At 69.4% G+C, this 57,671-nt stretch carries 47 protein-coding genes and 1 pseudogene (2 of these 48 only partly in view); 15 read left to right on the top strand and 33 right to left on the bottom strand.

All coding sequences use genetic code 11. The features are described from left to right. Positions 1–1,151, top strand: the 3' portion of a protein-coding gene (locus SSMG_RS06065) for a Tex family protein (RefSeq protein WP_199785816.1). Its footprint begins 1,258 nt before the window's first position; only the last 1,151 of its 2,409 coding nucleotides appear in the window; its start codon lies off the left edge, out of view; it ends in the stop codon at positions 1,149–1,151. Between the two features lie 252 nt (positions 1,152–1,403). Here the strand turns inward: SSMG_RS06065 and SSMG_RS06060 are convergent. From SSMG_RS06060 to SSMG_RS06050, 4 genes and pseudogenes are all read right to left on the bottom strand, one after another. Next, positions 1,404–1,592: pseudogene (locus tag SSMG_RS06060) on the bottom strand (acyl-CoA dehydrogenase); the annotation flags it as partial. A 253-nt stretch (positions 1,593–1,845) separates the two neighbouring features. After that, positions 1,846–2,373 carry a hypothetical protein gene (locus SSMG_RS45250; protein WP_158687995.1) on the bottom strand — a complete coding sequence of 176 codons (528 nt, stop codon included), beginning with the start codon at positions 2,371–2,373 and terminating at the stop codon, positions 1,846–1,848. Positions 2,374–2,771: 398 nt separating this feature from the next. Next, a complete protein-coding gene (locus SSMG_RS06055; RefSeq protein ID WP_009073803.1) occupies positions 2,772–4,499 on the bottom strand; it encodes an acyl-CoA dehydrogenase in 1,728 nt (575 codons plus the stop codon). A 12-nt stretch (positions 4,500–4,511) separates the two neighbouring features. Further along, entirely contained in the window at positions 4,512–5,840 is a 1,329-nt protein-coding gene (locus SSMG_RS06050) for a serine hydrolase (RefSeq protein WP_037716692.1), read from the bottom strand. A 277-nt stretch (positions 5,841–6,117) separates the two neighbouring features. Between SSMG_RS06050 and SSMG_RS06045 the strand changes: the two genes are divergently transcribed. Together SSMG_RS06045 and SSMG_RS06040 are read left to right on the top strand one after the other, a co-directional pair. After that, the gene (locus tag SSMG_RS06045) at positions 6,118–7,653 is read left to right on the top strand and encodes a DEAD/DEAH box helicase (protein WP_009073799.1); all 1,536 of its coding nucleotides are present in this window, start codon (positions 6,118–6,120) and stop codon (positions 7,651–7,653) included. Positions 7,654–7,759: 106 nt separating this feature from the next. Then, complete coding sequence (locus tag SSMG_RS06040; RefSeq protein ID WP_009073797.1) at positions 7,760–7,975, top strand: cold-shock protein; 216 nt, start codon at positions 7,760–7,762, stop codon at positions 7,973–7,975. Position 7,976: 1 nt separating this feature from the next. Here the strand turns inward: SSMG_RS06040 and SSMG_RS06035 are convergent, their stop codons facing one another. The 7 genes from SSMG_RS06035 to SSMG_RS06005 all read right to left on the bottom strand — a co-directional run bounded on the left by SSMG_RS06035 (position 7,977) and on the right by SSMG_RS06005 (position 14,970). Then, on the bottom strand, positions 7,977–8,966 hold the full coding sequence (locus tag SSMG_RS06035; RefSeq protein ID WP_009073795.1) for a YdcF family protein: 990 nt from the start codon (positions 8,964–8,966) through the stop codon (positions 7,977–7,979). A 47-nt stretch (positions 8,967–9,013) separates the two neighbouring features. After that, on the bottom strand, positions 9,014–9,898 hold the full coding sequence (locus tag SSMG_RS06030) for an ABC transporter permease (protein WP_009073793.1): 885 nt from the start codon (positions 9,896–9,898) through the stop codon (positions 9,014–9,016). Next, complete coding sequence (locus tag SSMG_RS06025; RefSeq protein ID WP_009073791.1) at positions 9,885–10,661, bottom strand: ABC transporter ATP-binding protein; 777 nt, start codon at positions 10,659–10,661, stop codon at positions 9,885–9,887. The genes SSMG_RS06030 and SSMG_RS06025 overlap by 14 nt, the downstream gene beginning before the upstream one ends. A 25-nt stretch (positions 10,662–10,686) precedes the next feature. Further along, a complete protein-coding gene (locus SSMG_RS06020) occupies positions 10,687–11,742 on the bottom strand; it encodes an ABC transporter substrate-binding protein (RefSeq protein WP_009073789.1) in 1,056 nt (351 codons plus the stop codon). Between the two features lie 114 nt (positions 11,743–11,856). After that, the gene (locus SSMG_RS06015; RefSeq protein WP_009073787.1) at positions 11,857–12,882 is read right to left on the bottom strand and encodes an S-adenosylmethionine:tRNA ribosyltransferase-isomerase; all 1,026 of its coding nucleotides are present in this window, start codon (positions 12,880–12,882) and stop codon (positions 11,857–11,859) included. Next, entirely contained in the window at positions 12,879–13,553 is a 675-nt protein-coding gene (locus SSMG_RS06010; protein WP_037712712.1) for an SDR family oxidoreductase, read from the bottom strand. Before SSMG_RS06010 ends, SSMG_RS06015 begins: the two co-directional genes overlap by 4 nt. Positions 13,554–13,596: 43 nt before the next feature. After that, entirely contained in the window at positions 13,597–14,970 is a 1,374-nt protein-coding gene (locus SSMG_RS06005) for a cytosine permease (RefSeq protein ID WP_009073783.1), read from the bottom strand. A 102-nt stretch (positions 14,971–15,072) separates the two neighbouring features. Between SSMG_RS06005 and SSMG_RS06000 the strand changes: the two genes are divergently transcribed. Continuing rightward, on the top strand, positions 15,073–16,284 hold the full coding sequence (locus SSMG_RS06000) for an MFS transporter (protein WP_037712709.1): 1,212 nt from the start codon (positions 15,073–15,075) through the stop codon (positions 16,282–16,284). 105 nt (positions 16,285–16,389) lie between these two features. On the opposite strand, the gene SSMG_RS05995 is transcribed toward SSMG_RS06000, so the two are convergent. After that, on the bottom strand, positions 16,390–18,351 hold the full coding sequence (locus tag SSMG_RS05995) for a protease pro-enzyme activation domain-containing protein (RefSeq protein WP_009073779.1): 1,962 nt from the start codon (positions 18,349–18,351) through the stop codon (positions 16,390–16,392). Between the two features lie 720 nt (positions 18,352–19,071). On the opposite strand from SSMG_RS05995, the gene SSMG_RS05990 reads away from it, so the two are divergent. Beyond that, positions 19,072–21,948, top strand: a complete 2,877-nt coding sequence (locus tag SSMG_RS05990) for a BTAD domain-containing putative transcriptional regulator (RefSeq protein WP_009073777.1) — start codon at positions 19,072–19,074, stop codon at positions 21,946–21,948. A 52-nt stretch (positions 21,949–22,000) separates the two neighbouring features. Continuing rightward, entirely contained in the window at positions 22,001–22,789 is a 789-nt protein-coding gene (locus SSMG_RS05985; protein WP_199785815.1) for a hypothetical protein, read from the top strand. 3 nt (positions 22,790–22,792) lie between these two features. Here the strand turns inward: SSMG_RS05985 and SSMG_RS05980 are convergent, their stop codons facing one another. Beyond that, complete coding sequence (locus SSMG_RS05980; protein ID WP_009073768.1) at positions 22,793–23,251, bottom strand: DUF4396 domain-containing protein; 459 nt, start codon at positions 23,249–23,251, stop codon at positions 22,793–22,795. Positions 23,252–23,513: 262 nt separating this feature from the next. Here SSMG_RS05980 and SSMG_RS05975 point away from each other — a divergent pair, with 262 nt between their 5' ends. Further along, positions 23,514–24,527, top strand: a complete 1,014-nt coding sequence (locus SSMG_RS05975; protein WP_009073766.1) for an autoinducer 2 ABC transporter substrate-binding protein — start codon at positions 23,514–23,516, stop codon at positions 24,525–24,527. Positions 24,528–24,533: 6 nt separating this feature from the next. Here SSMG_RS05975 and SSMG_RS05970 read toward each other — a convergent pair whose 3' ends face one another. The 3 genes from SSMG_RS05970 to SSMG_RS05960 all read right to left on the bottom strand — a co-directional run bounded on the left by SSMG_RS05970 (position 24,534) and on the right by SSMG_RS05960 (position 28,190). Beyond that, on the bottom strand, positions 24,534–26,099 hold the full coding sequence (locus tag SSMG_RS05970) for an esterase-like activity of phytase family protein (protein WP_037712703.1): 1,566 nt from the start codon (positions 26,097–26,099) through the stop codon (positions 24,534–24,536). Positions 26,100–26,189: 90 nt separating this feature from the next. Continuing rightward, positions 26,190–27,425, bottom strand: coding sequence for a hypothetical protein (locus SSMG_RS45245; RefSeq protein WP_009073762.1), 1,236 nt, complete (start codon positions 27,423–27,425; stop codon positions 26,190–26,192). A 3-nt stretch (positions 27,426–27,428) separates the two neighbouring features. After that, positions 27,429–28,190 carry a DUF4239 domain-containing protein gene (locus SSMG_RS05960; protein WP_009073760.1) on the bottom strand — a complete coding sequence of 254 codons (762 nt, stop codon included), beginning with the start codon at positions 28,188–28,190 and terminating at the stop codon, positions 27,429–27,431. A gap of 358 nt (positions 28,191–28,548) precedes the next feature. Here SSMG_RS05960 and SSMG_RS05955 point away from each other — a divergent pair, with 358 nt between their 5' ends. Further along, positions 28,549–29,781: an IS110 family transposase gene (locus SSMG_RS05955; protein WP_009072274.1), complete on the top strand. Its 1,233-nt coding sequence runs from the start codon at positions 28,549–28,551 to the stop codon at positions 29,779–29,781. Between the two features lie 528 nt (positions 29,782–30,309). Beyond that, a complete protein-coding gene (locus SSMG_RS05950) occupies positions 30,310–31,332 on the top strand; it encodes a family 2 encapsulin nanocompartment cargo protein polyprenyl transferase (RefSeq protein WP_009073756.1) in 1,023 nt (340 codons plus the stop codon). A gap of 3 nt (positions 31,333–31,335) precedes the next feature. On the opposite strand, the gene SSMG_RS05945 is transcribed toward SSMG_RS05950, so the two are convergent. From SSMG_RS05945 to SSMG_RS05920, 6 genes are all read right to left on the bottom strand, one after another. Next, on the bottom strand, positions 31,336–32,457 hold the full coding sequence (locus SSMG_RS05945) for a CapA family protein (protein WP_037716688.1): 1,122 nt from the start codon (positions 32,455–32,457) through the stop codon (positions 31,336–31,338). 85 nt (positions 32,458–32,542) lie between these two features. Then, the gene (locus SSMG_RS05940) at positions 32,543–33,862 is read right to left on the bottom strand and encodes a DNA polymerase IV (RefSeq protein ID WP_009073751.1); all 1,320 of its coding nucleotides are present in this window, start codon (positions 33,860–33,862) and stop codon (positions 32,543–32,545) included. A 1-nt stretch (position 33,863) separates the two neighbouring features. Continuing rightward, positions 33,864–34,169, bottom strand: a complete 306-nt coding sequence (locus tag SSMG_RS05935; protein ID WP_009073749.1) for a transcriptional regulator — start codon at positions 34,167–34,169, stop codon at positions 33,864–33,866. Then, complete coding sequence (locus tag SSMG_RS05930) at positions 34,162–34,809, bottom strand: hypothetical protein (RefSeq protein ID WP_009073747.1); 648 nt, start codon at positions 34,807–34,809, stop codon at positions 34,162–34,164. The genes SSMG_RS05935 and SSMG_RS05930 overlap by 8 nt, the downstream gene beginning before the upstream one ends. Before the next feature lie 54 nt (positions 34,810–34,863). Further along, on the bottom strand, positions 34,864–35,598 hold the full coding sequence (locus tag SSMG_RS05925) for an ABC transporter permease (RefSeq protein ID WP_009073745.1): 735 nt from the start codon (positions 35,596–35,598) through the stop codon (positions 34,864–34,866). Next, a complete protein-coding gene (locus SSMG_RS05920; RefSeq protein WP_037712700.1) occupies positions 35,595–36,497 on the bottom strand; it encodes an ABC transporter ATP-binding protein in 903 nt (300 codons plus the stop codon). Before SSMG_RS05920 ends, SSMG_RS05925 begins: the two co-directional genes overlap by 4 nt. Positions 36,498–36,769: 272 nt before the next feature. Here SSMG_RS05920 and SSMG_RS05915 point away from each other — a divergent pair, with 272 nt between their 5' ends. Next, positions 36,770–37,936 (top strand): macrolide family glycosyltransferase, encoded by a 1,167-nt coding sequence (locus tag SSMG_RS05915; protein WP_009073741.1) that lies wholly within the window; start codon positions 36,770–36,772, stop codon positions 37,934–37,936. Between the two features lie 38 nt (positions 37,937–37,974). Here the strand turns inward: SSMG_RS05915 and SSMG_RS05910 are convergent, their stop codons facing one another. The 4 genes from SSMG_RS05910 to SSMG_RS05895 are packed head-to-tail and all read right to left on the bottom strand — an operon-like array spanning position 37,975 to position 42,286. Continuing rightward, positions 37,975–39,702, bottom strand: coding sequence for an aminotransferase class V-fold PLP-dependent enzyme (locus SSMG_RS05910; RefSeq protein WP_009073739.1), 1,728 nt, complete (start codon positions 39,700–39,702; stop codon positions 37,975–37,977). Next, entirely contained in the window at positions 39,699–40,454 is a 756-nt protein-coding gene (locus tag SSMG_RS05905; RefSeq protein WP_199786163.1) for an amino acid ABC transporter ATP-binding protein, read from the bottom strand. Before SSMG_RS05905 ends, SSMG_RS05910 begins: the two co-directional genes overlap by 4 nt. Before the next feature lie 4 nt (positions 40,455–40,458). After that, on the bottom strand, positions 40,459–41,352 hold the full coding sequence (locus SSMG_RS05900) for an amino acid ABC transporter permease (protein ID WP_009073736.1): 894 nt from the start codon (positions 41,350–41,352) through the stop codon (positions 40,459–40,461). Continuing rightward, entirely contained in the window at positions 41,339–42,286 is a 948-nt protein-coding gene (locus SSMG_RS05895; RefSeq protein ID WP_009073734.1) for an ABC transporter substrate-binding protein, read from the bottom strand. Before SSMG_RS05895 ends, SSMG_RS05900 begins: the two co-directional genes overlap by 14 nt. A 99-nt stretch (positions 42,287–42,385) precedes the next feature. Between SSMG_RS05895 and SSMG_RS05890 the strand changes: the two genes are divergently transcribed. Beyond that, positions 42,386–42,772 carry a pyridoxamine 5'-phosphate oxidase family protein gene (locus tag SSMG_RS05890; protein ID WP_009073732.1) on the top strand — a complete coding sequence of 129 codons (387 nt, stop codon included), beginning with the start codon at positions 42,386–42,388 and terminating at the stop codon, positions 42,770–42,772. A gap of 28 nt (positions 42,773–42,800) precedes the next feature. On the opposite strand, the gene SSMG_RS05885 is transcribed toward SSMG_RS05890, so the two are convergent. The 3 genes from SSMG_RS05885 to SSMG_RS05875 all read right to left on the bottom strand — a co-directional run bounded on the left by SSMG_RS05885 (position 42,801) and on the right by SSMG_RS05875 (position 47,659). Beyond that, positions 42,801–44,000, bottom strand: coding sequence for a GTPase (locus SSMG_RS05885; RefSeq protein ID WP_037712698.1), 1,200 nt, complete (start codon positions 43,998–44,000; stop codon positions 42,801–42,803). A 319-nt stretch (positions 44,001–44,319) separates the two neighbouring features. Then, positions 44,320–46,092: a dynamin family protein gene (locus SSMG_RS05880; protein WP_037712696.1), complete on the bottom strand. Its 1,773-nt coding sequence runs from the start codon at positions 46,090–46,092 to the stop codon at positions 44,320–44,322. Between the two features lie 97 nt (positions 46,093–46,189). Further along, the gene (locus SSMG_RS05875; protein ID WP_037712694.1) at positions 46,190–47,659 is read right to left on the bottom strand and encodes an IniB N-terminal domain-containing protein; all 1,470 of its coding nucleotides are present in this window, start codon (positions 47,657–47,659) and stop codon (positions 46,190–46,192) included. A gap of 304 nt (positions 47,660–47,963) precedes the next feature. On the opposite strand from SSMG_RS05875, the gene SSMG_RS05870 reads away from it, so the two are divergent. Both SSMG_RS05870 and SSMG_RS05865 read left to right on the top strand, forming a co-directional pair. Continuing rightward, positions 47,964–49,106 carry a molecular chaperone DnaK gene (locus tag SSMG_RS05870; RefSeq protein WP_037712692.1) on the top strand — a complete coding sequence of 381 codons (1,143 nt, stop codon included), beginning with the start codon at positions 47,964–47,966 and terminating at the stop codon, positions 49,104–49,106. Next, positions 49,103–51,727, top strand: a complete 2,625-nt coding sequence (locus SSMG_RS05865; protein WP_037712690.1) for a helix-turn-helix transcriptional regulator — start codon at positions 49,103–49,105, stop codon at positions 51,725–51,727. Before SSMG_RS05870 ends, SSMG_RS05865 begins: the two co-directional genes overlap by 4 nt. Positions 51,728–51,740: 13 nt before the next feature. Here the strand turns inward: SSMG_RS05865 and SSMG_RS05860 are convergent, their stop codons facing one another. Genes SSMG_RS05860 through SSMG_RS05850 form a run of 3 tightly spaced genes read right to left on the bottom strand, consistent with a single transcriptional unit; the run spans position 51,741 to position 53,725 of the window. Then, positions 51,741–52,484, bottom strand: coding sequence for a ferredoxin reductase (locus SSMG_RS05860; RefSeq protein ID WP_037712688.1), 744 nt, complete (start codon positions 52,482–52,484; stop codon positions 51,741–51,743). Continuing rightward, positions 52,454–53,053: a sulfite oxidase-like oxidoreductase gene (locus SSMG_RS05855; RefSeq protein WP_009073719.1), complete on the bottom strand. Its 600-nt coding sequence runs from the start codon at positions 53,051–53,053 to the stop codon at positions 52,454–52,456. The genes SSMG_RS05860 and SSMG_RS05855 overlap by 31 nt, the downstream gene beginning before the upstream one ends. A gap of 48 nt (positions 53,054–53,101) precedes the next feature. Beyond that, a complete protein-coding gene (locus tag SSMG_RS05850) occupies positions 53,102–53,725 on the bottom strand; it encodes a pentapeptide repeat-containing protein (protein ID WP_009073717.1) in 624 nt (207 codons plus the stop codon). Between the two features lie 472 nt (positions 53,726–54,197). Here SSMG_RS05850 and SSMG_RS05845 point away from each other — a divergent pair, with 472 nt between their 5' ends. Both SSMG_RS05845 and SSMG_RS45990 read left to right on the top strand, forming a co-directional pair. After that, positions 54,198–55,403: an IS110 family transposase gene (locus tag SSMG_RS05845; RefSeq protein ID WP_234392802.1), complete on the top strand. Its 1,206-nt coding sequence runs from the start codon at positions 54,198–54,200 to the stop codon at positions 55,401–55,403. A gap of 61 nt (positions 55,404–55,464) precedes the next feature. Beyond that, positions 55,465–56,784 (top strand): hypothetical protein, encoded by a 1,320-nt coding sequence (locus SSMG_RS45990; protein WP_199785813.1) that lies wholly within the window; start codon positions 55,465–55,467, stop codon positions 56,782–56,784. Positions 56,785–57,076: 292 nt separating this feature from the next. Here the strand turns inward: SSMG_RS45990 and SSMG_RS05830 are convergent, their stop codons facing one another. Beyond that, positions 57,077–57,671, bottom strand: partial view of an ATP-binding protein gene (locus SSMG_RS05830; RefSeq protein WP_009073709.1) — the 3' portion only. It continues 833 nt past the right edge of the window; the window shows 595 of its 1,428 coding nt (coding positions 834–1,428); its start codon lies beyond the right edge, outside the window — the gene reads right to left on this strand; its stop codon occupies positions 57,077–57,079.

Here is a 57,671-nt window from a genome sequence, read left to right as displayed (position 1 = left end):
AGCTGATCAAGAAGCACCCGGAGCTGAAGCTCACCAAGGCGGTCGTGTCCGAGGCGGGCGCGTCGGTGTACTCGGCGTCGGCGTTCGCTTCGCAGGAACTGCCGGGCATGGACGTCTCGCTGCGCGGCGCGGTCTCGATCGCGCGGCGGCTGCAGGACCCGCTGGCCGAGCTGGTGAAGATCGACCCGAAGTCGATCGGCGTCGGCCAGTACCAGCACGACCTGTCCGAGGTGTCGCTGTCGCGTTCGCTGGACGCGGTGGTCGAGGACTGCGTGAACGCGGTCGGCGTGGACGTGAACACCGCGTCCGCCCCGCTGCTGACGCGGGTTTCGGGCATCACGACGTCGCTCGCGGAGAACATCGTGGCGCACCGCGACTCCAACGGCCCGTTCCGCACCCGGACCGCGCTGAAGGAGGTCGCGCGGCTCGGCCCGAAGGCGTTCGAGCAGTGCGCGGGCTTCCTCCGCATCCCGGACGGCGACGACCCGCTCGACGCGTCCTCGGTGCACCCCGAGGCGTACCCGGTGGTGCGGCGGATCCTCGATCGCACCGGCACCGGCATCCGCGAGCTGATCGGCAACGCCCGGACCCTGCAGTCGCTGAAGCCGGCCGAGTTCGTCGACGAGACCTTCGGGCTCCCGACAGTCACCGACATCCTGGCCGAACTGGAGAAACCGGGCCGCGACCCGCGTCCGGCGTTCAAGACCGCGACCTTCGCCGAGGGCGTCGAGAAGATCGCCGACCTCAAGCCGGGCATGCGCCTGGAGGGCGTGGTGACGAACGTGGCCGCGTTCGGCGCGTTCATCGACGTCGGCGTGCACCAGGACGGCCTCGCGCACGTTTCGGCGCTGTCGAAGAACTTCGTGAAGGACCCGCGCGACGTCGTGAAGCCGGGCGACATCGTGAAGGTGAAGGTGCTGGACGTCGACGTGCCGCGCAAGCGGATCTCGCTGACGCTGCGCCTGGACGACGAGCCCGGCGCGGGCAACAACCGAGGCGGCGGCCGGGACCGGGACCGCGGCGGCCAGGGTGGCGGCGGTCAGCGCCGGAACCAGCCGCAGCAGCGCGGGGGCGGCGGCCGGGACCGTCGCGACTCCGGAGGCGGCGGCGCGATGGCGGACGCGCTGCGGCGCGCCGGATTCGGCAAGTAGCACGCCCCAATGCCACATTGGGTGCATCTGACGCACCCAATGTGGCATTCGGTGCGTTGAGCGCACCCAATGCCACATTGGGGTTGGTTCAGCGGGCGGGCGCTGCCGAGGGCGTCCCCCAGCCGATGGTCGCGGTCCGACGCTGCGAACGTCCGTGAAGGGCTCCTTGAGGGAATCAGATTCCCTCAAGGAGCCCTTCACGGACCTCGGCGAATGCGGGGAGCCGGAGAGGTCTCTAGCAGGCGGCGCGCATCAGGGATTCATCTCGTACGCGCCGGAAAGCTCGCGCACCGTCTCCCACACCCGGCCGAACCGTTCGGCGTCCGGCACCGGCTTCCGCAACCCGGCCAGCGCCAGCTCCTGCTGCTTCTCGGTGGAACTCGGCTTCCCGTGCAGTTCGACCGCCGCGACGCTGAAATCCTGTACCAGCACGGCGAACAGCGAAGTCCAGGTCCCTCTCACGACAGCCGGCCCCGCCCGGCGTGATCGCCTGGGCCGCGGCATGGCCAGCCACGGCCTAGACGGTGTGCAGAGCAGCGAACCCCGGGGATGCATTCGCCGGTGCGTGGGATGCCCTGTTCCCGGCGCGATCAGGCCGGGCCTTCGCGGGTGGACGCAGTGGTCCATCAGGCTCTTCGGCGGGCGGTTCGCTATGCCGATCGCGACAGCGAATCCCTCGGCGCGCCCGGACCGTTCACCGAGGTTCGATGGGGGGCTCCAGATGAATATCAATCGCATCCTCCGGCTCCACATCGGGGTCGGAGGGGTCCTGAGCGACAAGTTCCACCGACTCGAGAGTCGATCCTTCGGGAATGTCGAGATCATGAGCCGAAAACACATCAGTAAGCGAATTGGCACTAGAATTGGTCAGACCGACCGATTGGAGCAATCGCGTTCCGTCCGGCAGATGATAAATAATTTCGAACACGGCAGTCCAGTGCGGAGGAAGTTCGATGCGGAGCTCCCGGGTACCGTTGTTCCAGCTCCACGCGCAGGTGCCCTGCGCGGGGTCCGGGTGGTCCGGGAGTTGCAGTCCCGGCCCGGCAGGCGATCCCGGCCGGCAGACTTGAGGCGGGGTGCCCGCAGAAGCTACCTGCACGTTTACGCCAACGAGGGCAATCGCGGCCACCCCTGCGGCACCCCACCGCTTCCAGGATTTCGAGCGCAGACCGCGACGCGAAGACGCCGTCGCGGCCCAATTCTCGCCCGTCACTTCATCCATTGCTTCTCTCCATTTCCTGTCCGGGAATTCCCTTGTTCGCCTTCGTTGTCCGACAACTGCCCGGAGCGATTCCGGCAGCAACAACTCGGCAATCTGAGTTCACCGCATCACGACCTGCCGCACAAGCCTCGGACGAGTGAACGGCAAAGCCGGCCGCCTAGATGACAATTGTTCGCAGCTAGGTGAAAGATTCATTCGCCGGGCACGCCGATGTTCGCGCAATCCGAGACCCCGGTGATCGGCAGTTTCGCGTCAACTGCCGATTCTGGCAGCCATGTCGTGACTCCGGAGGCAGCGGCGCGATGGTGGACGCCTGCGAAGCGCCGGATTCGGCAAGTAGCCCAGACAGAAAACGGCCTCCGCACTACCGAGCGCGGAGGCCGTTTCCGTGGTTTCCCTTACGGATTCATCTCGTACGCGCCGGAAAGCTCGCGCACCGTCTCCCACACCCGGCCGAACCGTTCGGCGTCCGGCACCGGCTTCCGCAACCCGGCCAGCGCCAGCTCCTGCTGCTTCTCGGTGGAACTCGGCTTCCCGTGCAGTTCGACCGCCGCGACGCTGAAGTCCTGCACCAGCACGGCGAACAGCTGGTCCAGCACATCGTCTGACACGCCGGTCAGCTCAGCCTGCTCCAGGATCAGCTGGCCGTAGACGACGAGCGTGAACAGCTCGGTCAGCGAGAGCCCGAAGTCCAGGTCCTTCTGCTGCGCCTCGTCCGGCGTCGCCTCCGACAGCAGGCGCACGAGCACGTCGGCCTGTTCGGTGAAGCGGGCGACGTTCGGCAGGTGCTTCGCGTTCTCATACGCCGGTTTCCAGTCGTGGAACCGGATCTTCGACAGTCCGCGCGCCGGGCCCTGCCGGAACAGGAAGTCGTCGTCCGAGGCGTCGTCGCGGGTCGGGACCGCCGGGTATTCCTGCGACGCGAACAGGTACGCGGGCATGAACTTCGCGATCAGCGCGAGGTTCACCGCGACCGTGCCCTCCAGTTTGGGCAGGCCGTCGATGTCGTTCTTGGCCATCGCGAGGTAGGTGTCGGCCTCGAAACCCTTGGCCGCCACGACATCCGCGACCAGCCCGATCACCTTCTGCGCCTCGGTGGTGACCTTCATCTTGGTGATCGGGTTGTACAGCAGGTAGCGGCGGTCCTGCTGGTTCGCCGAGCGGAAGTAGTCGATCGCGCGGTCGGAGAACAGCTTCATCCCGGTCAGCCGCACGTAGGCCTCGACGAACTCGCGGCGCACGTGCGGGAAATCGGTGACCGGGTGGCCGTACAGGATCCGGTTCTGCGCGTGCGTGATCGCCTCGTACAGCGAATGCGTCGCCATCCCGATGCCGCCGAAGCACAGGTTGAACTTGCCGATGTTGACCGTGTTCAGCGCGGCGCTGAAGGCTTCGGCTCCGGTGTGCAGGATGTCCTCCGCGCGCACCGGATAGTCCTCGAGCCGGAATTCCGCGACGTACATCTGCGACGGCACGATGTTCTTCACGACGTGGTAGTTCGGGTGCTCGGAATCGGCGTAGAAGAACACGTACTGCTCGGGTCCTTCGACGCCGTCGATCCGCCCGAACACCGAAACCGTGCGCGCGCAGTTTCCGTTGCCGATGTAGTACTTCGACCCGTTCGCGCGGTAGCCGCCCTCGCCGTCCGGGGTGAGCACGAGGTCGGACGAGTAGATGTCCGCGCCGTGTTCCTTTTCGGACAGTCCGAACGCGCCCACCCCGCCCTCGGCCAAGGCTTCCGCGGCGCGCTTGCGAGCGGCCGCGTTCCCGCTCTGCCATACCGGACCGAGGCCGAGAACGGTGACCTGGAAGGGGTACCAGTAGTTGAGGCCATAGAAGCCGAGAATTTCCGCCAGCGCGGCGATCCGGCTGGTGTCCCAGCGTTTGTCCGGATTCCCGGCGGAATCCGCGGCCGGGGTGAGGAACGTGGCGAACAGGCCTTCCTTGCCCGCGAATTCCAGGAAGTCCGCGTAGAACTCGCGGTCGTGATACGCCTGCGCGAGACGGCGTTTGCCGCGCGCTTCGAACCAGTCGATCGTCGCCCGCAGCAGCCGCTGGGTCTCCGGGTCGAACTTCCGGGCGTCGTAGTCGCGCGGGTTCAGCAGCGCTGTCGCCGTTTCGCTCATCGCATCTCCAGGTCAGCCGATATTACTGCCCGGTAACTTTAGCGCGGTGCGGCCGCCGGACTCCACCGCGTCCACCCGCCCGCGGCTGTCGCGCCGGAAACGCGCGCTCGGCCTGCGCGTGTCCGAGGCGCGGGCGAGCACGTCCTCGGCGACGAAGACGACCTCGAACGGCGGCGCGGAGAGGATGTCCGGGTCGTCGGTGTCGAGGATCATCTGCGCCCAGAGCGAGCCGTCGCGTTCGGTGATGTCGAAGATGAGCGAGCCGGTCCGATACCGGCCAAGGCAGTCGCCCGGGTCGATTGCCCATACCGGGAGACTGCCCGGTTTCGGCAGATCAGCCAGGTTCTCCAGGCACCAGTCGACGACCCGGGGGCCGAGTGCGCCGCCGCCCGCGCTGTTGGTGAGCACGGTGACCGCCAAGTTTTCGCTCGGCGCCATCACGAACTCCGACAGCTGCAGGTTGCTGACGTTGCCGCCGTGCCGCACCAGCTGCGCGTCGCCGTGGCGAAGCCGCAGCCAGGACAGTCCGACCTCCTCGAACGGCAGCGCGCCCTTGCGCTGCGCGGCGTGCATCAGCCGACGGGTCCCGTCGCTGAGCACCTCCCCGCCGTCCAGCTGGAACCGGGCCCATTTCAGCTGGTCACGGGCGGTCGACCAGAGACCTCCGGCCGGAGCGTCCGCGCGGGAGAGGCCGACGGTGTGCGCGACCGCCGGGCCGTCCTCGCGCAGCGCGTGCCCGACCGCGTGCCGACGGGTCAGCACCTCCCACGGCTGGAAGTACGAGTCGGTCATGCCGAGCGGTTCGAGCAGCCGGGTGCGGACCAGGTCCTCGTAGGTGCCGCCGGACACCGCCTCGGCAACGCGGCCGGCCAGCAGGAATCCGGCGTTGCAGTAGGAGAACACCTCGCCGACCGGAAAAATCTGCGGCAGCTCGCCGAACCGCTCCACCGCGCGAGCGAGCGCGTCGTCGCCCCAGCCGGTGTCGACCTCGATGTCGCCGAGGAAGCCGGACGAGTGCGTGAGAAGGTGGCGCAGCGTCACGGTTTTGGTCGCGAGCGGATCGGACAGCCGCAGCTCCGGGAGATACTCGACCACCGGCTGGTCCAGTTCGAGCACGCCGTCCTCGACCAGCACGAGCACCGCGGCGGCGGCGAACGTCTTGCTGGTGGAGCCGATCATGAACAGCGTGTCGTCGTCCACCGGCGTTCCGGTGTCCACACTGGACACTCCGGTGGTCAGCAGGGTTTCCTTGCCCTCGTGGAGAATCCCCGCCGAGACGCCGGGCACGCCCGCCTCGCGCGCCCATTCGCCCAGCAGTCCCCGGAGTTCGTCTGTGCTCATGCGGCCAGCCTCGCACCCGTCGGCGCGGCGGCGATGGTGGAAACGGACGAACATCGCGCACCCGCTTCGTCGGTTCGCGCGTGGCGGCCTGCGGGCGATATCACGTAGCCCGGCGGATCTTGGGACGGTATAGTGGAGCGTGCGGTCCGCTCAGTTCTGCCTCGGACCGCGTTTCGATGTTGTCGACGACCACGCGCCGCAGCCAACCGAGGCCGCGCCGGGCAGGACAACCGCGCTACGTACGGAGATACTGGACGCCTTCGCGTCCGCACCAACCATGACGACTTTTACTGAACTCGGCCTGCCCAAGCCCCTGGTCGACGCACTCGCCGCGCAGGGCGTCACCGAGCCGTTCCCGATCCAGGCCGCCACGCTCCCGCACACGCTGGCGGGCCGCGACGTGCTCGGCCGCGGCCGCACCGGCTCCGGCAAGACGTACGGCTTCGTGCTGCCCGTGCTGGCCCGCCTGGCCGCCGGCCCGACGCGGCGCCGCCCCGGCCGTCCGCGGGCGCTGATCCTCGCCCCGACGCGCGAACTGGCCACCCAGATCGAGGCCGCGATCGTGCCGCTGGCGCGCCCGCTGGGCCTCAAGGCCACCACGATTTTCGGCGGCGTGAGCGCGAACCCGCAGATCACCCGCCTCCGCGACGGCGTCGACATCGTCGTCGCCTGCCCCGGACGGCTCGCCGACCACATGCGCACCGGCGAGGCGAAGCTGGACAAGATCGAGATCACCGTCCTCGACGAGGCCGACCACATGGCCGACCTCGGCTTCCTGCCCGAGGTCCGCCGCATCATGGCGGCGACCCCGGAACGCGGCCAGCGCCTGCTGTTCTCGGCGACGCTCGACGGCGGCATCGACGTGCTCGCGAAGCGCTTCATGAACGACCCGATGCTGCACAGCGTCGACTCGGCGCAGTCCCCCGTGTCGACGATGACGCACCACGTGCTGCACCTTGAGGAGACCCACCGCCTGCCGGTCCTGGTCGACCTGACCGCCGCGCCGGGCCGCACCCTGGTCTTCACCCGCACGAAGCACCGCGCGAAGGCCCTCACGCGCAAACTCGTCGCGAGCGGCGTCCCCGCGGTCGAACTGCACGGCAACCTCGGTCAGAACGCGCGCACGCGCAACCTGGAAGCCTTCTCGTCGGGCACCGCGAAAACCCTGGTGGCCACGGACATCGCGGCGCGAGGCATCCACGTGGACGACGTCACGCTGGTCATCCACGCCGACCCGCCGGTCGAGCACAAGGCGTACCTGCACCGCTCCGGCCGCACCGCCCGCGCGGGCGCGTCGGGCACCGTGGTGACGCTGATGACCGACGAGCAGGTCGCGGACGTCCGCGCGCTGACCCGGAAGGCCGGGATCTCGCCGACCACCACGCGCATCTCGCCGACGCACCCGCTGCTGGCCGAACTGGCCCCGGGCGACCGGTCGTTCACCGCGTCGCCCCGTCGGCCCGCGGTGGACAACCGCCCCAAGACGGTGACCGCTTCCGGTGCCGCCCCGGGCACCGGCCGACGCCGCGGCGCGCCTTCGGAAAACCGGGGCGGGCTCGGGGCACGGACCGGTTCGCAGTCCCGCCGCTCCGGTGGTGGCCGCGGCGGACCTCGGCAGGGCAGTGAGACTCGGTCTTCGGAACGGCAGCCAGGCCAGGCCCGCCGGGAGGACCAGCGCCGAGGTTCGGGTGCCGGTCGCCGAGGCGCGGAGGGCGCGGGCCGTCCTGCCGCTGGCACCGACCGTCGCGGGTCAGGCCAGCCGTCGCGCAACCGCCGCAACGGTTCCGGCGGGCGTCGGCAGCCGAACTCCTGAGAGCACTCCAGCCGGACGGGGTTCTCCGCCACCGTGGTTTGAGGAATCGGATCGCCGTGCCGAAAATTCGCTGCGCGGCACGGCGATCCTTCCCTGGCCTGGCTCCATGGAGCATCGAGGGAAAGTCGTGCGCTGGGAAGTCGACGAGGGCTGGGGAATTCTCGAATCACCCGCCGTCGACGGCCCGATCTGGGCCCATTTCTCGATGATCGAGGCTGACGGCTTCCGGTCCCTGACGGCCGGGGAAGACGTGCGGTTCGCCGTCGAGCGCGCCGAACAAGACGGCTGTCACTGGCGTGCGATCCGGGTGCGCACCGCCTGAATCAGCTCAGCAGGAACAGCAAAAACGGCCCCACACCCAGAACCAACAACACCGCCGCGTTCGTCTTCCGGTACTCCACCAGCAACGCCACAAACTCCCGCAGAAACGCGCTGGGCACGAAGTACGACGCCGTCCGAGCCCCGATCACGTTGAGCCGCAACCCCAGTTGCCGCGCGAGCACCGCCGTGCGGAAGACATGGTAGTTGTTCGTCACCGCCAGGATCGGCCCGGAAAACCCGCGCTCGGCAAGCAAAGCGACGCTGAACCGCAGGTTCTCGCTGGTCGTCGTAGCCCGATCCTCCAGCACGAGCTGCTCCTCCGGAACCCCGGCCTCGACGAGATACCGCGCCATCGCGGCCGCTTCCGAAGTCAGTTCGTCCGCGCCTTGCCCGCCGGACACCACCAGCACCGCGCCCGGCGACCGTTGCTGCACCTGGACCGCGCGGTCGAGTCGGCTGGCCAGCAGCGGCGGCACCCGGTCGCCCTGCAGCCCGGAGCCCAGGACGACCACCGCCGCGGCGCGGAGGCGGCGGGTGACCCGGCTGTAGAGGATCGAGTACAGCAGCAACGCCGTGAACAAAAAGGCCAGGTAACCGGTCACGAACAGCACCGCCATCGCGGCCACGCGCAGCAACGGCGCATCGTCGATGACCAGCGCACTCACCCCGAGCGCGAACACCGCGAGCAGGCCGAGCCCGGCCAGCAGCGACAGCAGGTTCGCGAGCCGCCGGCCTTCCCTTCGCAGCATCACGACGCCGTTCGCGATCAGCGCCCACGGCAGTGCCAACGCGCCGAGCCCGCAGACGAGCGCCACCAGCGTGACGATCGCGATCTGGGCCCATTCGATGTGCTTGAAGAACGACAGCAGCCACAACCCGGTGAAGCCGAGCGCGACCAGGAACCACACCGCGTTGCCGACCCGCCGCGGTTCGCGCGCGAACCGGACGACGAACACGAGCACGGAAGCCAGCGCGAACAGCCCGGAGGTCATGGTCCAGCATTCTGCTTGGCGTGCCCGTGCGTCGCGCGGGCAGGTACTCAGAGTGACGTCGTCAGGCCCCGCGCGCGCAGCACCGACCGCTCCAGCGGACGGAACACGATCAGCTCGATCGCCACCCCGACGAACAAAATCAGGAAAATCGCCGCGATCACCATCGGCATCGAGTTGTACGAGGACCCGTCGTTCAAATACGTCCCCAGCCCGACGCCGAGGCTCGGCGAGCGCGCGATCAGTTCCGCGGCCATCAGCGAGCGCCACGAAAACGCCCAGCCTTGCTTGAGCCCGGCCAGGAACCCGGGCAGCGCGGCGGGCAGCAGGATGTGCCGGGCCGCGGCGAAGCGGCCGGCGCCCATCACCTTGCCGACGCGCGGCAGGATCGGCGGGATCTGGTCGATGCCGGACACGAGCCCGTTCGCGATCGACGGGACCGAGCCGAGCAGCACGACGAAGTAGATCGCCGCGTCGTTGATGCCGAACCAGATCACCGCGGCCGGCACCCAGGCCACCGACGGCAGGCTCTGCAACCCGCTCAGCAGCGGTCCGATCGCGGCGCGCACCACGCGGACCTTCGCCACCAGGATGCCCAGCGGCGTGCCGAGCACGACCCCGGCGGCGAAGCCGAGCGCGGCGCGGTGCACGGAGGTCCAGATGAAACCGAACACCGAGCCGTTGGTGACGGTGCCCCAGAACTCGGCCCAGACGTCCAGCGGCGCGGGCAGCGTGGTCTCCGGCCAGAACGCGGCGGCCCACAGGAGCTGCCAGATGACCACGAGCAGCACGAGCGCGCCGACCGGCGGCAGGAATCCGCGCACGAACCGGCGGCGCAGCGACGTCGGCCGCGCCCCGGTGGGGGTGTCGAGCCGGTCCAGTCCGGCGCCGACGGCTTCGTCTAGGTCGGGGGCCGCCTGGTCAGGCTGCGGCATGGGTGCTGATCACCTTTCGCAGATCGGCCGTGATCTCCTCGGCCAGCAGTTCGGCGTCGGCGGACGGGACGTCGTGCCATTCGCGCACGACCCGGCCCGGACGCGACGACAGCAGCACCACCCGCTGGCCAAGCCGGACAGCCTCGCGCACGTCGTGCGTCACGAACAGCACCGAAGTACCGGTGCTGCGCCACACCCGCAGCAGTTCGCTCTGCAGCACGTCGCGCGTGATCGCGTCGAGCGCCGCGAACGGTTCGTCCATGAGCAGCAACGCGTTGCCGTCGTCGCCGCCGACGCGGTGGGTCGCGGCCAGCGCGCGGGCCAGCGCGACCCGCTGCCGCATGCCGCCGGACAGCTCGTGCGGACGCTTGCGCGCCGCGTCGCTCAACCGCACCAGATCCAGCAGCTCAGCAGCCTTTTCCCGGCGCTCGGACCGGCCGAAGCCGGCGAGCCGCAGCGGCAGTTCCACGTTCCGGGACGCGGTCAGCCACGGCATCAGCGCGGCCTCCTGGAACATCACCGCGGGCCGCGAGGTGGTGAGCGTGATTTCGCCGGCGGACGGCTGGTCGAGTCCGGCGACGAGGTTCAGCAGCGTGCTCTTGCCGCAGCCGGACGCGCCGAGCAGGCAGACGAACTCGCCCGGTTCGACGGTCAGGTCGACCCCGTCGAGCGCGGTCACCGCGCCGCCGGCGGAGCCGAACACCTTGCCGACGCGGTCGAGATGCACGGCGGCGGTCACTGGTCGCGCCAGGGTGGTGGTCATCGCGGATCGCCTTCCGGTCGGGACGTCACTTGGCCAGTTCGGGCGCGTTGACGGCGGGCAGCTGCTGTGCCTTGAGGACCTCGTTGAGCGGGCCGAAGTCGGCGAACCCCTTGAGGTCCACCACCTTGTCGACCACGCCCGCGGTCACCGAGTCCTTGGCCAGCTGCGGGAACTGCGCGGGCACCGGGTCGGTGGTCAGTTCGATGTTCGCGAACGCGCGGTCGAGCACGGCCGGGCTGAGCGAGCTGCCGGACAGCTCCTTGAGCGCTCCGTTGACCACGGTCTTCGCTTCGGCCGGGTTCTTCTTCGCCCAGTCGATCGCCTGCAGTTCGCCCTTCAGCAGCGCGCGCACGGTGTCCGGGTGCTGCTTGAGGAATTCGCTGCGCACGATCGCGACGGTGGTCGGGAACCGGCCTTCCGGCCACAGCGCCTTCTCGTCCACCAGGACCTGCGCGCCCGCGTCGGTCACCAGCCGCGACGACCACGGCTCGGGCAGCCAGCCGCCGTCGACCTCGCCCTTGCGGAACGCGTCGAGCGTCTTCGGGTTGTCCAGGTTGGTCACGTTCACCTGCCCGGTCAGGTGCTTCTCGGCGAGGAACTTCTTGAGCGCGACGTCCTGGGTGTTGGCCAGCTGCGGCGTCGCGATCGTCTTGCCCTTGAGCTGGTCGACCGACGTGATCCCGGGCTTCACCACCAGCTGCGCGCCGCCGGTGACCGCGCCGGACACCAGCTGGATCGCGCCCTTGGACTTGGTGAAGGCGTTGATCGCCGGCCCGGAGCCGATGAACGCGACGTCGAGCGAACCGCCGAGCAGCGCGTTCACTTCGGACGGACCGGCGTTGAACGTCTGGGTCGTGAGCTTGGTGCCGCCGAGGTTCTGCGCGAAGAAGTTCTTCTTGACCCCGATCAGCGCGGGCGTGTGCGTTACGTTCGGGAAGAAGCCGACGCGCACCTCCCCGGCGGCGCCCTGGTTGGTCGCGGCCTCGGTGCGGTCCGCGCGGGAACACCCGGCGAGCGCCCCGAGCGCCGTCAGCGCGGCGAGTGCGGAAGCGAGCAATCGGGTTCGCGGAAATGTACGCACAAATGGCCCTTTCGCGGTCAGCGGAACGGGGCGAGAATGACACGTTCACCCGCGAGACTGCATATGCATCCGCATCCCGGGAAATTGTGTGGGATTACTTGACAGGCGCGGGCCTCACCTGCTTGTCAGGAGCGAGACGTCGCCGAACTCGTGCCACAGATACTCCCGGCGCACCGCCGCGTCGTAAGCCCGCTGCACCAGCTCCGCACCCACGACGGCTTCGAGAAGCAGCAGGTGGGACGCCTCGGGCGCGTGCAGTCCGGTGATCAGCCCGTCGACCGCGCGGGCGGGCCGGTCCGGGCCGAGCACGAGTTCGGTCCAGCCCGCCGCCGCGGTGACGAGTCCGCCGGGATTAGCGGCCGATTCAATCGCGCGCACCGCGGTCGTCCCGACTGCGATTACGCGTCCACCCTGGTCGCGCACCCAATTGACCAACGCGGCAGTCGTCGCCGGAACGCGAAATCGCTCGCCGTACGGCGGTTCCCCGGCTTCCGGCGACGAGACGCCGGTGTGCAACAAGATCGGCGCGAACAACACGCCCCGCGAGACGAGCTGAGTGACCAACTCCGCGGTAAACGGCCGGGCCGCGCTCGGCATCTCCGCCGAACCCGGATCGAGCGCGAACACAGTCTGGTAATTCGGCAACGGCCACGCGCGCGGGACATAGCCGTAGCGAATCGGCCGACCGACCTTCGCGAGATACTGCGGGAGCTTGCCTTCCACTTCGATCTTCGCGCGCCACAACCGTTGTGCACCAGCGACGTGCGGCTCGCACAACGTGACGACGGCTCCGGCGGGCAGGTTGAGCCGCTCCCCCGCGCGGCCGTCGAGGAGCGGACCGCCGGGGGTGCGGAGTTCCACGACCCAGGTTCCGTCGTCGAGTTCCGTGGAAAAGTGGACGGTGACGACGTGGTCGTCCCGGACCGCATCGACGGCGGCCGGGAGCGTGCCGGAAGTGTTGACTACCAGCAGGTCGCCAGGCTGCAAAAATGCAGCCAGGTCACGAAAAACGGCGTGCTGCACGCCGTTCGGACCGGCCGCGAGCAGCCGCACCTCGTCCCGGGCGAGCCCGCGCGCTTCGGGCGGCGCGGACGCGCTGCGGTCCTCGGCGAGGTCGAACCGGGTGCGTGGAGCGGTCATGACTGCACCTGCAGGTCCGCCGCCTTGAACCGGCCGCTCGGCGGACGTTCCTCCAGCAGCCGCAGGAAAGCCGGTACCGCGGTCTCCGGCAGCGGCCGGTCCGAAATGTCCTCGCCCGGGAAAGCGGCCTGGTGCATGGCCGTGCGCAGATCGCCGGGATCGACGGCGTACACCGCAATGTCCGGATTTTCCACGCCCAGCACCGCGCTCACGTGGTCCAGCGCGGCCTTCGCCGAACCGTAGCCGCCCCAACCCTCGTACGCCTCCACGGCGGCGTCGGAGCTGATGTTGATCAGCACTCCCTTGGCCGCGGCGAGCGCGGGCAACAGCAGCCGGGCGAGCGCGAGCGGCGCGAAAACGTTGGTGCGGAAGACAGTTTCCAGCTCGTCCGGCGGATACTCGGCCAGCGGCGGCAGCGGGCTGACGCCGAGCGTGCTGGCGTTGTTGACGAGCAGGTCGAGCCGGGGTCCGGCGGCTTCGGCCAGCTGGGCGCGGTGCGCGGGGTCGGTGACGTCGCCGGGCACCGGGGTGAACCCGGCGTCGGCCGCGGCGGCGCGCAGCGTGCCCGGGTCGCGTCCGGTGCCCAGCACTGTCCATTCGCGACGGACGAGAGCCGAGGCGAGCGCCCGGCCCAGACCGGCGGAAGCGCCGGTGACAACAGCGACTGGCATGGTCCCTCCAGAAGTAGGCACCTGCCAGCGTGCGACCTCTACCTTACTGGAGGTCAACCGGCCGGCGGCCGCGCAGCACCGTGTACGCCACCAGCGAAACCACGAACCCGGCGTAGTAGGCCAGATCCGCTCCGTGCAGCGCCGCGGCGACCGGTCCCGTGTAGACAGTCGTGTTCATGAACGGCACCGCCGCCGCGAAGCCGACCACGAACGCCACGATCGCGGCCCAGCTGCGCACCGGACGGCGCAGCTCAGCCAACACGTCGACTTCGCGGCCGCGACGCGTGCGGCGCAGCCAATCCGGCACGACGACACCAAGGAACGGCGGGATCCAGTAACTCACCACCAGCAGCACGTTCTGGAACTTCGCAGCCAGGTCGCCGCTGTGCATCCAGAGAATCAACGCGAACGCCAGCACCGTCACGACCACCGCCGACACCGGACGACGCACCCGCACGCCGACAGTCTGCAGCGCGAGCGAACCGCTGTAGTCGTTCATCGCGTTGGACGACACCGCGGCCAGCGCGATCACCAGCAACGCCACCGCACCCAGCACACCACCGCCGAGCAGCGTCGACACTCCGGCGGCGGTCTGGTCGCCCAACGCCGTGCCGAGTGCGAGACCAATGCCCTCGCCGAGCGCGTACGACGCCGTCAGGCCCAGCAGCGTGAACCAGAAGACGCCGCTCGGCCGCGTCGAAGCGGGCAAGTAGCGGCTGAAATCCGAGGCGTAAGGAGCCCACGAAATAGCGAGGCTGAGCGTAATGGTGGAAAACAGCACGACGGCACCGGCGAAATCGCCGCCGGTCGCGGAATCGGCGAAGGTGATCGGGTGGTCAAGCACCACCTTTACCGCGAGCGCGACAAATGCGACAACCAGCACCACGCTCATCACGGCCTGGACCCGGTGGATCACCGCGTAACCGAATACGCCGAGCGTGCACTGCAGCACCAGCACCACGAGCACCGCGGCCCAGAACGGCAGCCCGGTGAGCTGGGCCAGCGCTTCGCCGCCGAACAACCCGACCAGCGCGTCCCACGCGATCGAACCGAGCCATTGCACCAGGCCGGGCAGCACGACGCCGCGGCCGAACGGAAGCCGTGCGAGCGGCAGCTGGCCGGTTCCGGTGCGCGGACCCCAGGTGGACAGCCACGCGACCGGCAGCGAACCGACCACGGTGCCGATCAGCGCGATGACGAACCCGGTGGTGAACCCGAGCCCGAGCGTCGCGCCGAGCGTGCCGGTGAAGACGGCGGTCATGGTGAGGTTCGGCGCGAACCACACCCCCGCCAGCCGCCACGGCCTGCCGAACCGGTTCGCGTGCGGGATCGGGGTGATTCCGTGCGTTTCGATCGCGAAATCCCCTGCTCCGGACGGCATCCGGCCACCGAAGACCTCGGCGTCGATTCCGCTCATGCCCTGCCCTTTCTCCCGGCTGACCCGTGAGTCTGAACCGGAGCGCCCGGCCGCGCCAATACTCTGTGGCGTTCCCGACCCGATCTCGGCAGGATCGCCGCAATGGGGGAAGCACCGTTGCGCCATCGCGCGTTCGCGATTTTCTACGCCGGACGGCTGGTCTCGCTGCTGGGCAGCGCCATGACCCCGGTCGCCCTGGCCTTCGCCGTGCTGGGCAGCAGCCGCGGCCCGACCGACCTCGGCGTCGTGCTCGCCGCCGGGATCGTCCCGCTGCTGGCGTTCCTGCTCGTCGGCGGCGCGGTCGGCGACCGGTTCCCGCGCAACCGCGTGCTGCGGCTGTCGAACCTCGGCGCGGGCGCCGCGCAACTGGTCGCCGCGGCCATCCTGCTCACCGGCAACTACTCGCTGGCCGCCCTCGCGGTCACCGAGTTCCTCGGCGGGATCTGCACCGCGTTCACCACCCCGGCGCTGCGCGGGATCGTGCCGCAGATCGTCCCGCCGGACTCGCTGCGCCAGGCGAACTCGCTGCTGGGCACCAGCAAGAACCTCACGAAGGTGGCCGGTCCCGCCGCCGCCGGCGTGCTGGTCGGCACGGTCGGCGGGGGCTGGGCGATCGCCGTCGACGGCGTGTCGTTCGTGCTCGCCGCCCTGCTGTACCAGCTCGTCACGCTGCCCCCGGCGAAGCACACTGTGCAAGACAGCGTCTTGCACAGTGTGCGAACCGGCTGGCGGCAGTTCTGGAGCATCCCGTGGCTGTGGCGGGTGGCGACGGCGTTCACCGTCTACAACGTCGTCTTCACCGGCGGCTGGCTGGTGCTCGGGCCGGGCATCGCGCGGGACACGATCGGCGCGACCGGATGGGGCGTCGTGTTGAGCGTGCGTGCGGTGGGCGCGCTGCTGGCCGGGCTGGTGATGTACCGCGTCGCGCCGCGCCGCCTGCTGCCAGTGGGCTTGGCGAGCGCGGCGCTGACCGCGCTGCCGCTGTTCGCGCTCGGCCTGCACGCGGGGGTCGTGCTGCTGGCCGGGGCGACGTTCGTCGCCGGGTTTTGCGCGGGCGTGCTGGCCGTCGCCTGGGACACGACGATGCAGGAGAACATCCCGGGCCATTCGCTGTCGAGGATGGCCGCGTTCGACGACTTCGGCTCGTACGCGGGCATTCCGGTCGGCGAATTGCTCGCCGGACCGCTCGGCGCCGCGTTCGGCGCCCCGCAGGTGGTGCTCGTCGGCGGGATCGTCCTCGTTGTCACCGCGCTGTCCCCGCTGCGCTCGGCCGCCGTCCGCGCGCTGCGGCATCCGCCGGTCCGCGTGCCGTGAAGGGCTCCTTGAGGGAATCTGATTCCCTCAAGGAGCCCTTCACGGACCGCCACGCAAGGAAGGGCCTGCCAGGGGATCCCGGCAGGCCCTTCCTTCACCCCTCGGTCACACCAGCAACAGGAACGCCACTCCGTTCGGCGAGCCGAGGCCCGTCACGTCGTCGTAGCCCTTGGTCGTGTGGATCGTCAGGTTCGGGTAGTCGAGCACCCGGGCGGAGGTCTTCAGCCCCGCCGAGGCGTCGACGCCGTTGGCGAAGTCCACGCGCTGCACCGCGCCGTCGACGTGCTGGACGTCGTGGATCGCCGACGTGCGCGACGTCAGCTGGTACAGCACCGGGTTGATGAAGCCGTGGTGGAAGTGGTCGAGGCTGTCGGCCACCGCCATCACGCCCGCGAACACCGGCGACGCGAGGCTCGTGCCGCCGATCCGGTACTGGTCGTAGTAGACGCCGTCCGGGAAGGTCTGCGTCTGGCCGACCAGGAAGCCGGTGTTGGGGTCGGCGACCGCGGAGATGTCCGGGACCACGCGGCCCTTCGCGCCGCCGGTCTGGTTCTTCGTGGACAGCGCGTCCGGCACGATTCCCTTCTGGTAGAAGGGCTGGCCGAACAGCCGGCTCGTGCCGCCGCCCGCGCCGCCGTTGAAGGCGCCGGGGAACGCCGGGGTGTAGACGCCGTTGGTCAGCGTCGACTTGCCGGTCTCCCACCCGGTTTCGAAGATCCGCTTGCCGTCCTTGCCGACCGCCAGCGACGTGCCGCCGACCGCGGTCACCCACGGAGCCGAAGCGGAGAAGTCCGGCGACGGCGTGCCGAGGCGGGCGACCTCGTCCCCGTTGTCGCCGGAGGAGAAGTACACGCCGATGCCCTCGAGCACCGCCTGCATCGAGATGTGGTTGAACACCTTGACCTCGGCGGCCGGGATGTCCTCGCCGGTGTCGCCGTAGGAGTTGGAGATGATGTCGGCCTTGTGCCCCGCGACGACATAGTTCAGCGCGGTGTCCAGCGACAGGTCTTCACAGTCCTGCCCGCCGACGTACAGGATGTCCGCCCCCGGCGCGAGCCCGTGCGCGGCCTCGACATCCAGGGTCTCCTCGCCGTACCAGCCGGAAGCGTCGCACTGGTCCGGCCCTTCGAGCACCGGGTTCGACGGGAAGATGTGCTGCTTGAACTGCTGCTTGGTCAGCGGGTGCGCCGGGTCGTTGCGCTTGGCGTACTCCGAGGCGTCGGCGTAGATCGTCGGCGAAGCGAAGGCGTCCACGATGGCGATCGTGGTGCCGCGACCGTCCGCGCCGAACTGCGCGACCTGGTCCAGGCCGTACGCCGAACGCAACTGCGCGGGCGTGTAACCGCACGGCGCGTACGGAAGCTGCTTGCCGTTGTACGCCGGGTCGGTCGTGTCGGTCTTCTCGCCGTAGTAAGCACTGCACGGCCCGGAATTGCGGAACCCGTTGCTGGGCGGCGCGGTCGACGGGCTGCCCTGCACGCGCGACTGCTTCTTCGCGCTCGGGTCCGCGCCGTCGGTGTGGTCCGGCTTGAACAGGTTCGTCGCCTGGTCGACGCCGATCACGCCGAGCACGTCGTTCGCCAGCGAGGCCGGAACGGACAGGTCCTTGTCCGCCGCGCGCAACGTCTGTCCCTTGACCTGGTACTTGCCCAAGGTCACCGCGAACGCGCGCTGCACCTGATCGGCGGTACCGGTCGCCTCGACGTACGCCCGGTTGGACGGCACCTCGCCGATGCTGAATCCGCTTGCGGACAGCCAGTTCTTGACCGCGGACACGGTCTGGTCGGTAGCCGCGAACTGGTCCCGCACCTGATCCGGCGACAGATAATGCCGGTAATTCCGGCTGTTCGGATCGGACACCGACTGCGCGGCGGCCTCGGCCGCGCCCTGGTCCTTGAGGTTCAAGTAAACCCGAAAGTCCATAGTGGACGACCCAGCGGTGTCGGCCACCTTGGACTGAGGATTGGCCCAGACCGGATGCGATTGCGGAATGTCCGCCCGCCCCTGAGCCGACGCCACGGCAGGCGAAGCGGCTAAACCGCCGACCACCGCAAGCGAAAGAAACATGGTGACGCTTCTACGCACAGCAACTCCCTCGTGTTGCGCGGCTTCGACCCCGCCTGCCGCCGGAAAGAGATTAGGACTGCCCCCGCCCGCCAGGGAAGCGTCCGGCTTTCCCGTGCGGAACCGTTATCTGCTCCCCTCACCGCGACACAAGGGACAACTGCGACCAAAGTCCGTTTCATCCGCACTGTCCACAGCGGAATGTCCAGAAATCGGAAGAACGCCCGTTTTCCCAAACCCCCCTCACAGCACTAGACGCCCCTCAACACCACCTACGAAGGTCGCACAATCCCGATCACCGACACCAGAACCTCACCCATCTGCCACCCCGGCACACACACCCCACCACCCCACCGCACCAATGCACCCGACGATCGAGGCACCCAGCCCCTCCCCCAACCCCGATACGAAGCCTCCCTGCGGTCCGGGGGTGCTTGTCAAGGCATCTTTCCCGCCTTGACAAGCACCCCCAGACCGTCAGCACAATCAAGCTTCGGGGTGCCCCACGCAACCAGGGACGGCAATGTCGCCCGCCAGGGCGACGAGCCGACCCCCAAGCCCCCGCACATGAAAACAATTCACCCCCAACCCCGCCCAAACCCCAAGTGACATCCCGCCCGACACCACCCCTTATGGGGTATTCCTCCCCCACCGGATCTAGCTAACCGCCCCAAACGCTCCTAGCATGCCGACCATGGGGACCTTGCCGCCAAGGCGGGTAAATTGATTTCGCTGACCTTCCGGATCCTGGGGCCGCTGGAGGTCGTCGCCGAGGGCAGGGCCGTACCGCTGGGCGGCCCGAAGCCCAGGCTGCTGCTGGCCGCACTGGCCCTGCAACCCAACATCGTCGTCTCCACCGAGGCCCTGGTCGAAGTCCTCTGGCCGACCACCGCCCCGCGCTCCGCGGCCGCCAACATCCGCACCTACGTCCACTCCCTCCGCAGACGCCTCGCGGAGACCTCCCCCGACCTGGCCGACCGCATCACCAGCCGTGCCTCCGGTTATCTCCTCACGGTCCCGGAAGACGAACTGGACCACCTGGTCTTCACGAAACTCGCCAAAGAAGCCTGGGAATCCCAAGACGACCCGGAAGCCGCCCTGGCCCTGCTGGACCAAGCGCACTCCCTCTGGCGCGGCGAGGTACTGGAAGGCCTCCCGCACGATCCCACCTGGGGCCCGACCGTCGCCCGCCTCGACGAACTGCGCCTGGCAGTACAGGAACAACGCCTGCGCGCCCGCCTGGCCCTGGGCCGCCACAACGAAGTCATCGCCGAACTCCGCGCGCTCGTCACCGAACACCCGCTGCGCGAAGAACTCTGGCACCACCTGATCACGGCGTTGCGCGACGCGGGCCGCACCACCGAAGCCGCGGAAGCGTACGAGCTGGTCGAGCAAACCCTCGCCGACGAACTGTCCGCGAGCCCCGGCGCCGCCCTCCGCGAACTCCGCACGACTCTCGAAGTCCCGTGCGGCAAAGTCCCGCCGATCTGCCAGCTTCCCTTGGACCTGCCGGATTTCACCGGCCGCGGCGAAGTAACCGAGCGTCTGGTCGCGAAACTCCGCCACCACGCCGAAGCGGAACGCCCCGCGGTCGTCGTCCTGTCCGGTCCGCCCGGCATCGGCAAATCCTCCATCGCCGTACGGGTAGCGCACGCGGTCCGCACCGTTTTCCCGGACGGACAGTTGCATGTGGACCTGGCCGGAACGTCGTCGTCCCCGCGCTCGCCGATGAGCGTGCTGGCCGAACTCCTGCGCGCACTGGGCATCCCCGATTCCGGCCTTCCCCGGGACCTGGCCGAACGCGCCGCGCTCCTGCGTTCCCAGCTCACCGGACGCCGCATGTGTGTCGTCCTGGACGACGCGGGCAGCGCCGCCCAAGTACGCCCGCTGCTTCCCGGCGCGGGCGCGTGCGCGGTGCTGGTCACCAGCCGAATCCGGCTGCCCGACCTGGCCGGAGCCGTCCCGGTGGACGTCGACCTCCTGCCCGAACCGGAAGCCGCGCGGCTGCTGGAAGGCATCGTCGGCCACGAACGAGTCGCCGCCGAACCCGAGGACGCCGCGGCGATCCTGCGCCAATGCGGGCATCTGCCGCTGGCGATCCGGGTGGCCGGAGCCAAGCTCACGCACCGGCCGGCCTGGTCGCTGCGCATCCTCGCCGACCGTCTCCACGACGAGCACCGCCGCCTGGACGAACTGCGCGTCGGAGACCTGGCCGTCCGGGCCAGCGTGACCCTGAGCTACGACCTCCTGCCGATGTCCGCCGCCGCGGCCTTCCGCCGTCTCGGTGCGCTGGGACCGGTGCAATTCCCCGCCTGGGCGGTCGCCGCCGTCCTGGGCCGGCAGTCCGCCGACGACGTCCTCGACGTGCTCGTCGACGCGCACCTGGTGGAACTGGTCGCCACCGACGTCGCGGGCCAGCCGCGCTACCGCCTGCACGATCTCCTGCGCGTCTACGCCGCGGAGCTGGCCGAGCCCGACGAAACCCGCGCCGCGCTCGGCCGCGTGCTGGAGGGTTATCTGGCGCTGGCGGTAGAAGCCGCCGAACGCATGCCGATCCACTTCTTCGGCCAGTACCACGACGACACCGACCTCACCCTGCCGCCGGAAGCGGACCGCCTCCTGACCGACCCCGCCGCCTGGTTCGCCGCCGAACGCGCCACCTGCGTCGCCGCCGTCGGGCTCGCCGCCGAACACGGTTTCGACGACCTGACCTGGCGGCTCACCGTCGCTCTCACGCCGTACTTCGACCTGCGCGGCCACCAGGACGACTGGCACGCCACCCACCTGATCGCCCTGGAAGCCGCCCGCCGGGCGGGCGCGATCCGCGGCGAGGCAGTCGTCCAGCGCAACCTCGGCCAAGTCCTGCTGTACCAAGACAACGACGCGGACGCGATGGTCGCCTTCGAAGCCGCCCGCGAGCTGTACCAACAGATCGGCGACCAGCAAGGACTCGGCGAGGCCTACGCCGGTCTCGGCACCGTGCTGCGAATGCAAGGCCAAACCGACCGTGCGCTCGAACCCTGCCACGAAGCGCTCCGGCTGTTCGGAGAAGCGGGCGACCCGCACGGCGAAGCGGTCATCCGGATCGCGATCGGCTCGATCTGGGTCGCGCGCAAGTGCTACGCGACCGCGCGCCGGTGGTACACCGACGCGCTCGAGCTGTCCTGCGAAATCGGTGACCGGCACCGGGAAGCCCATGCGCTGCAACGGCTCGGGCTTCTGCACCAGCGCGAGGGCAACCTCGCCGAGGCCCGCGAACACGTCACGCGCGCCATCGCGGTCTTCACCGATCTCGGCGACGACCACTGCGTCGGCTACGCGAACCAGAACCTGGGCGAATTGTGCCTGTACAGCGGCGATCTCGCGCACGCGCAGCTGCTGCTGGTGAACTCGCTGAGCGTGCACCGCCGCAACGGAGACCGCCGCTCCGAAGCCCACGCCTCCCAGCTCCTCGGCGAACTCCACTCCGCGCTCAGCCAGCCCGAACGGTCCCGCAGCTACGCCGAACGCGCGCGGGCCATCCGCCGCGAGCTGTCCGCCGACGCCCCGGCCGACGAACGGCCGCGCAAAACCGGACCGCACCGGATCGTGTCCGCCTGACGCGCGGGCCCGGTTGCGCGGCCAAACCGGCGCGCCAGGCCACGATGCGCTGATGAACACCAGGAAAGCGGCTGGTCACGTGCTTCTCGCGATGGCAGTTATCGCTTTGTCGACTCCGGCGCCCGCCTCGGCGAAACCGAAGCACGGCAGAAGAGTGCTGGAGAGACCGCTGACCTACCGCCTCTACGCGACCCGCGAAGGGCTCGTCGGCGGCACCACCTCGAGCGGGCACCGGATCACCGAACGAGACCATTTCGTCGCGCTCCCGTCCACGAAAACGGTGTCGTCCAAGGGAAGAGGCACGTTCACCGTCCGGGTCTGCCGCACTGACGGCACGCGCTGCGAGTACGCGCCGGTGTGGGATGTCGGACCGTGGAACGAACACGACGACTACTGGAACCCCGCCGACCGGCGCGCGACGTTCACCTCGCTGCCGCAAGGCGTACCGGAAGCACAAGCGGCGTACCAAGACGGCTTCAACGGCGGCAAGGACGAACACGGCCGCACCGTGCGCAATCCAGCCGGCCTCGACCTGGCCGACGGCACGTTCTGGGACGGCCTCGGCCTCAAAGGCAGCAGCTACGTGGACGTCACTTTCCTGTGGACCGGCGATTCCCCGGCCACCGGCGTGGTGACCGGAGGCGCGCCGCTGGTCGTGCGCACGTCCGCGAACAACGACGCGCCGCCCGCCGGATTGGCCGCCGACTCCGCGCAGGTGCCGATCGAGTGTTCCGTGCAAGGCGATGCAGTGGACGGAACCACGCGCTGGAACCGGATCAGCCCCGGACACTATGTGCCCGAGGCCTATCTCCGCGCCGACACCGCCGTGCCGTCCTGCTGAACCTCAGTGCTGGTGGTGGGCATGCACGACCGCGTGCCCACGACCGCGGCCGATCATCCACTTGTTGACCGGAACCGTCACCACGAAGGCGATCGCGAGCGACAACGCCAGCGACAGCCAGAACAATCCGCTCGACAGGCCCGCGTCCATCGCACCCGGGATCGCCTCGACGACCGTGTTGTCGATGACCTCCATGACCGCGATCGACACCGTGTCCGCGGCGAGCGCGACCTTGAAGGCGGCGCCGAGCGCGAGGCCCGACTTGAGCACGCCGCGCATGGTGAGGGCGTAGCCGAAGACGAACGCCAGCACGATGGACAGCACCACAGTGGCCGCGTTGTGCAGGCCGAACGCGGTGCCGAGAACCATGCCGAGCACTTCGCCGATGGCACAGCCGGTGAGGCAGTGCAGCGTCGCCTGGGCGGCGGTGGACCAAGACGCTCCGTGCTGGTGTTCGTTCATGCTGGCAACTATACCCCCTTAGGGTATCTGGAGGGCAAGATCGCCCGATGTGATGACCGTCGCCCGGCACCGCCGGAGGCCGGAGTGTCCGAATTGGACGACCGAGCTTCCCGGACGAAACGTGCCCAGTGGGCGAGGAGCACGCTGCGCCGTCCGGCGGTCGAACTCTCTTGCGTAACCGTTTGGTCGCGTTCGGTTGACCCCCTGCCGCCACTGGCCCTACCTTCGGCTGCCAGGTGACAAAGCCGGGGAACGGTGGGGGATGCGAGGGCGGACCAAAACGCTCGTGCTGGGTGCGGCGCTCGTGGCGACCGCGGCGGCGGTGGCGGCCAGTTGCTCGCCGGTCCTGTCCGACTCGGCTCCGGAGCCGGCGAAAATCGCCTTCGTGCCGAAAATCGGCGGCATCCCGTACTTCGACGCGATGAACGCCGGCGGCATGCTGGCCTCCCGGCGGCTCGGGGCGAAGTGGTCGCTGCACGCCCCGGCGTCGCTCGACCCGGCCGCGCAGACGGCGATCCTGCGGCAGCTCATCGCCGAACGCGTGGACGTCATCGCGGTCGCCCCGAACGATCCGGCGGAGCTGGCCCCGACGATCGCGGAGGCGCGGGAGAAGGGCATCCACGTGCTCACCACGGACACCGACGCCGCCGATTCGCAGCGCGAGGTCTTCGTCAACCAGACGACGGCCGACGGCATCGGTTCGGCGCTGGTCGACTCGCTGATGAAGAAGACCGACGGCGCCGGCGAGTACGCGATCGTCTCGTGCGGGCGCGCCGCGGCGAACCTGAACTCGTGGATCGAAGCCGAGAAAACGTATGCGGCGCAACGCTATCCGCAAGCGAAGCTGGTCGAGACGGTGTACGCCGGCGAGGACACCACCACCGCCACGAAGCTGGCGAAGGAGATCCTCAACCGGCATCCGAAGCTCACCGGCATGATCGGCCAGTGCACCACGGCGACGCCCGGCATCGCGCGAGCGGTGCGTGATCAGCAGAAGATCGGCCAGGTGTTCACGGTCGGCACCGGGACGCCGCAGACGATGAAGCCGTATCTGGTCGACGGTTCCTGTTCCATGACGGTGCTGTGGAACGTCGAATCCCTCGGCTATCTCACCGCGTGGACCGCCGAGCAGCTCGCGACCGGCACCCCGCTCCGGCCCAAGAACAACGTGAGCCCGGAACTTCCCGCGGTGCACTACGACGCGGCCACCCGGACCGTGCTGCTCGGCGATCCCCTGCTGATCACGCAGAACAACGTGGATCAGTTCAAGTACTGACGGTCGTCAGCGCACGTCGACGGTCACCGTCAGCGTGCGCGTCCGCGCCGGCAGCTTCGCCAGGTCCACCTGCAGGTACTCGCCGTCGTCCGGCCGGCCGTTCGGCTGGGTCTTGGCGTGCAGGGCGTAGGGAGCCGCCGAGTTCGCGACCCCGTCGATGCCGAAGTCGCTGTCGTTGCTGATCACCACGGTGCGGCCGCCGTCGGTCGTCGCGACGCCTTCGACCTTGTCGTGCCCGAAGAAGCCCCCGCTCGGGTCAAGCCCGGTCACCAGGCCGCCGACGTCGAGGAACAGCTTCTTCGCCACTGGCGTCATCCCGACCTTCGCCAACGCGTCCGCAGCCTCCGCGGTGGTGGCCTTGCCGACGTACGCCTCGATGCTCTTGCCGCCGTCCACGAGAAGCCCGCCTTTGGCCGCGTCGTACGTCGCGCCGGGCACCTTCGCCGCCGGTCCGAGGTCGGTCGCCTTGCTCAGGTCGATCTCGAACAGCTTCTTGTACGCGCCGGGTTCGGCCTTGCCGTCGCGCTCGTCCACGAGGAACCGGGTCGACGAGAGCGCGGTGATCTCGGAGACCGCGGTGCCGGTCTCGTCGGGGTTGTCGAGCAGGTAGGCGTACTCGTGCGTGGCGCGGGTCTTCAGGTCGACAGTGACGATCCGCAGCGCGGGTACCTTGCTGGGCTTCTTCGTGAGGTCCGGCTGCTGCAGCGCGGACTGCATGATGCCGACGAGCGTCCGGCCGTCCGGCGTGAGCGCGAGGCCCTCCATGCCCTTGTTCGGCACGCGGTTCTTCAGCTCCTGCGGCAGCGAACCGTCGAACGGCGAGAGCCGCTCGATCGCGCGGCCGTCCGCGCGGAAGTGCGTGATGAACGGGCCGTACTCGTCCGAAACCCAGAACGTCCCGTCGCGTGGGGCGACCAAGCCCTCGGAGTCGTAGCCGTTCGGCGACGCGGGCAGTTTCTTCCCGGCGAGGTCCACGATGGTCTCGCCGGTGTTCGCCAACGTGTTGACCTGGCCGTTGTACGGCGAACCGTCGGCCGCGCGCAGCGGAATGGTCCGCTCCAGCACGGCTTTCCCGCCCTTGAGCCGGAATTTGCCGATGGCGGGCGTGAACGACGGGAGCGGTTCCACTTTGGACCCGTCCGGACCGTCGACGTTCGGGCCGCGGTCGGTGAGCCCGTAGAACTCGTCGCGCTCGCCCGGCACCGGAGTGAGCGCGGACCCGTATCCGCCGCCGGTGATCTTGACGCCGCCGACGGTGCCGAGTGGCGGCAAGTCCGTCGGGTACAGCCGGACGGCGTCGCTCACGGTGTAAGTGAACGTGTCGCGCCCGGTGAACCCGGCGGCGGGCGTGTAGCGGAACGAGCCGTCCGGGCCGATGGTCAGCGCGCCGTGTCCCGGATCGGTGTGCCGCACTACCGCGCCGTCGCGCTGCGCGTCGCCGCGTACCTGCAGCGTTTGCCCGGCCCGCACCCGGTAATGGTCGCCCGGGTGCCCCTTGGCCTCGGCCGGGCCCGCAGCGGCCAGCGGCAGCACCAGCGCCCCGGCGACCAGCCCGATCTTCACGCGTTTCATCGGCTTTCTCCTCCTCTGACGTCTTTTCGACGCCGGAGGGAGTCTCGACGGCCGAGTTGGACAACGTCGGTCATCGAGACGACCGCCGCGTTAACGAGCGCGCCGTGCACGAGCCGCTACTGCACCTCCTCCGACGATCAGCAGGACCGCGGCCACGCCCCAACGTCGCTGCTTCTTGACGTTGTCGTGTGCTTTCGCCGCGCGTTTCTCGGGCGGTTTCTTGATGGCCTTCACCGGGGCGGCGCGCGACGGCGCCGGGGGTTGGGGCCTTGGGATGGGCTGGATGATCGCGTCCGGCGGTTGCGGGGACGGCGTGGGGGTCGGGGTTGCTGGATTCGGCGTCGTCGGGGGCGTCGGCTGAGGTGCCGGGGTTGACGACGGCGTGGGGCTCGCCGAGGTCGACGGCGCGGGAGAAGACGGAGTCGTCGACGAGGTGGTCGGCGGGGTCGAGGACGACGGCGGCGGGGGTGGCGGTGGTGGTGGTGGTGGCGGCGGCGGGGGTTCGGCCAAGCACCCGGCGCCGTCGGACAGCACCAGCGGCGGTCCGGTGCTCACCTCGACCGGAGACCCGCCGTCCAGCCGATACGTGACGCTCCGCCCGTCGATCCAGTTCGCCGTCGCGTAAAGCTTGTGCTCCGGCCCGAACACGACCGAACCGTAAACAGCCTCCGGGAATCGCTCGCCCGGCACCTTCGCGACCTTCCCCGTCACCGGGTTCACCGTGACCACCGCGCCCTCGCCGGTGGACGAAACCCCGTACAGCAGACCGTCTTCCGGGTTGTACGCGAAATCGTCGATCCCCGAGGCGAGCCACCACGGGTGCAGCAACACCGGTCCAGTCGCGGTGAGATAGCCGGAACTGCGCGGATCAACGTCCACTGTGTACAGACTGGTCGCGCGCTTCACGTACCAGGAATTGCCGGACATCGCCCCGGCCGTCGCGCCGGTCACCCAGCTCCACTCGCCGTGGTGGGTGTCGCGGCCGACCGCGCCGAGGTCGGTCAGCTCGCCGTCGGAGTCGATCCGCACCGCGTGCCAGCCGTCGTGAAAGCGTCCGTCGGCGACGCCGTAGGTCACGTCCTGCGCCGCCGAGTACGCGATGGCGTTCAGCGCGAAAGGACTGTGGTGCAACAGATGCCGCGCGCCAGAGGGCAACGTCAACCGCACGATGTCGGACGACCACCCGTCGCGGCTTTCGACCTGCAGCACCCGGCAGGACGGCGCGGCCGCGCGCGGCCGCGCCGGAGCCAGCCAGCCGGACGCGACGAGCAGCCCGGCGACCGCGGCCGCGGCGGCCACCACAGTCAGGTACCGGGAACCTCGCACCGGTCAGCCGAGCCGCGAGATCGCCGTGGTGAACGCGTCCGGATGCACGTTCGCGCCGCCGGCATAAGGGTTCTGCAGCTGATAGATCGCATACAGCAGCAGGACGATCGTGCCGGCCAGCGTCGACACGATCACCAGGTGCGCCGCCATCCGCGTGCCGCCGAAGAGGTTCGGCAGCAGGATCGAGATGACGCTGCCGAGGACGAGCGCGAACCACATGACCGCGCCGACGCCGTCGGTTTCCGCGCCGGTGAGCCGGGTCTGGCGGGCCTGGTAGACCTGCCAGAGCTGGGCGGCGGCGTCCTTCTTCCGGTCGTTCGTCCAGTCGTCGCTGGCCTGCGCGTTGGCGACCACGCGGCGCATCTGGTCGAGCTGGGTCCAGCCGGTGTCGGGGACCGGGCCGTCGTCGACGAGCCGGGGCCACTCCTGCTTGGAGACCGTCGTCGCGTACGCGATGGCCAGGCGCCGCACCTGCTCGCCGGTGTCGCCGGGCAGCGCCTGCGCCGACCAGGTGGCGGCGACCAGGCCCTCGGCCTCGGTGTAGGAACCCTCGCGCGTGGCCGTGACGGCGTCGAAGAGCGAGATCAGCACGAACGCGACCAGCACCGCGTGCAGCCCGCCGACGATGGTGAACACCTGGCCCGCGGCGTCGTTGTTGTCGCGGCGGCCCTCGTCCCAGCCGAAGCGCCGCACGAGATAGCCGATCACCGCGGCGACGATCGCCCCGCCGACGACCCAGAACACCCCGGTCACGTAGACGTTCATCCGGTTCCTAATCGGTAGTAGGGATAGTTCTTCCGGCTCGTGACCGGGTCGGTTGGTGCTGGTCCGCCGGCGGGCGACGCCTGTGGGTTCCCGTCGTTCGACGACTTGTGAAAGAACGGCGCGTCCGCCGGTGGACTGGTGATCGTGGTGGTGGGATGTCGTGGCCCGAGTCCGCCGCAGGAGGTGACCTCTCGATGTGTTCCCGAGCTTCGAGCTCTTCGACAGAACGAGGACCCTGCGGTGTGCTGGAGTCACGAACGGCTACTGAGATGACGGACCGCCGAGTCCCGCGATTAGGGCGCTGCGTGACCCCGCCTGGACCCGTGAGCAGCAGCAACAGGAAAGGAAACGTGACGGTTTGACACTGTTCTGCGGCATCGACTGGGCCGAATCCCACCACGACGTCGCCATCATCGACGACACCGCAACCGTGATCGCCAAAGCCCGCATCGGCGACGACGCCACCGGGTTCGCCCGGCTGCTCGACCTGCTCGCCGAGGCCGGAGACACCGCCGACGCGCAGATCCCGGTCGGCATCGAAACCGACCACGGGCTGCTCGTCGCCGCGCTGCGCTCCACCGGCCGCACCATTTACGCGATCAACCCCCTCTCGGCATCGCGCTACCGGGCCCGGCACCAGGTGTCGGGCGCGAAGTCCGACGCCGCGGACGCCGCGCTGCTGGCCAACATCGTGCGCACCGACGCGGCCGCGCACCGACCGCTGCCGGCCGACACCGAACTGGCCCAAGCGGTGCGGGTGCTGGCACGAGCGCAACAGGACGCGGTCTGGGCCCGCCAGCAGCTGGGCAACCAGCTCCGGTCGCTGCTCAAGGAGTTCTACCCCGCGGCGCTGGAAGCGTTCGCCGGACAGCCCGAGGGCGGCCTGGCCCGCCGCGACGCCCGCACCGTCCTCGCCGCCGCCCCGACACCCGCGCTCGCAGCGACACTGACCCGCGCCCGGCTGCGGACACTGCTGACCAAGGCCGGACGCCGCCGCAACGTCGATGCCGACGTCGACCGCCTCCACGGCGTGTTCCGGTCCGAGCGGCTGCGGCAACCGCCGATCGTGGAGAACGCGATGGGCATCCAGTTTTCGGCTCTGCTGAGCCAATTCGAGGCCGCCTGCGCCGCCTCCGACAGTCTGGCGGAGGCGGCACGGACACATTTTGAACAGCACCCGGACGCCACGATCATCACCAGCTTCCCCGGCCTCGGACTGCTGGCCGGCGCCCGGGTGCTCGCCGAAATCGGAGACGACCGCACCCGCTTCACCGATCCCCGCGGACTGAAGGCCTACGCCGGATCCGCACCGATCACCCGCGCCAGCGGCCGAAAAACCGTGGTCTCGCACCGCCACATCAAAAACCGCCGCCTCGCCGCAGTCGGACCCGTCTGGGCGCTCGCCTCGCTGCGAGCCAGCCCCGGCGCACGACGCCACTTCGACACCCGCCGCGCCGCCGGAGACTGGAACCACCAAGCCCAACGCCACCTGTTCAACAAATTCCTCGGACAACTCCACCACTGCCTGCAGACGGACCGCCTCTACGACGAACACCAAGCCTTCCCACCTCCTCCAGCCCACACGGCTTGACTTCTAACAACCTGAGATGTCTTTCGCGCGGCTAAATACGCTGGCTGACGCTATCCAGCCGATTCCGGAACCGACAACGGCGAAACCCGCGATTCAGCCGGGTGGCCGCCCGCCGCCCGCGCGGTTCGCCGGATCGGAGCAGCGGGACGGGCACGCATTCCCCCGATTGCTCTTGCTCGACAAGGGAAAACGGCGCGGATACCGGTCGCGCGCACTCGACCGGGTTACGGCAGCAGACCCACCGTGACGCACCCCGGGTTGTCAGCCGGACAACAGCACCGGCAATGTCCGAAAAGGAGCTTCGGCAAACAGGTGAATCGGACCCGGCTACCCGATCGAGTGATTGTCGAGAACATCCACCTTGCTATGTTGATGCGCGGCGCCGCTCACGATTCGCATTCCTCTCCGGAAAAACCGCTCGCGCTGTCTTCCGGCGTTTTCGACGTTAGGTGGTTTCGCAGTGATCGTCCCGAGCCCCTCCGCACTGTCCACTGTGGCCGCCGCGCCCCGTCCGGAAGCGGGAGAACGATGACGACCGTGGACGCCCGCACCGGGGCCCGCTCCGTGGCCGAGGTGCTGGACTGGAGCCGGAGCAGGTGGGAACCGGCGATGCGCGCGGCGGTCGACCGGCTGCCAGTATCGATGCGCCGGATCGCCGGCTACCACCTCGGCTGGTGGGACGAAACCGGAACGGCGACGACCACGTCCGGCGGCAAAGCCCTGCGCCCCGCGCTGGTCCTGCTGTGCGCGGAGGCGTGCGGCGGAGACCCGGAAGACGCCGTTCCCGCGGCGGTGGCCGTCGAACTGGCACACAACTTCTCGCTGCTGCACGACGACGTGATGGACGGCGACCGCACCCGGCGGCACCGCCCCACCGCGTGGACCGTGTTCGGCACCGGCCAAGCGGTGCTGGCCGGGGATTCCCTGCTGGCGCTGGCCTTCGACGTCCTGTCCGCGGACGGCCCGGCCGCCGCCCGCCTGCTGAGCACCGCGGTGCTGGACCTGCTGCACGGTCAGCACGAGGACCTGGCGTTCGAGCAACGGACCGACGTCGAAGTGGCGGAATGCGTCCGAATGGCCCAAGGCAAAACAGCGGCCCTGCTGAGCGCGGCGTGCACGCTGGGCGTGCTGGTCGTCGGAGGCCGCGGCGAGCACGTCGAACGTTTCGGCCGCTTCGGCCGCTCGCTGGGCCTGGCCTTCCAGCACGTCGACGACCTCCTCGGCATCTGGGGCGACCCGGCGGTCACCGGCAAGCCGGTCTACTCGGACCTGCGCAGCCGCAAGAAATCCCTCCCCGTCGTCGCGGCGCTCGCCTCCGGCACCTCAGCCGGCCAGGAACTGGCGATGCTGTACCGGCAGCCCCTCGCGGACGACTGCCTCGCCAAGGCCGCGGCGCTGGTCGACGAAGCCGGCGGCCGGTCGTGGAGCCACGCCCAGGCCGACGAACTGCTCACCGACGCGCTGACTGCCCTGACCGCGGCCAACCCCGCCCCGCGCGCGACGGCCGAACTGACCGCGATCGCCGAACTCATCACCCGCCGGGACCACTGACCGTCACCGCCCCGGCCGGCTCAGCCCTTCGTCCCCCGCCCCCTGGGAAAGCACCACCTGATCGGTGTTCGCGAGCGCTTCCTTCCCGCGCTCGCTCGGCGGTGCGGCCGTGAGGTCCCGCAACCGGATCGGCGGCCCGAGGTCGATCAACGTGGGCACGTACTCCGCCTTGTCCACTGTCCATTTCCCGCCGGCCCGGCTGAACCGGAACCGAGCCGCGACGCCCTCCTCGGTGGACCCGCGAGGTTCGTCGTGCCGCGCGACCTCGTTGCCGAGCCCGAACGCCACCCACTTGCCGCCGACCTTCTGGAACGGCTGCACCACATGCGCGTGATGCCCGACGATCAGATCGAGATCCGGCGACGCCGTCAGCTTCTGCGCCAACTGCTTCTGGTCAGCGGTCACGTCGTGCTGGTACTCGACTCCCCAGTGCAGGCTCGCGATCACGACCTCCGCCCCGGCCGCCTTCGCCTCCCGCGCCGCGGAGAGGATCTCGCCGGGGTCGATTTCGTTGGCCAGCCACGGTTTCCCGGCCGGCCGTTTGATCCCGTTGAACCCGAACGAATACGACAGCTGCGCGACCTTGACCCCGTGCACGTCCAGGATCAGCGGTTTCCCCGCCTCCTCGGCCGAACGCGCGGAACCGGTGTGCTTGATCCCGGTCCGGTCGAGTTTGTCGAGCGTCCGCTGCACCCCCGCCGCGCCCTGGTCGAGCGTGTGGTTCGACGCGGTGGAACAGGTGTCGTATCCGGTGTCCTTCAACGCGTCCGCGATTTCCGGCGGCGCGCTGAACGACGGATATCCGCTGTACGGCCCGCCTTCCGGCGCGAGCGGCGTTTCGAGATGGCAGATCCCCAGATCCGCGCCGGACACGAGCGGTTTGACCCCGGCGAACAGCTGCCGGTAGTCGATTTTCCCGCCTCCGTCCGCCTCGGCCTGGTCGGTGAGCCGCGGGTGGATCAGCACGTCCCCGGTCGCCACGACGGTGAACGAATCCGGCGAAGCGGCCGCCGAGGAAGACGACGACGGTCCGGCCGAGGACCGGTGCGGGGCGGCTTCGCTCCCACACGCCGCCAGCATCAGCGCGACCCCGGCGAGGGCGGCGGCGCGGCGCGTGTTCGTCATGATCATCCCCTTTGCCCGACTGCCCGGCACATCCTTCCTTATCACCCTTGTGGGTTAACAACCCGGTCGTGACCTGGCCAAATGCTCAGGCTAGGCAGTCGGAGGGTTCTCCGCGCGTCAACGCCGGATCGGTCTGGTCGAACGTCCGCGCGACGCCGGGACCGGACGTGCGCGTCTCGAACCGCACGGTCACCCGGCCGTGCCCCGCGCCCTGCACCCAGCCCGTGCCGAACTCGGCGTGCACCACGTCGTCGCCTGGCCGCCACCCCGATGACGACACGGGCGCGCTCCCGCCCGGCGACGGCGCCGAAGTGACCACCGGCTCCTCCGTCGCCACAGGCACGGTCAAGCTGAACAACGCGTCCTGATGCGGCACCGAAAGCCCGCTGAACGCCACGCCCGCGAGCCGCACTCCGCCGAACTCCTGCGGGTCGAGCAGGAGCCGTTCCGCGGTAGCCGCAAGCTGTTCGAGGTCATCGGTGGGCGACGCGGTGGTCTCGGAGCGGGTCACCGTGCTCATGTCGGTATGCCGCAGCTTGATCACGACAGTGCGCGCGACGCGACCCGCCTTCACCAGGCGAGCGTGCGCGCCAGCCGCGATTTTCCTTACCTCGGCCCGCAATCGGGCGAGATCGACCACGTCGACGTCAAAGGTCGTCTCCGCACTCACCTGTTTGGCCTCGCCGCGCTCCGCGACCGGACGGTCGTCGAATCCGCTCGCCAGCCGTCGCAAGTCGCGGCCGACCACGCCGCCGAGCGTCGACACCGCGTCCGGCTCGGGCAACGCCGCCAGCTCGCCCAAGGTAAGCACGCCGATCGTGCGCAACTTCGCTTCCGCCACCGGCCCAATCCCCCACAACGCGCGCACCGGCAGCGGGGCCAGAAACTCGCGTTCGGTCCCCGGCGGCACGACGAGCAGACCGTCCGGCTTCGCGCGGTCCGAACCGATTTTCGCGACCTGCTTGCCTGTCCCCGCCCCGATCGACGCGGTCAGCCCGGTCTCTTCCCGGATCCGCGTCCGCAGTTTCTCGGCCCACTCGGTCACCTGCTCGACCGAAGCACCGGCCAGCGCGGGCGGTTCGGCGAACGCCTCGTCGAGGGAAATCCGTTCCAGCACCGGCGCGACCTCGCTGACGACGTCGAAAACCTGCTTGCTCAGCATTTCGTACAACCGGAACCGCGGCGGCAGCACGACGCCACCAGCCGGAAGGAGCCGTCGAGCCTGCGACATCGGCATCGCGGAACGCACGCCGTACTCGCGGGATTCGTAGCTCGCCCCGGCGACGACGCCGCGGTGTCCGGTTCCGCCGACCACGACCGCGCGCCCGCGCAGCGTCGGCCGGGTGAGCTGCTCGGCGGAGGCGTAGAACGCGTCGAGGTCCAGGTGCACGACCCAGCGAGACATCTCAGGTCCCGGCGTCCAGGAGCCGTTGCAACGCCTTGGTGTAAGTCTCGAACGCGGCGCGGCCCTTGCTGGTGAGCCGCACCAGCGTGACCGGCGTGCGGTGTTCGTAAGCCTTGGTGATCTCGACGTACTCGGCGTCCTCGAGCTTGCGCAGATGGGTCGAGAGGTTGCCCGCGGTCATCTCCAGCAGCTGCTGCAGCCGCGGGAACGTGATCTGGTCGGCCGGACGCAGCCCGGCGAGCGCGACCGTGACGCGCAGGCGCGCCTGGGCGTGGATGACGGGGTCGAGTTCCGGCAGCTCAGTCACGGGGCCGCACCACGTAGACCAGCGCCGCGACCGCGAATCCGCCGCCGCCGGCGAGCGAGAGGACGAGGAAGTTGCCGGGCACGCCGACCAGGACGCTCGCCCCGCCGCACACGATGATCCAGCCGCCGAGGAAGTACTGCCGCAGGTCCTGCCACAGCATCCCGCCCGCCAGGTAGAGCGCGCCGGTCAGCAGCAGCGAGGTGCCCGACCACAGCAGCGGCACGAGGTCGGAGCCTTCGGGAAGGAGTTTGGTGACCCGGATGTCGATCAGGCACAGCGCGGCGAACGAGATCCCCCACGACCAGCCGTACATCGCGCCGATCCGCCGGGACGGGCCGCGGATGCCCCGGCTGGGTTTGCTGCCGTGCCAAGCGGAATAGGCGATCGCGCCCGCCATGAGCACCGCGACGACGAGGCCCGCGACCCAGCCGGGCAGCAGCGCCGCCGACCGCTCGTCGGAGAGGTAGACGAGGCCCCAGCCGAAGAGCCAGGTGAACGCCCAGACGCCGAGCAGACGCGCCGGGCTGACTCGCAGCTCCCGGCGCGTCCGCTCGTGCTGAAGGGCGATGAGTTCGAGCGACTCCGCCGCGGACAGCGGCTCGCCCTCGTCCTCGACGGGGTCCCCCGCGTCGTTGTTCACCCCGGACCGCCCTTCCCCCGTACTGACCCCGCATGCAGCACGGAAGCTAACACGTCACGCGACCTTCACCGGGCCCAGCCGGAACCGCCGCACCACCACGAGCGCGGGCACGACCAGCCACGCGGCCAGCACGCCGACCGCGAGACCGAGCCCGCCGGCGTGGTCCACCGGAAGCGTGCCGACGCGGCCGAGCCAGTACGTAGGGAAGAAGCGCGCGAGCGCGGACATCCATTCCGGCAGGAACGCGAGCGGCATCCACAACCCGCCGAACACGCCGAGCGGCAGCATCAGCGCCCCGGTCATCGCACCCACCGTGTCGCCCTTGCCGAACAGGCCGAGCAGCAGCCCGAGCACCGCGAACGGGAGCGCGCCGAGCCACAACGAGACCCCGCTGAGCAGCCACTGCGCCGCGGTGAGCTGCACCCCGCGCACCGCGCCGGCCACGAAGATCACCACGACCACCGGCAACGCCATCGCCATCGCGGACGCGATCTTCACCGCGAGATAGCCGGGCCCGCGCATCGGGGTGAGCCGCAATTGCCGCTGCCAGCCGTCCGTCCGCTCGGTCGCGACGCGGGTCCCGGTGAACAACGCACCGCTCATCGCGCCGTACGCGCCCATGTTGATCATCGTGGTGACGCTCGCCTTGATCCCGCCCGGCCCGACCTGATCGCCGAACAACCCGCCGAACAGCAGGAACATGCCGAGCGGGACCGCGATGGTGAACAACGCGAACTGCGGGCTGCGGACGATGCGCAGGATCTCCAAGCGGAGGTAGACGAGGTTCATCGGAGCGCTCCCTGCGGCTCGTCGGAGGTGAGGGCGAGGAACGCTTCCTCCAGCCCCGCGGAGGTGATCTCGATCGAGCTGGCCCGCGGAAACTCCGCGAGCAACGCCCGGATCGCCAGGTCGGAGTCGGTGCAGCCCAGTTCCGCGCGATCGCCCTGCACGCGTGCGCTGGCGACCCCTGCGAGTGCGGCCAGAGATTCCTCACGGGCACCCGGTATCGCTGCCCTGATCACCCGCCCGGACACATTCGCCCGCACCTCGTCGACCGCCCCGTCCGCGACGACCTTCCCGTGCCGCATCAACACGACGCGGTCCGCGTAGTCCTCCGCCTCGGCGAGGTAATGCGTCGCGAAGAGGACAGTGCGCCCTTCCGCGGTGAACTCATGCATCGACGCCCAGAACTCGCGCCGAGCGTCGACGTCCAACGCCGCCGTCGGCTCGTCAAGAACCAGCAACTCCGGGTCGCCCGTGAGCGCGAGCGCGTACCGGACCCGCTGGAGCTGCCCGCCGGACAACTTCCCGCACCGCCGCTTGGCGAACTCCCCGATCCCGGCCCGCGCGTAAACCTCCTTGGCGGGCAAGGGATTCTCGAACATCGACCGATGCAACTCGACCAGCTCGGCCGGCGTGACATCCCGGAGCAAGAACCCGTTCTGCACCATCGCCGCGAGCCGCCCGGAGTCGAGCGCCGCCCGAGGCGCCCCGCCGAACACTTGCACGCTTCCCTCATCCGGCGAGGCAAGCCCGAGCAACATGTCGATAGTGGTCGACTTGCCCGCACCGTTCGGCCCGAGCAACGCGACGACCTCGCCCCGCCGCACCGCCATCGACACGCCGTCCACCGCGCGGACCTGCTTGAACTGCTTCACCAGGCCGGTCAGCCTGAACGCTTCCGTCATCTCGTCCCCCAGTTCGCTGTCTTCAACTTTGTAACACAAAGTGGGTTGTGGTGGAAAGTAGTGGGTGATGCCGAGTCGTTCACCAAGCGGAATCCGGGTCGGCTAATCCGGTTGCTCCTGGCAACCAGCCGCACTACCGTCCCGCTTCATGACGATCTTTGCCCGCTGCCGCCAGTCCTGATCCCGGCACGACTTTCCGGCCCGCCTGCCACCAGGCGGCGCCCGCTCTGCGTGCCGGACCGCGTCTCGTCCGGAAAGGACACTTCCGCTTCATGGGCAAGCACCTCGTCATGGTCGGCTGCTCCGCGCCGAGCCACGTCTACCCCTCGCTGGGGATCATCCGCGAGCTCGTGCGACGCGGGCACCGGGTCAGCTACGTCGTCGGCGAACCGCTCGCCGAACTGGTCGCAGCGACCGGCTCGGACGTCGTCGCGCATCCCACGATCTTCCCGCTCGGTCCCGGCGCGGAATGGCCGGAGGACCCGGCCGAAGCGATGCGCGTTTTCCTCGACGAGGCCGTCGCGATCCACCCGCAGCTGCTCGAAACCTTCGACCAGGACCCGCCCGACCTGCTGCTCTACGACATCGGCGGCCTCGGCGCCCCACTGCTCGGCCTCCGCTACGACGTGCCCGCGGTGCAGCTCTCCCCCACCTACGTCGCCTGGGACGGCTACGAAGAAGAACTCGCCGACGTCCTCAAACCGATCCGCACGTCACCGTCCGGAATGGACTACCAGCGAGCGTTCACTCAGTGGCTGGCCCAAAACGGCGTCACCGAAGACGCCTGGACCTGGCTCGCGCGACCAGTGCCGATCCTGTCGCTGATCCCGCGCGCGATGCAGCCGAACGCGGACCGCGTGCCGGAGGACCGCGTCCAGTTCGTCGGCCCGTGCCTAGACCCGGCGCGCGCCGCCGAGCACTGGACGCCGCCGTCCGACGGGAAACCAGTGCTGCTCGTGTCGTTTGGCACCGCGTACAACGACCAGCTCGACATCTACCGGCACTGCATCACCGAATTCGAGGACTGGCACGTCGTGCTCTCGGTCGGCAAGCACGTCTCGAAGGACGACCTCGGCCCGCTGCCGGAGTCGGTCGAGGTGCACGAAACGGTGCCGCAGCTGGCGATCCTCGACGTCGCGTCCGCCTTCATCACGCACGCCGGGATGGGCGGTTGCACGGAATCCCTGTGGTACGGCGTGCCGACGGTCGCCATTCCTCAGGCCGTCGACCAGTTCGGCAACGCCGCGCAACTGGAGGCGTTAGGGGTCGGCAAACATCTGCCCGCGGAGCAGGTGACCGCCCAGTCCCTCCGCGAAGCCGTCGACGAGGTCAGCAGTTCGCCTGACGTGGCCGCGCGATTGGCCGAGCTGCGTGCGGAACTCCGTGCCAACGGCGGCATCGCCGCGGCTGCGGACGCGGTGGAGAAGTTCCTGGACTGAGCGCCCGCCCCGGCTTGGCCGCAAGCCCGGCGGAGCGGCTACCCAGCCCGGATCTCATTGAGATAGTTGTAAATCGTGTAGCGCGTCACCTCGAGCTGCCCGGCCAGATGGTCGACCGCGTCCTTGATCAGGAAGTACCCGGCCTCGTCCAGCTCGCGCACCACCGCCGATTTGTGCCGCTTCTTCATCAGCTCCACCGGAATCCCGGACTTCCCGATCGCGCGTCCGACGAGGAACCGCTGCAGGCTGTCGACGTCGGGCAGGAACGTCTCCTCCCTCCGTTCCTCGGACGTCTGCGCCGCGGCCGGAAGTTCGCTGTTCACGCACAAACACCCGATCGCGGTACCCTCGGCGTCGCGCAGAAACAGCGTGGACGAACGGATCTCGCGCCCGTCCGGACTGTGCGTGCGGTAGTTGGTCAGATCCTGCGTCGTGCCCCGCCGGACGAGCCCGAGCAGCAGATCCGTCATCGGCCCGCCGACCGAGCGGCCGGTGAGCTTCCCCGCGATCGCGACGATCGAATCCGGCAGCTTCGACAGGTCGTGCAGCAGCACCTCGTTGCCCGGACCGAGCATCGCCGCCAGCCCGTCCACCGCCGGAATCAGCGCGGTGAGCAGCTCATGCGTCGCCGTGCCCGAAGCCGACGCGACCGGCACGACCCGGCGAGGCCGCAGCAGCGTTTCCAACGCATCCCGCACCAGGTCAGCAGCCGCCGCCGGGGTCGACGCGTGCGGCGACAACCGGACGTGTTCCGGACGGACCGTCGCCGCGATCCCCGCCGCCGTCAACGCCGCCCCGACCTGCTCCGCGGGTTTGTCCGGCAACGAGAACGCGAGAATCCCGGCCCGCCGCTCAGTCGCCGACACGATCTCCGCACCGAACGAACGCAGCACTTCTTCGAGTTCGCCGACGCGTTCGCCGATCCGGTTCGCGATCGCCGCGACGCCCGTTTCCTCGACCAGTTCGAGCGCCGCCGCGAAGGCGCCGGACGTGACCGGGCTGAGGTTCGAGATCGACCAGCTGGCCGCGGTCGGGTCGGCCGGGTGGATCTCGTTGTCGAACAAGCCGGGATCGCGCGCGCCGGTCCACCCGGAGAGGATCGGGTCCATTCGCGCGAGCGCCCGGTCGGACAGCACGGCGAATCCGGTGCCCCAGCCCGCGCGCAACCACTTCTGCCCGCCGACCACGAGCACGTCGGCGACTTCCCACGGCGCGTCGATCACCCCGAAGCCCTGGATCCCGTCGACCACCAGCAGCCGGTCGCCGACCACCTCGCGCAGCGCGGCGAGATCGGCCCGGTAGCCAGTGCGGAAATCGACCGCGCTCACCGAAACGACAGCGGTTTCCGGAGTGAGCGCGTCCGCGAGCCGGTCGGCGGTGACGTAACCGCCTTCCAGCCGCCGCATCCGCACCCGCCCGGCCTGTTCGGCACGCGCCCACGGATACGTGTTGGCCGGGAATTCCGCGGCCGACACGAGCACTTCGCCGTGGCTGTTGAACGCGGCCTGGAACAGACCGAGGCTGGTGTGCGGGAGCAGCACGGTGTGGTCGGTGTCGCTGCCGCAGAGCCGCGCGGCCGCCGCTTTCGCGCGGATCTCCTGCCGCATCAGCTCGTCCACAGTGGACGGACCGGCCTTGGTCGTCGCCTCCAGCAGCCGCGCGGTGGTGTCTAAGACAATGTGCGACGGCGGCCCGAACCGCGCGAAGTCCAGGTAGCCCGCGGGCTCGTCGAACTGGAGCAGGTACCGGGGCGGGATCCGGGTCACGAGAGGACCCGCGCGAGGAACTGCCGCGTCCGCTCGTGGTCCGGGGACTTCAGCACGCGTTCGGGCGGCCCCGTTTCGACCACCGCGCCGTCGGCGAGGAAGACCACCTCGTCGGCGGCCTCCGCGGCGAAGGCCATCTCGTGCGTCACGACCACCATCGTCATCCCCTCCCGAGCCAACGTACCCATCACCGCGAGCACCTCCCCGACCAGCTCCGGGTCCAGCGCGGACGTCGGCTCGTCGAACAGCATGAGCTTCGGCTTCATCGCCAGCGACCGCGCGATCGCGACGCGCTGCTGCTGCCCGCCGGACAGCTGCCCCGGGTACGCGCCCGCCCGGTCCGCGAGCCCGACGCGGTCGAGCAGGTCCAGCGCCTCTTTCCGCGCCTTGTCCGGGTCCACGCCGAGCACCCGCACCGGTCCCTCGACCACGTTCTCCAGCGCGGTCCGGTGCCCGAACAGGTTGAAGCGCTGGAAGACCATGCCGATGTCCCGGCGCTGCCGGGCGACGTCCTTCTCCCGCAGCTCGTACAGCTTGCCGCCGCGGAGCTTGAACCCGATCGGCTCGCCGTCCACCCAGACCTGGCCGCCGTCGATCGTCTCGAGATGGTTGAGGCAGCGCAGAAACGTGCTCTTCCCCGCTCCCGACGGTCCGAGCAGGCACACCACCTGTCCTTTGCGGACCTCCAGGTCGATGCCCTTGAGCACCTCGGTGTGCCCGTAGTTCTTGCGGACCCCGACAGCTTTCAGCAACGGTTCAGACACGCGCACCCCTCACCAGCGGCATCCCCTTGAACGCCTTCCCGACCCGCGCGACCGGACTCCGGTCGGCCGCCCCGAACGAACGTTCAAGGTAGTGCTGGCCGATGCCCGCCACCGTCACCACGACCATGTACCAGATCGCCGCCGCGATGAGCGTCTCCATCACCAGCAGGTTGTTGGACGAGATGTTGTTGGCCGCGTGGATCAGCTCGGTCACGCCGATCACCGACGCCATCGACGTGCCCTTGAGCATGTTGATGAAGTCGTTGCCGGTCGGCGGGATGATCACGCGCATCGCCTGCGGAAGAACGACCCGGCGCAACGTCGCGCCCGGCGTCATGCCGATGGACTTCGCCGCCTCGGTCTGCCCTGCGTCGACGCTGGTCAGCCCGGCACGAACGATCTCCGCCATGTACGCGCTCTCGTTCAGCGCCAGCCCGAGCAATGCCGCGGTGAACGCGCTGATCAGCACGTTCGTCGGCTCGTGGACGAGATAGCCGCAGAAGGGCAGCGGGATCGAGACGGTCGGGAAGATCAGCGCCAGGTTGTACCAAATCAGGATCTGCAGCAGCACCGGAAGCCCGCGGAACAGCCAGATGTAGGCCGCCGCGAACCACTTCGCGACCGGGTTGGCGCTCAGCCGCAGCAACGCGATCAGGACGCCGAGCACGATCGCGATCGCCTGCGCGATCACCGCCAGCACGACGGTGTTGAGCAGCCCGAGCGCCATCACGCGGTAGAAGACGAAGTCCGGTACCGAACCCCACTCGATCTGCGCCTGCGCGAGCGCGAAACCCAGCAGCACCAGCAGGGCGACGATCACCGCCGCGCTGACCCAGCGTCCCCAGTGCCGCAGCCGGACGATCGGCAGCGGTTCAGCTTCCGCCATTGACGGCCGCCTCCTTGATCGCGCCCTGCTCGACGCCCCAGGACTGCAGGATCTTGCCGTACGTCCCGTCCGCGACGAGCGACTGCAACGCTTGTTTGACGGCGTCGCGCAGCTTCGAGTTGTTCTTCGCGAAGCCCATCCCGTACGGCCCGCCCTCGATCGGCTGGCCGGGCACGACCTCGAAGAACTTGCCGTCGCCCGCGGTGCGCGAAATGTAGACCGCGCTCGGCAGGTCGTTGAGAATCGCCGCGACGCGACCGGTCCGCAGCTGATTCTGGTTCTGGTTGTCGCTGTCGGTCGCGGTGACCGTGATCGCCGGCTTGCCCGCCTGGGTGCATTTCGCGCTCTGCGCGGTGGCGAACTTCTGGTGGCTGGTGCCCTGCACGACCGCCACGTTCTTGCCGCACAACGTGTCCGGCCCGGTGATGCCGTCCGGGTTGCCCTTGCGGATCATGATCGTGATGCCGGACGAGAAGTAGTCGACGAAGTCGATCTGCTGCTGGCGTTCCTTGGTGTCGTTCATCGCGGCCATGGTCAGGTCGACGCGGCCGGACTGCAGGCTCGTGATCAGCGAACCGAACGCCAGGTCCTGGTAGGCGACGGTCACCCCGAGCTTCGCCCCGACGGCCTTGGCGAGATCGACCTCGTAGCCGATCGGCGTCTTGCCGTCCGCGGCGTAGAAGTTGTTCGGCGCCGACTGGATGTTGGACGCCAGCCGCAATGTCTTGGCCTGCGCCACCGCCGGCGGCAACGCTCCGGCGAGCTGCGGGTCGGCCTTGATCGACCCGAGCAACGCGGTGTTGTCCGGAACAGCGCTCGGCTTCTGCGGCTGCCCGCCGCCGGCCCCGTCGGGACCCCCTCCACAGGCAGTAGCGAACGCGAGCAGACCGCCGAGCACAGCGGCCTGCCAGGCACGGGAACGAAGCGCCGACATGCGGACCCTCCAGGACGTCGTTGGTTCCGCGGGACGCTACAACTGGTTGTTAAAGAGGTCAACAAGCAGTTGAATTTCTGTCTCGTCTAGCGTGCGGACATGACACCCGACGAGAGCCTCCGCCAGTTCTGGACCGAACGACGGCTCGCGTCGCTCACGACGGTCCGGCCCAACGGGACGCCGCACGTGGTCGCGGTGGGCGTGACGGTCGACTTCGAGCAGGGCATCGCCCGCGTGATCGCCTCCGGGACCTCGTACAAGGCGCGCCTTATCCGCGCCGCTGGAGACGCTGGGCTGGCTGCCGCGGTGTGCCAGTTCGAGGGCCGGACTTGGTCCACGATGGAAGGCCGGATCCGTCTCCTCGACGATGCCGCTTCAGTCCGCGACGCCGAGGAGCGTTACGCCCAGCGGTACCGGCAGCCGCGGGAAAACCCGCAGCGAGTGGTCTTGGAACTCACCATCGGACGGGTGCTGGGCAACGCCTGAGGCTCTGCGGGTTGGGCTTTCGCCCCGGTCACACGAACTGCGCCAGCAACCCTTCCGCACTGCGCACCACAACCTGCGCCGCGGCCCGGTCCGCCAACGCGCGGTCCGGCCGCTCCGCCTCGTGCCGCCACCGCATCACCGCGTCGAGCCCGGCTTCGTACATCTCGCGCGGATCCGTACCCTCCGCGAGCCCCAGCCGCTCCTCCGACGCGGTCCCCTCCGCGCCCAGCAACCGCACGGCCTCCTCCGCGGACTCCCCCGCCAACGCCGTCCGCCCGCCGCGAATGTCCGCGATCAACCGCAACTCACGGAAGTCGTGCGCACTGGCCGAAAACCGCTCGACCCGCGCCGCAAGCCGATCACTGTGCGGTCGCGGCTCCGCGTTCAGCACGGTCTCCAACCGAATCAACGCCGTCCGCGCACGCAACGCGTCCGCACGCGCGGCGAAACAACCCGCGATAGTGTCGCGAAGCTCGCCAAGACCGCTACGCCGCACCAGTTCCGCCGACAGCTTCACGCGGTCGTCACAGCCCGTACGGATCAACGTGAGTGCCAGCTTCACTCCGAACAACCCGAAGCGCACTACCAACGACCGTCGCGTCTCGACCGACACTGGTCCCGGAAACGCTGGATCAGTAAAGGTGTCGACCGACAGCAGATACCGCTCCAACTCCTCACGCGGTACAGCCGCGAAGGCCGCGAGAAGTTCGAACTCGTCATCAGTGAACGCGCGCGCCCCGTACGCAAGCTGCGCCGCCACCGCGATCACGCCTTGGAATCCGCTGCACAGCGGGTCTTCGCGCCACGCGCGCCGCGCTATCTGCTTCGCGGTAAGCAGTGCGTCGATTCGCCCAGCGCCGGTCTCGTCCGCGCGCGCCAGCACAAGGATCGTGTCGACGGCCGTCTGTCGCGCGAACGCCGAAGGCGCTGTCGGACGCAACGTCGCCAAGTGGTCGGGTTCAAGGTGACGTAGCAGCTGTACGGAGGCGTCGGTGAGCGTCGACGGGTGCGGCGCGTCGAGAAACTCCAGATCGCGCAACGCCCGCGTCGGCCAGTCCCCCAACGCGGCGGTCAACGTCGATTTCCCCGTGCCCGCAGCCCCTCCGATGCCCACCCGGAGCGGCTCGTCGAGATGGTCAAGCGCTTCCCCCAGCAACGCCGAAGCCCTCGGGCTGTCGCGGTAGTACGCAGAAGCATCCGCCAGAAGCGCCCGAACGTCCTCAACCACGCGCGACACCACTCCTCACTCGACTCGCCCCGAACATCCTCGGCTACCCGGCAATGCGCCGCTCACCGAGTCCCGCCGTTGCCCAGCCGACCTCAGCCGAAACCGCCCTCAACCGCCCAAGAACGACACATTCCCGACCGCCAAGCCCTTCCAGCCCGCAGTGCCGCCTCCCAAACCGGTTCGCCCCCGCCGAAGCAAGCCGCCACCAACCGACGCGGCTGGGCCACGCGGACTCGTCGCAGTGCAACGCATCGAGACCAACTGACGCCCACGATGCGGAAACCCGCTCAAGCTCGCCGCGACCAGGCCGCCCCGCCGGTCACGCAGACAACTCCTTAGGGGCCCGGTTGGCCAGCATCCCCAACTCCCCGGCCCGCTTGTGCAATCCCGCGAGCCGGTCGATCTCCCGCCGCAGCGCCGCGCTGCGCCGCTCCCGCTCGGCCGATCCGGCGATGATCATCTCGCGCTCCCGCGTCAGCTCGTCGGCAAGACCGTCCGCGAGTTCGGTGAAGTGGTCCCGCAACCGTCGCTGCACGTGGCGGATCGCGTCGCGGCATTCCTTGCTGAACCGCAGGAACACGTCGTCGACGTGCCGTTGCGCGGTCATCTTCGCCACCGCCTGCCGGCGTTGCAGCCGCATGCCGCCCTCGTCGCTGATCGTCTTCGCCGCGAACGCGACCCCCGCGCCGATCGACACCGGGTTGATCAACGGCAGCCCCGCCAAGCCGGTCACGAGGCCGAACATCAGCACGCCGCCATACGAACCGCGCAGCCCGGTGAACGCTTTCTGCCCGATCTTGAACCGTTCGATCCGCGGCTGCCGCACCTCGGCGATCCGGTCCGCGCCGGAGTCGGTCAACGCCAGGTCCGGCAGGTCGTACTGCGCGCCGAAGCTCACCGCCACCGCCTGCGCGATCCACTCCGCGCGCTCGGCCGCGAAGGTGTAGGTCGTCTCGACCGCTTCCGCGAGCGTGCTGTCCAGCCACGGCCCGAACTCGTCCCACACCTTCACCGGGTCCCCGCGGTCGAAGGTCTCGTCAATCGTCTCGACGATCTTCCGGGTGCGTTCGCGCAGGTCGTACTCCGCGTCGGACTGGAGGTCAGCGATCTCGTCCGCCAGCAGGTTCTGCCAGCGGCTGTTGCGTCGGCGCAACTCGTCAGCGCGGCGCTGCGAACGTTGCAGCAGCGTCGTCTGATCAACGCCCGCTTCCTGTCCCGCCGCCTCGGCGCGCGCCCGCAACGTCTCGACCAGCTCGGCCGCCGCAGCGCGCACACTCACCGCCGCGAGCAAAGCAGCCGTGCTCTCCGCGGGCCGCGACACCTGCGTCGCGATCCAGGAAAGCAGCTCCGGGAACCCGGACCGCGCGTTGAGGTCTTGGTCACCGCCCTTGGCCGCGGCGAACCGAACCGTCGCCGACACGGGCAGCACCGGCGAATCGATCCCCGCTGCCGACAACGCGGTGCGGTTCTGTTCGGCAACCGTGCGCCATCCGGGGCTGACATCGATCTTGGTCAGTGCGACTACCACGTGCGGGCACCAGGTCCGGATGTGGTGCGCCAACGCCAGTTCGGCCTGATCCAGCGGAGCGGCGGCGTCGGAAACGAGAATGACCGCGTCCGCGTCCGCGAGAACGTCCAGAGCGGCAGCGGTGCGAGGCGATCTCGGGTCGCCGATCGCCGGGGTGTCGATGAGCACCAAGCCCGCGGACAGCAAATCGCGCGGCACCCCGACCTCGACCCGCCGCAGGGACCCGGCCGGCCGGGCGCCGACCTCGCCGGTCAGCTTCTCGATCTCGACCGGGATGCGTTCTTCGGCGCGTCCGACGAGCGTCGCGCCGGGTTCGGCCGCGTACGCGACCTCGATCGGCACCGCGGGGGTCGCCGCGTCGCCGACCGGGCAGACCGGCGCGTTGAGCACCGCGTTGACCAGGTAGCCCTTGCCTTGCTTGGGAAATCCGAGCACCGCGACCCGCGTGCCTCCCGGCGGCCGGTCCTGACGCCGGCGAAGGCGTTGCGCCAGGTCTTCGCGGCCGTGCGTCCGGCAGGCATCCGCGGTCTCGGCGAGCACTTCGAGCCAAGCTGGAGCCGTCACGGCGAACCAGTGTCCCCCGTGTACGGGGAGTATCCGAACCGGGTGGTGGCTCCGCGGTCGCACCCAGACCGCGGAGCCACTCCCGGATTACCTCTGCTCAGAGGGAAAGGTGCAGCTCACCGCCGCCGTGCGAGGTTTCCGCACCGGCGTGCAGGTCAAGGCCGAGGCCCTGGTGCCCGAGGTCGGAAACCGACGAGACGGTGTCGTGCACCATGCCGACGCCCGCGTCGGTCCCGGTGTGCGTCTCGGTCGCGGCGTCGGAACGCTCGGCGTCGCCGTGCGAAACGAGCGAGTGCGCCTGCTGGGTCACGCCGTTCACCGCGTGGTTCAGCCCGTTGGCGCTGAGCGTGTTGCTCAGGCTGCCGACGTTCTCGGTGACGGTCCCCACAGTGTCGCTGACGTGCCCGGCGATCCCGCCGCCAGCCTCAGTCGCGTGGCCAGCGACCTGTCCGGCGGAGTTCGCGACCGGCAGGTCGCCGAGGCTGACCGGCGAAGCCGCGGCGAGCTCGCCGCCGACGTGCTGCACCTGCGAGACCGCACCGTCAGCCGCGGTGGCCGCCTGGCCGCTCGCCTGCGCGACGGCGTTGGAGTCCAGCCCGCTGGCCAGGTCGTTGCCGAGGGAGAGCGCGCTGGTCGGGTTCTGCACCAGCGCGGTGACGGACGCGGCAGCGTTCTGCACGTCGCCGAGCCCCGGCGCCGAGGACAGCCCCGGGACGGCCGGAAGACCCGGCCCCGCCGGAACCGACGGCAGCTCGCCAGCCGCGGGCAGCGCCGGAACGGCACTGGCGACGTCGCCGACGCCGGGCAGCTCGCCGAGACCCGGCAGTTCACCGACACCCGGCAGCGCACCCGCGCCCGGCAGCTCGCCGACGCCCGGCAACGCACCTGCACCCGGCAGCTCACCGACGCCGGGCAGATCGCCGACACCCGGAAGCGCACCGGCACCCGGCAGTTCGCCGAGCCCGGGCAGCTCGCCCACACCCGGCAGCGACGGCAGGTCACCACGGCCCGGAAGCTCGCCAACCGCGGGCAGCGCCGAAGCACCAGCCACGTCGCCGACGCCGGGCAGTTCGCCGATACCAGGCAGGTCGCCGACGCCCGGCAACTCACCCGCGCCCGGCAGCTCGCCGACGCCCGGCAACGCACCGGCACCCGGCAGCTCGCCGAGGCCGGGCAGCTCGCCCACGCCCGGCACCGACGGCAGCTCGCCGAGACCCGGAAGCCCGGGCGTGCCCGCGGACGCCGACGCGCCGCCAGCCGCCCCGCCGCCAGCCGAAACGCCGAGCGAAGCGGTCAGCGCCTGCAGCTGCTCGATCGCGCCCTGCGGGCCGTCGCCGAGCGCAGTGGTCAAGTCGCCCGCCTGGGGCAGCTGGCCGAGCGAGGCCAGGTGGTCCACCGGCACGTAGTCGAGCACCAGCGGGGCGACCTCGTTCACATCGGCGGCGCTGATGTCGCCCAGCCCAGCAGCGGCCAGCGCGGCCTGCGGGTCCTGGCCGAAAGCGGCGAGCGCGGACGGGTCTTGGAGCAAGCTGAGCGTGAAGTCGTGCAGAGTCTGCACCGAATCCATGGGGGGATCTCCACTTGTAGTGATTACGGGGGATGCCCGGCCGTCCCCGGCCGAGCGTGGCGCCCAACGTAGGGACGGGGCACCCGCGCTCACATCGGGGTTTACACCCAGTCGCGCCTCGCTCAGCCGTTAGGGGGTCGATATGAGATCGTTAGGGAGTTAGGGGATCGGACACGCGGAACCCGGTTGGGTTAAATCCCACCCCACTCTTGCCCGTCTGACCCGAACGGGTGAGGATGCGTATCCGTTCAGTGAGTTACGCCCCTTGGCCGAACCCTGACTGCGACGAAGGGAGGAAGCGGCGGTGCCCTACGTGCTCGGCATCGACCTCGGCGCTGCCCGGACCCACGCCGCGCTCCGTCGCCGGCAAGGTGACCGGTGGGACGATCCCGAGCCGTTGTGGCTGGGCGAGAGCACGCCGGCGACCGCGACCGCGCTCTTCCTCGACGACGAGGGCTACCTGCTCACCGGCGACTCGGCCGCGCAAGCCGGCACCGCAGTGCCGTCCCGGCTGATCACGGGTTTCCACCGCCGCATCGGCGACGACGTGCCGGTCTTCCTAGGCACAGAACCCTTCACGCCGGAATCGCTGACGACCGTCTTCGTCGAAGGCATCGCCGACGTCGCGGCCAGCCAGGCCGGCGGACCGGCCCGCCAGCTCGTCGTCACCCACCCCGGTGACTGGGGCGGTTACCGACGCGAACTCCTGCGGCAGTCGCTCGCGGAGTCCGGTTTCACGGCGGTCACTCTCGTGCCCAGCGCGGTCGCCGCCCTCTATGCCCACCTCCCAGAACCCGGCGCGGGCGACCGAACGGCCGCGGTGTGCGAGTTCGGGCCGGACGGCGTCACCGTCACCCTGGCGACCGCCTCGGGAGCCAGCGGCTGGATCGCCCGCAACAGCGCCGAGGGCATAGCACCGAATTCCGCGGTCAAGACAGCCTTTGGCCTCGCGCAGGCGGCCAACGTCGCCCCCGAGTCGCTGGCGGGCATCGTGTTCTGCGGCGAACCCGGCCCAGGCACTCGCCCAGGACGCCTGCCCTGCCCGTTCTTCCTGGGCCCGCAACCTGCGGATACGGCCGCCATCGGGGCCGGGATCCTCGCCAGCCAGCGGACGCGCCCCCTCGCTCGACGGGAAGCCCCCGCCCCCGAAACCACCTTGCTTCCGCGAGTCGACCGCGAACCCGAACTTCCCGAAAGACCCGAGCGGCCGCCGGTGGAGATCACTCCATTCACGCTGCCGGAGCCCGAGGGCGCTGCCAAACTGTTGCGTCGATGGCGACCGCTCGCCGCCGCGGCGGCAGTGCTGGCGGTCAGCTCCTCGATCTTGATCGCGGTCCTCACGTCCCACGAAGCGACCGCCGACAAGGAACCCGTTTCTCCCCGTCCCCCTGTCCTGAGCTCGTGCGCCCACCCAGCCACAGCTCCCTCCGGTGAAGGTCACTGTTGAACGCACTGCTGGCGAAAACCGGCAACGACGCCGTCCACCCCGCAGCCCGCCGCCTCCTTGAAGAACTCGCCGACACCCCCGCGACCCCAGTCCGGCTCGTGGTCGTCGCGCCGGGAGGCTACGGCAAGACTGCCTTGCTGGGCGCCCTCGATCGCAGCTACCGCGAAGCTGGCGTCGAGGCCACCGTCGTCGACGACGCCGACCAGCTCGACGACGATGACCTGACCAGGCTCACCATGCTCGCGGCCGCCAAAGAGGGACCGCTTGTGGTGGCACATCGTCCAAACCCTCGCGCACAAGCGTTGCGGTCCCTCGGCGAAACGCTGCTGCTGCCGCCGCTCACCGTCGACGAAGTCGGCAAACTCGCCAAACAACTCACCGGACGCACCGCGGACGCCTCCGCCCTGCACGCCAGCACCGGAGGCGTCCCTCGTCTCGTGGAACGAGTCGTAACCGCCCGTCTCGCGGACTTCCGCGCCGAGCTGGCTGCACTCGACGACGACGTTCTCCGCTACCTCATCGCCGCCGAGGCCGGTGCCGCCCGCAACCTCGACCTGCTGTGTTCGTTGCTGGAGCGCACACCGGACGAACTGCCCGAAGTAGTCGACGGGGCCCGCGCTACCGGTCTCCTCGACGCCGAAGACAACCTCCTGCCTGCCGCCGCCGAAGCGGTGCGCGCTTACGGGCCGCCCGCCCGTCGCTTAGCGGTGCTGCAACAACTCGTGGAAGCACAGCTGGCGCAAGGCCTGCCCGTACTCGACCTCGCGACGTCCCTGCTCGACGCCGGCAGCTCCGGAGGCTCCGCGGCCACCGCATTCGCGACTGCCGCCAGCGAAGCACTCGCCACCGACCCAAAACACGCCGCGCGGCTCTTTGAAGCCGCAGCGGAGGCCGGTGCCCGCGACGCCGCGACCACCACGGGCTGGGCCCGCGCCGCCGCCCTGTCTGGGGATTTGGACACCGCCCTCCGCCTAGGCGACGGCATGCTGTCCGGCGACGACCCCGAGGCACGAGCCGCCGGCGCCGAGATCGCCGCGACCGTCCTGGCTCACCGCGGCGAACTAGCCCGCACCGCAGAGCTGTACCGCTGGGCCGCCGCCACGGACAGCTGGTCCCGTCAACACGCAGCCACACCGGTATCCACCCCCGGCGGCCACGACTCCACCCGCCCCGACGACGCAAGCCCCAACGCGGCGGCCACCTCCACAAACTCCCAAGATGCCGCACTCCCCCATCACGGGAACACGGCCGAGTCGCGTACAGACCCCGCTTACGCTCCCGGCAATCCCGCGTTCCCGACGTCACCCCAGCCAAACGGCGAAAGCTATCGCTGGGTAGGCCCGGGTGCGGTGGATGCGTTCGCCACGATCGCCCTAGTCGGCACTGGCCAGGCCACGGATGTTCAACCTGTCGCCAACGTCCCGACGCCGGGCGTCGCGCCGACGTTGTTCACCGGTGCCGCAGCGCGAACAGCGAGCGGCATCGTGGAATCGGTGTTGGGCTGCGGAACAGAGGCGTTGCCGACGCTCGTAGGCGCTGCAGCAATGCTCGAACCAGCGGTCGGCGGTGCACCGCTTCCGGACAGTCCAGCCGCACTCGCCGCACTCGCCGGCCTGCACGCAGGTGAATTGGCGCTCGCGGAATCGGTGCTGGAACGAGCACTAGCCAGCAGCGTCGGCGGCGACTTGCTAGCAACCCGGCACCGGCTGCTGCTCGGCTGGGTCGCGATGACCGGCGGCCATCTCGCCGCGGCGACTGAACACCGCGACGCCGTCGCTGGCACCAAACTAGAAGCACGCGACGAACTGTTCTTCGCGACGCTGGAGCTCGGCCTCGCCCGCCGGGCGAGCGATTTGGTCGGGCTGCAACAGTCGTGGGAACGGGCGTATCAGGCGTCCATGCGTCAACAGGTGGACTTGTTCACGCTCTTGCCATTGGGCGAACTGGCAATCGCCGCCGCGCGGACCGGTGCGCACGCCAAACTGTCCCGCCGGCTCGAGCGTGCACACGCCATGCTCGACCGTCTCGGCAATCCTCCTTTGTGGACGGTCTCGCTGTGCTGGCACGAACTGCACGCCGCGATCACCACGGAAGACCGGGCCACCGCCGAAAAGCAACTGGCAGCACTGAACCGCTTCGCCGACTGCGGCCGCTATCCGGCCGCGCTCGCCCGCGCGGCAGGCTGCTGGCTCGCGGTGCTCGGCGGCACGTTCGATCCCGGCGAGATCTCCGCAGCAGCCGCGGAACTTCACGAGCTGGACCTGTGCTGGGACGCTGCCCGCCTGGCTGGCCAAGCCGCGATTCGCACCTCCGACCGCAAGGCGATGGTCCAACTCCTCGAAGCGGCTCGGCAATTCCAAGGCACGACTGGACGTCTCGAGTCCGCCACCCCGGCACCAGGCGCGGCGACCGGTCTGAGCGCACTCAGCGAGCGCGAGCTTGAAGTCGCCCGTCTGGTGGTTGACGGCCTGACCTACAAACAAGCCGGCAGCAAACTCTTCATTTCCGGCAAGACTGTCGAACACCACATGGCCCGCATCCGCGGCAAACTCGGTGCCGCAGACCGTCGCGAACTGCTCGCAACCCTGCGCGAACTCCTCGCCAAACCGACCGCGCACTGAGTCGTGAACGGCCTCAGTCCCGGCTGGGGCCGAAACGTTCAGTCCGGATCGACTGCGGCGAATGTCCCAGCGCGAGCATGATGTCCGCGGCGGTCTCGACGAACCCGGTCGGCCCGCAAATGTACGTGGTGGCACCGAAGTCTGCTGGCCACGCGGCGGTGTTCAACGTGGGAACGTCGATGCGCCGCGGAATACCGGACTGCCCTTCCGGAAGTTCCCGCGTGTAGACGTAAGTGATGTCCAAGCCGGCGTAAGGTCGGCGAAGTTCTGCGGCGTAGTACAGCTCCTCCGGGGTGCGCAGCGAATAGACCAGCCGGAACAGCGCTTTGCTGCCAGCTTCGCGACGAGCCCGGATCATCGCCATCAACGGGACGATGCCCGCGCCACCGGCGACAAGCAGCACGGGTGCCGTATCGGCGGGCCGCCACACGAACCAGCCCCCAATCGGGCCGCGGATTTCGACCGGATCGCCGATCGCGTACGGACCGGTGAGGTGTTCGGACACTTCGCCGTCGGCTACCCGTTGCACGGTCAGCTCGATTCGGTCTCCGTTCGCCGGCGCAGCGAGCGAGTAGCTGCGTTGTGCCGTGTAGCCGTCAGCTGCGGTGAGACGAACGTCGACGTGCTGTCCCGCGAGATGGCCCGGCCACCCTGGAATGTCGAAGACCAGGGTGCGCGCGGTCGGCGTCTCCTGCCTGATCTCGGCGAGCCGGGCGACACGCCACGCTAGTCGCCCTGATACCGCTGTTCCCGCCATGGATCTCCGTAGTCGTGGTAGCCGGCCGCTTCCCAGAAGCCCGGATCGTCCTTCGTCGCGAGTCGCAGCTCGCGCACCCACTTCGCGGACTTCCAGAGGTAGAGGTGCGGCACCAGCAGCCGGGCCGGTCCGCCGTGTTCCGGGGTGAGCGGCTTGCCGCCGTACTCGTAGGCGATCCAGGCCTTCCCGTTGAGCAGGTCCGCGAGCGGAAGGTTGGTGGTGTAACCGCCGTAGGAATGCGCCATCACGTAGTCAGCAGCCGTCTCGAGGTCGCCGACGAGCGCATCCACCGGGACGCCGCGCCAATGGGTGTCCAATTTGGACCATTGGGTGACGCAATGGATGTCGACCGTGATCTTCTCGCTCGGCAGCGCCATCAGTTCCGGCCACGACCATGAGCGACGTTCGCCGCGCTCGGTCACGACCGCGAATTCCCACCGTTCTGCGCTCACCCGAGGGGTGGGTCCGGCGGAGAGAACCGGGAAGTCTTCGGCGAGGTACTGCCCTGGCGGCAGCCGCGGGTTGGCACCGCGGGCGCGTCCGGTGAAGCCTGGTGTGACGACTCCCATCGCGCTCCCTCCAGACATACCCGACAGCTCAGTCCTTCGGACGCGAGACTACCCGCGTACCTGCAGCCCGAGCGACGTGACGAGCACCGCCGCCTGTTCCGGTGACACGATCGCGCCGGTCAGCGACGCCCGGGTCAGGTCGAGGGACGACAGATCGCTTCCCCGAAGCTCAGCACGCGTGAGGTCGATGTCCTGCAGCTCCGCGCCGGAGAGATCCACGTCGGTGAACACAGCGCCCGCACACTTAGCCTTGGTGAGGTCCGCTTCCCGCATCCGGACCCCTTGGAACGTGACTCCACGCAGGTCGGCACCGTTCAAACCGGCGAAAGACCAGTCTCCGCCGGTCACGCGCAACGGCCGCAGGCCGCAATCCTGGAATCGGCTACCGACCAGCTTGCATCCGGTGAACTCGGCATCGAACAGGTTGCACCCTTTGAACGCGCATCCGGTGAACGCCGAGTCGGTGTGCCGGGAGGCGTTGAACTGGACGTTTCCGAACACACAGTCCAGGAAGGAGACACCGCGCGTGATCGCCTCGGTGAGGTCGACCTGGTGGAACTCACAACGCACGAACCGACGCGCCGTGAACTCCTCCGCGTACCAGTCTTCGCGCCGGTAGACGCGGTCTTCGACCGTCTCGAGGTCAGACGGCTCCTGGTCGTGTTCAGACATTCGCCAAGCCTAGTTGGCCGCCGTGCCGATCGGGTTGCGAACGCGACGTCACGCGTTTCGTCGCCACCAGATGCTGGGTGGTGACCAGAAACACCGGGATCGCAGCGCCGACCGGTGTCGCCTGTTGCTCAGCCGGCGTGCGTGGTCGACCTGTTCCGCTCCGTTACGCGGCTCACTGGTGCACCATCCTTGTGTCGGTAGCCGTGAGGTTGCCGATGCACCCGAGGTGCTGCCGGGTTATCGCCCCGCTCGCTTGACGCGTTCGACGTCCAGCATGAGTTCCGCGGGACCCGGCAGTTCCCGGGGCGTGCCGACCGTCGACAGGGCTGTGCGCCACCGAGCGCCGATCAGTGAGCGAAGCGGCAGACACGCCCTGGCACCAGAACAAGGGTGCCTCCCCACTGGGATCAGCAGCGAGGAGGCTGTCATGAAGTCTGCCCCGTCCACTCTGCCCGAGGAACCACCCAACAGCGTGACCAGCGGCATCGACTGGGCTCGCGACGATCACGCCGTCGCGGTTGTCGATGGCCGTGGCCGCCTGGTGGCCCGTGAGACGGTCGAGCACAGCAACACCGGTCTGCGCACTCTGCTCGGCCTGCTCGCCGAGCACGGCGCCGCCGAGGTCGCGATCGAACGTCCCGACGGACCAGCCATCGACGCGCTGCTCGAGGCCGGCCTGACCGTCGTGGTGATCAGCCCGAACCAGGTCAAGAACCTGCGCGGCCGATACGGCTCGGCCGGCAACAAGGACGACCGGTTCGACGCGTTCGTCCTGGCCGACACCCTGCGCACCGACCGCGTCCGGCTGCGGCCGCTGACCCCCGACGACGAGACCACCCTCGCCCTGCGACGCGCCTGCCGCGCCCGCAAGGACCTCGTCGCCCACCGCGTGGGCCTGGCCAACCAGCTGCGTGAACATCTCAAACGCGTATTCCCCGGCGCCGTCGGGCTGTTCGCCGACATCGACAGCCCGATCAGCCTGGCGTTCCTGACCCGCTTCGACTGCCAAGACCGCGCCGACTGGCTCAGTCCCCGCCGCCTGGCCGCCTGGCTGGCCAGCGCCGGCTACTGCGGCCGCGTCGACCCCGCCGTGCTGCACCAGCGCCTGACCGCCGCACCCCGCGGCGCGGCCGGTGACCACGGCACCGCCGAAGCCCGCATCACCCGCGCCCTGCTCGCCGTGCTGACCAGCCTGGTCCAGCAAATCAAAACCATCTCCGCACAAATCGCCGAGCAGCTCGCGCTGCACGCCGACGCGCACATCTTCACCAGCCTGCCCCGCGCCGGCCAGGTCCGCGCAGCCCGCCTGCTCGCCGAGATCGGCGACTGCCGCGCCCGCTTCCCCACCCCCGAATCGCTTGCCTGCCTGGCCGGCGTCGCACCCTCGACCCGACAATCCGGCAAGATCCGCGCCGTCGGTTTCCGCTGGGCCTGCGACAAACAACTCCGCGACGCCGTCACCGATTTCGCCGGCGACTCCCGCCGCGCCAACCCCTGGGCCGCCGACCTCTACAACCGAGCCCGAGCCCGCGGCCACGACCACCCCCACGCCGTCCGCATCCTCGCCCGCGCCTGGCTCTACATCATCTGGCACTGCTGGCAGAACAACACCACCTACAACCCCGCCAACCACAGAGCACTCCAACGCCTGATCAAAGATCAACAACAGGCGCCTTGACACAGGGCTACTCATGCCACAGCGAGAAGCGGTCTGCCCAGGACAGCCATACGATGGCCGAATGAGCGAAGGCCGATGGTTCGATGCCTGGGTGCCCTGGCCCGAACTGTCGGGCCTGGCCGCCGCGGGCCGGGCACTGCTGCCCGCAGTGCCCGCGACCCCGGCCGCGCTCGCCCGAACTGTCACCGAGCAACTGGTGGGCCGTCGGCTTACGACCACGGTGCAAGGTCATGAAGTTGGCCTGACCCTCACCGAACTCGATTACCCGGCGGACTCGCTTCGTCTGGCCACCGGTCGGGTCGGAGACGTCCGCATCGTCGCGGAAGATGTCGACTGGCCCGTTCCGAACAGTTCGGCGGCCCCCGTTGAGCACGGCGCCGGCAACCTTGCCGGCACTGCCCGGTCGTCGCGAACTGGAGCGGCCGCAGCAGCGTCGAACGTGCGTGGCGAAACGAAGGACCCGACCACCGCGGACGCATTTGACAAAGCTGCTGCGACGGGCACTTCGTCTCCCGCCGACGCGACGAGCGAGACGGACGGCCCGCCGGATGCGGCTGATCCTGCGCCTGGCGGCATCGCTCCGTCTTCCGTCGACCGAACTGGCCCACGCCCGTCCGGTCCACGAGAGAACACGGCATCGTCGGATTCGGTTCGAACGCAACGTGATCGCCGAAACGCGGAAGCCACGCCAGGCGCTGCAGCAGGGAGCCGCATCTCGGGACCTGACGCACCAAACGCGAGGCAGTCCGAATCCGAACGACCGACTTCTCGACGAGACTCCGGGCGGGCGTCCACCAGCCGCGAAACCGGCCCGGCAACTCGGCCAGTTCCCGAGACGTCTGCCCGGTCAGACGTCGACCGCATTCCGCTGCGGCGCGTAACCGTGCTCGCCAAAGACGTACGGCTTCGAGGATTGCCTTCGCCAGCGGCGATTCCCGGATCTGTCGAACTCGAGATAGAAGTGAGCGGGACCGTGGTGCGGGATCGGGTCGCCGCGGCGCGTCCGGATCTGATCGCGACGCCGCATCCGGAAGGATTCCAGGTGCGCTGGCGTAAACACCCGCGCTGGGGATATCTGACCCTCGTCGCGGACATCGAAGACGACGCAGTAGTGCTGACCCCGACCGCGCTCTGCCTCGGCCGGTGGACACGGCGTCCGCCGAAACGGATCCAGCCGATCGTGCTTCCCCTCCCGGATCTGCCGAAAGGCTTGCGCCTGACCGGAATTCGGCCGCGCGAAGACGAGCTCGCACTGACGATCGCAGCCGACGAATGGCCTGGGCGGCTCGCCCGGATTCCATTGCCGGACTTGCTGACCTGGCTGACAACAGCGGCAATGACACTGACACTTCCCGGATTCGGATCACGGTCCCTCCCCTGAACCGGCGGCGGCGCCCACCGAGCCCCCTCTGGGCCCGAGCAATGGACGCGATGCCGCCGTGTTCCAGAGTGCTCGAACATCCGTTCCCAAATCATCACTCGATCGGGGAAAGATCGGAAAGCGTTGGCGCACAAGGGAAACGCGAAAACAGGCCGAAATCCTGTCGGTGCGGTCGGCTAGCCTCGGAATCGAGCCGTCAGTTCGCTCCGAGGGGAGATCACCGATGACAACCGCTGCAGCACTGCTCCGAAGAACCCGGGCCCATGCCGGGGCTCCGCGGCCAAACGCGCGTTCAGAGCGACGCTTGTTCCTCCACCGGAAGGCAGACCTCGAACCGCGTGTCGCCCGGTTCCGACGTCACCTTGATGTCGCCGGAGTGCCGTTCCACGACGATCCGCCACGAGATGTCCAGGCCGAGACCGGTTCCTTCGCCCACGCCCTTCGTGGTGAAGAACGGCTCGAAGATGCGCTGCCGCACCTCTTCCGGAATCCCCGGCCCGGTGTCGCCGATCTCGACGCGCACCTGCTTTCCGACCTGCCACGTGCGCAGGGTCAGCGTTCCCTCGCCGCCCATGGCTCCGACGGCGTTGTCGATGATGTTCGTCCAGACCTGGTTCAGTTCGGCGGCGTACGCAGGAACCCGGTCGATCGAACAGTCGTAGTCCTTGACCACGCGGATTCCCTCGCCGAGCTTGCCCGACATCATCACGAGCGTGGAGTTGAGTCCTTCGTGGACGTCGATGAACTGGTGCGGCGCGCGGTCCATTTGCGAGTACTGCTTCGCCGCGCCCACGAGCGTGGAGACCCGGCTGGTCGAGTCTTCGATCTCGCCCATCAGCATCTCGGTTTCGAGGGCGTAGGCGAGCCAGCGGATCGCGCCGTCGAGC

This window comes from Streptomyces sp. AA4 (assembly GCF_000158875.1).
Taxonomy (GTDB): Bacteria; Actinomycetota; Actinomycetes; order Mycobacteriales; family Pseudonocardiaceae; genus Amycolatopsis.
Note: the sequence above shows the minus strand (reverse complement) of the source record. Positions and strands in the feature narration are given on the sequence as shown.

What these genes read in the sequence shown, in the direction of transcription:
- SSMG_RS45250 (WP_158687995.1), bottom strand. Translation starts at nt 2,373, where the DNA reads ATGGATGAAGTGACGGGCGAGAATTGGGCCGCGACGGCGTCTTCGCGT.
- SSMG_RS06055 (WP_009073803.1), bottom strand. Translation starts at nt 4,499, where the DNA reads ATGAGCGAAACGGCGACAGCGCTGCTGAACCCGCGCGACTACGACGCC.
- SSMG_RS06050 (WP_037716692.1), bottom strand. Translation starts at nt 5,840, where the DNA reads ATGAGCACAGACGAACTCCGGGGACTGCTGGGCGAATGGGCGCGCGAG.
- SSMG_RS06045 (WP_009073799.1), top strand. Translation starts at nt 6,118, where the DNA reads ATGACGACTTTTACTGAACTCGGCCTGCCCAAGCCCCTGGTCGACGCA.
- SSMG_RS06040 (WP_009073797.1), top strand. Translation starts at nt 7,760, where the DNA reads ATGGAGCATCGAGGGAAAGTCGTGCGCTGGGAAGTCGACGAGGGCTGG.
- SSMG_RS06035 (WP_009073795.1), bottom strand. Translation starts at nt 8,966, where the DNA reads ATGACCTCCGGGCTGTTCGCGCTGGCTTCCGTGCTCGTGTTCGTCGTC.
- SSMG_RS06030 (WP_009073793.1), bottom strand. Translation starts at nt 9,898, where the DNA reads ATGCCGCAGCCTGACCAGGCGGCCCCCGACCTAGACGAAGCCGTCGGC.
- SSMG_RS06025 (WP_009073791.1), bottom strand. Translation starts at nt 10,661, where the DNA reads ATGACCACCACCCTGGCGCGACCAGTGACCGCCGCCGTGCATCTCGAC.
- SSMG_RS06015 (WP_009073787.1), bottom strand. Translation starts at nt 12,882, where the DNA reads ATGACCGCTCCACGCACCCGGTTCGACCTCGCCGAGGACCGCAGCGCG.
- SSMG_RS06010 (WP_037712712.1), bottom strand. Translation starts at nt 13,553, where the DNA reads ATGCCAGTCGCTGTTGTCACCGGCGCTTCCGCCGGTCTGGGCCGGGCG.
- SSMG_RS06005 (WP_009073783.1), bottom strand. Translation starts at nt 14,970, where the DNA reads ATGAGCGGAATCGACGCCGAGGTCTTCGGTGGCCGGATGCCGTCCGGA.
- SSMG_RS06000 (WP_037712709.1), top strand. Translation starts at nt 15,073, where the DNA reads ATGGGGGAAGCACCGTTGCGCCATCGCGCGTTCGCGATTTTCTACGCC.
- SSMG_RS05995 (WP_009073779.1), bottom strand. Translation starts at nt 18,351, where the DNA reads ATGTTTCTTTCGCTTGCGGTGGTCGGCGGTTTAGCCGCTTCGCCTGCC.
- SSMG_RS05985 (WP_199785815.1), top strand. Translation starts at nt 22,001, where the DNA reads ATGAACACCAGGAAAGCGGCTGGTCACGTGCTTCTCGCGATGGCAGTT.
- SSMG_RS05980 (WP_009073768.1), bottom strand. Translation starts at nt 23,251, where the DNA reads ATGAACGAACACCAGCACGGAGCGTCTTGGTCCACCGCCGCCCAGGCG.
- SSMG_RS05975 (WP_009073766.1), top strand. Translation starts at nt 23,514, where the DNA reads ATGCGAGGGCGGACCAAAACGCTCGTGCTGGGTGCGGCGCTCGTGGCG.
- SSMG_RS05970 (WP_037712703.1), bottom strand. Translation starts at nt 26,099, where the DNA reads ATGAAACGCGTGAAGATCGGGCTGGTCGCCGGGGCGCTGGTGCTGCCG.
- SSMG_RS05960 (WP_009073760.1), bottom strand. Translation starts at nt 28,190, where the DNA reads ATGAACGTCTACGTGACCGGGGTGTTCTGGGTCGTCGGCGGGGCGATC.
- SSMG_RS05950 (WP_009073756.1), top strand. Translation starts at nt 30,310, where the DNA reads ATGACGACCGTGGACGCCCGCACCGGGGCCCGCTCCGTGGCCGAGGTG.
- SSMG_RS05945 (WP_037716688.1), bottom strand. Translation starts at nt 32,457, where the DNA reads ATGACGAACACGCGCCGCGCCGCCGCCCTCGCCGGGGTCGCGCTGATG.
- SSMG_RS05940 (WP_009073751.1), bottom strand. Translation starts at nt 33,862, where the DNA reads ATGTCTCGCTGGGTCGTGCACCTGGACCTCGACGCGTTCTACGCCTCC.
- SSMG_RS05925 (WP_009073745.1), bottom strand. Translation starts at nt 35,598, where the DNA reads ATGAACCTCGTCTACCTCCGCTTGGAGATCCTGCGCATCGTCCGCAGC.
- SSMG_RS05920 (WP_037712700.1), bottom strand. Translation starts at nt 36,497, where the DNA reads ATGACGGAAGCGTTCAGGCTGACCGGCCTGGTGAAGCAGTTCAAGCAG.
- SSMG_RS05915 (WP_009073741.1), top strand. Translation starts at nt 36,770, where the DNA reads ATGGGCAAGCACCTCGTCATGGTCGGCTGCTCCGCGCCGAGCCACGTC.
- SSMG_RS05900 (WP_009073736.1), bottom strand. Translation starts at nt 41,352, where the DNA reads ATGGCGGAAGCTGAACCGCTGCCGATCGTCCGGCTGCGGCACTGGGGA.
- SSMG_RS05895 (WP_009073734.1), bottom strand. Translation starts at nt 42,286, where the DNA reads ATGTCGGCGCTTCGTTCCCGTGCCTGGCAGGCCGCTGTGCTCGGCGGT.
- SSMG_RS05890 (WP_009073732.1), top strand. Translation starts at nt 42,386, where the DNA reads ATGACACCCGACGAGAGCCTCCGCCAGTTCTGGACCGAACGACGGCTC.
- SSMG_RS05875 (WP_037712694.1), bottom strand. Translation starts at nt 47,659, where the DNA reads ATGGATTCGGTGCAGACTCTGCACGACTTCACGCTCAGCTTGCTCCAA.
- SSMG_RS05860 (WP_037712688.1), bottom strand. Translation starts at nt 52,484, where the DNA reads ATGGCGGGAACAGCGGTATCAGGGCGACTAGCGTGGCGTGTCGCCCGG.
- SSMG_RS05855 (WP_009073719.1), bottom strand. Translation starts at nt 53,053, where the DNA reads ATGGGAGTCGTCACACCAGGCTTCACCGGACGCGCCCGCGGTGCCAAC.
- SSMG_RS05850 (WP_009073717.1), bottom strand. Translation starts at nt 53,725, where the DNA reads ATGTCTGAACACGACCAGGAGCCGTCTGACCTCGAGACGGTCGAAGAC.
- SSMG_RS45990 (WP_199785813.1), top strand. Translation starts at nt 55,465, where the DNA reads ATGAGCGAAGGCCGATGGTTCGATGCCTGGGTGCCCTGGCCCGAACTG.